The organism is Pseudomonas sp. TMW22089 (assembly GCF_022496645.1).
GTDB lineage: Bacteria > Pseudomonadota > Gammaproteobacteria > Pseudomonadales > Pseudomonadaceae > Aquipseudomonas > Aquipseudomonas paraversuta.
This window is the reverse complement of the sequence record NZ_SCFG01000001.1, coordinates 1-57671: the sequence shown is the minus strand read 5'-3', so window position 1 is coordinate 57671 and position 57671 is coordinate 1. Positions and strand designations below refer to the sequence as shown.

General features: G+C 58.0%; 50 protein-coding genes, 1 tRNA gene, 2 rRNA genes and 2 pseudogenes. 16 read left to right on the top strand and 39 right to left on the bottom strand.

Annotated features, from left to right (window positions below):
• Positions 1–132: 132 nt before the first annotated feature.
• Positions 133–612: a hypothetical protein gene (locus EQV90_RS00275; protein ID WP_029612773.1), complete on the top strand. Its 480-nt coding sequence runs from the start codon at positions 133–135 to the stop codon at positions 610–612.
• A gap of 52 nt (positions 613–664) precedes the next feature.
• Here the strand turns inward: EQV90_RS00275 and EQV90_RS00270 are convergent, their stop codons facing one another.
• The 5 genes from EQV90_RS00270 to trxA form a co-directional block, all read right to left on the bottom strand.
• Positions 665–1633: a CDP-6-deoxy-delta-3,4-glucoseen reductase gene (locus EQV90_RS00270; RefSeq protein ID WP_003438302.1), complete on the bottom strand. Its 969-nt coding sequence runs from the start codon at positions 1631–1633 to the stop codon at positions 665–667.
• Positions 1633–3099, bottom strand: a complete 1467-nt coding sequence (ubiD, locus tag EQV90_RS00265) for a 4-hydroxy-3-polyprenylbenzoate decarboxylase (protein ID WP_003438295.1) — start codon at positions 3097–3099, stop codon at positions 1633–1635. The genes EQV90_RS00270 and ubiD overlap by 1 nt, the downstream gene beginning before the upstream one ends.
• A 69-nt stretch (positions 3100–3168) precedes the next feature.
• Positions 3169–5178 (bottom strand): acyltransferase family protein, encoded by a 2010-nt coding sequence (locus tag EQV90_RS00260; RefSeq protein WP_003438293.1) that lies wholly within the window; start codon positions 5176–5178, stop codon positions 3169–3171.
• Positions 5179–5294: 116 nt separating this feature from the next.
• On the bottom strand, positions 5295–6554 hold the full coding sequence (gene rho, locus EQV90_RS00255; RefSeq protein WP_003438291.1) for a transcription termination factor Rho: 1260 nt from the start codon (positions 6552–6554) through the stop codon (positions 5295–5297).
• A 233-nt stretch (positions 6555–6787) separates the two neighbouring features.
• On the bottom strand, positions 6788–7117 hold the full coding sequence (gene trxA / locus EQV90_RS00250) for a thioredoxin TrxA (RefSeq protein ID WP_003438289.1): 330 nt from the start codon (positions 7115–7117) through the stop codon (positions 6788–6790).
• A 163-nt stretch (positions 7118–7280) separates the two neighbouring features.
• On the opposite strand from trxA, the pseudogene EQV90_RS00245 reads away from it, so the two are divergent.
• A pseudogene (locus tag EQV90_RS00245) lies at positions 7281–7361 on the top strand (amino acid ABC transporter ATP-binding protein); the annotation flags it as partial.
• Positions 7362–7588: 227 nt separating this feature from the next.
• Positions 7589–9091 carry an exopolyphosphatase gene (ppx, locus tag EQV90_RS00240; RefSeq protein ID WP_003438287.1) on the top strand — a complete coding sequence of 501 codons (1503 nt, stop codon included), beginning with the start codon at positions 7589–7591 and terminating at the stop codon, positions 9089–9091.
• Positions 9092–9205: 114 nt separating this feature from the next.
• Here the strand turns inward: ppx and ppk1 are convergent, their stop codons facing one another.
• Positions 9206–11440 carry a polyphosphate kinase 1 gene (gene ppk1, locus EQV90_RS00235; protein WP_003438285.1) on the bottom strand — a complete coding sequence of 745 codons (2235 nt, stop codon included), beginning with the start codon at positions 11438–11440 and terminating at the stop codon, positions 9206–9208.
• 435 nt (positions 11441–11875) lie between these two features.
• Between ppk1 and EQV90_RS00230 the strand changes: the two genes are divergently transcribed.
• Positions 11876–12496 (top strand): DedA family protein, encoded by a 621-nt coding sequence (locus EQV90_RS00230; protein ID WP_003438283.1) that lies wholly within the window; start codon positions 11876–11878, stop codon positions 12494–12496.
• Here EQV90_RS00230 and EQV90_RS00225 read toward each other — a convergent pair.
• Entirely contained in the window at positions 12474–13712 is a 1239-nt protein-coding gene (locus EQV90_RS00225) for a sterol desaturase family protein (RefSeq protein WP_003438282.1), read from the bottom strand. The two genes, EQV90_RS00230 and EQV90_RS00225, sit on opposite strands and share 23 nt — an antisense overlap.
• Before the next feature lie 109 nt (positions 13713–13821).
• On the opposite strand from EQV90_RS00225, the gene elbB reads away from it, so the two are divergent.
• On the top strand, positions 13822–14487 hold the full coding sequence (gene elbB / locus EQV90_RS00220) for an isoprenoid biosynthesis glyoxalase ElbB (protein WP_003438276.1): 666 nt from the start codon (positions 13822–13824) through the stop codon (positions 14485–14487).
• Here the strand turns inward: elbB and EQV90_RS00215 are convergent, their stop codons facing one another.
• From EQV90_RS00215 to EQV90_RS00195, 5 genes are all read right to left on the bottom strand, one after another.
• On the bottom strand, positions 14488–14940 hold the full coding sequence (locus tag EQV90_RS00215) for a YaiI/YqxD family protein (RefSeq protein WP_003438273.1): 453 nt from the start codon (positions 14938–14940) through the stop codon (positions 14488–14490).
• A 73-nt stretch (positions 14941–15013) separates the two neighbouring features.
• Positions 15014–16912, bottom strand: a complete 1899-nt coding sequence (locus EQV90_RS00210; RefSeq protein WP_240877610.1) for a cytochrome c/FTR1 family iron permease — start codon at positions 16910–16912, stop codon at positions 15014–15016.
• 66 nt (positions 16913–16978) lie between these two features.
• The gene (locus tag EQV90_RS00205) at positions 16979–17611 is read right to left on the bottom strand and encodes a LysE family transporter (RefSeq protein ID WP_003438269.1); all 633 of its coding nucleotides are present in this window, start codon (positions 17609–17611) and stop codon (positions 16979–16981) included.
• Positions 17612–17795: 184 nt separating this feature from the next.
• A complete protein-coding gene (locus EQV90_RS00200) occupies positions 17796–18353 on the bottom strand; it encodes a mechanosensitive ion channel family protein (protein ID WP_003438267.1) in 558 nt (185 codons plus the stop codon).
• Complete coding sequence (locus EQV90_RS00195) at positions 18353–20263, bottom strand: ATP-binding cassette domain-containing protein (RefSeq protein ID WP_003438265.1); 1911 nt, start codon at positions 20261–20263, stop codon at positions 18353–18355. Before EQV90_RS00195 ends, EQV90_RS00200 begins: the two co-directional genes overlap by 1 nt.
• Before the next feature lie 50 nt (positions 20264–20313).
• On the opposite strand from EQV90_RS00195, the gene EQV90_RS00190 reads away from it, so the two are divergent.
• A complete protein-coding gene (locus EQV90_RS00190) occupies positions 20314–20778 on the top strand; it encodes a TIGR02444 family protein (RefSeq protein ID WP_240877609.1) in 465 nt (154 codons plus the stop codon).
• On the opposite strand, the gene EQV90_RS00185 is transcribed toward EQV90_RS00190, so the two are convergent.
• Entirely contained in the window at positions 20775–21764 is a 990-nt protein-coding gene (locus tag EQV90_RS00185) for an AlgP family protein (RefSeq protein ID WP_160626409.1), read from the bottom strand. The genes EQV90_RS00190 and EQV90_RS00185 overlap by 4 nt on opposite strands.
• Positions 21765–22010: 246 nt before the next feature.
• Here EQV90_RS00185 and EQV90_RS00180 point away from each other — a divergent pair, with 246 nt between their 5' ends.
• Complete coding sequence (locus tag EQV90_RS00180; protein ID WP_240877608.1) at positions 22011–22676, top strand: FKBP-type peptidyl-prolyl cis-trans isomerase; 666 nt, start codon at positions 22011–22013, stop codon at positions 22674–22676.
• A 55-nt stretch (positions 22677–22731) separates the two neighbouring features.
• Here EQV90_RS00180 and EQV90_RS00175 read toward each other — a convergent pair whose 3' ends face one another.
• The 8 genes and pseudogenes from EQV90_RS00175 to EQV90_RS00140 form a co-directional block, all read right to left on the bottom strand.
• Positions 22732–23217: an Rsd/AlgQ family anti-sigma factor gene (locus tag EQV90_RS00175; RefSeq protein WP_003438254.1), complete on the bottom strand. Its 486-nt coding sequence runs from the start codon at positions 23215–23217 to the stop codon at positions 22732–22734.
• A gap of 177 nt (positions 23218–23394) precedes the next feature.
• The gene (locus EQV90_RS00170; protein WP_240877607.1) at positions 23395–23934 is read right to left on the bottom strand and encodes a disulfide bond formation protein B; all 540 of its coding nucleotides are present in this window, start codon (positions 23932–23934) and stop codon (positions 23395–23397) included.
• Between the two features lie 215 nt (positions 23935–24149).
• Positions 24150–25391, bottom strand: a complete 1242-nt coding sequence (locus EQV90_RS00165; protein ID WP_003438249.1) for a heme biosynthesis protein HemY — start codon at positions 25389–25391, stop codon at positions 24150–24152.
• Positions 25388–26521, bottom strand: coding sequence for a uroporphyrinogen-III C-methyltransferase (locus EQV90_RS00160; protein ID WP_240877606.1), 1134 nt, complete (start codon positions 26519–26521; stop codon positions 25388–25390). The genes EQV90_RS00165 and EQV90_RS00160 overlap by 4 nt, the downstream gene beginning before the upstream one ends.
• Positions 26522–26537: 16 nt before the next feature.
• On the bottom strand, positions 26538–27305 hold the full coding sequence (locus EQV90_RS00155; protein WP_003438244.1) for a uroporphyrinogen-III synthase: 768 nt from the start codon (positions 27303–27305) through the stop codon (positions 26538–26540).
• The gene (hemC, locus tag EQV90_RS00150) at positions 27302–28243 is read right to left on the bottom strand and encodes a hydroxymethylbilane synthase (protein ID WP_003438240.1); all 942 of its coding nucleotides are present in this window, start codon (positions 28241–28243) and stop codon (positions 27302–27304) included. The genes EQV90_RS00155 and hemC overlap by 4 nt, the downstream gene beginning before the upstream one ends.
• A gap of 122 nt (positions 28244–28365) precedes the next feature.
• On the bottom strand, positions 28366–29112 hold the full coding sequence (locus EQV90_RS00145; protein ID WP_003438237.1) for a LytTR family DNA-binding domain-containing protein: 747 nt from the start codon (positions 29110–29112) through the stop codon (positions 28366–28368).
• A pseudogene (locus EQV90_RS00140) lies at positions 29109–29231 on the bottom strand (sensor histidine kinase); the annotation flags it as partial. The pseudogene EQV90_RS00140 and the gene EQV90_RS00145, both read right to left, overlap by 4 nt.
• A 265-nt stretch (positions 29232–29496) precedes the next feature.
• Here EQV90_RS00140 and argH point away from each other — a divergent pair.
• Positions 29497–30891, top strand: coding sequence for an argininosuccinate lyase (gene argH / locus EQV90_RS00135; protein WP_003438234.1), 1395 nt, complete (start codon positions 29497–29499; stop codon positions 30889–30891).
• Between the two features lie 105 nt (positions 30892–30996).
• On the opposite strand, the gene EQV90_RS00130 is transcribed toward argH, so the two are convergent.
• A complete protein-coding gene (locus EQV90_RS00130; protein WP_003438231.1) occupies positions 30997–31656 on the bottom strand; it encodes a glutathione S-transferase in 660 nt (219 codons plus the stop codon).
• Positions 31657–31781: 125 nt separating this feature from the next.
• On the opposite strand from EQV90_RS00130, the gene EQV90_RS00125 reads away from it, so the two are divergent.
• Positions 31782–32066: a hypothetical protein gene (locus tag EQV90_RS00125; RefSeq protein WP_003438228.1), complete on the top strand. Its 285-nt coding sequence runs from the start codon at positions 31782–31784 to the stop codon at positions 32064–32066.
• An 8-nt stretch (positions 32067–32074) separates the two neighbouring features.
• Here EQV90_RS00125 and dibA read toward each other — a convergent pair whose 3' ends face one another.
• Positions 32075–33997: a phosphodiesterase DibA gene (gene dibA / locus EQV90_RS00120; protein WP_003438225.1), complete on the bottom strand. Its 1923-nt coding sequence runs from the start codon at positions 33995–33997 to the stop codon at positions 32075–32077.
• 149 nt (positions 33998–34146) lie between these two features.
• Here dibA and desA point away from each other — a divergent pair, with 149 nt between their 5' ends.
• The gene (desA, locus tag EQV90_RS00115) at positions 34147–35331 is read left to right on the top strand and encodes a delta-9 fatty acid desaturase DesA (protein WP_240877704.1); all 1185 of its coding nucleotides are present in this window, start codon (positions 34147–34149) and stop codon (positions 35329–35331) included.
• A 68-nt stretch (positions 35332–35399) separates the two neighbouring features.
• Here desA and EQV90_RS00110 read toward each other — a convergent pair whose 3' ends face one another.
• The 3 genes from EQV90_RS00110 to gabD all read right to left on the bottom strand — a co-directional run bounded on the left by EQV90_RS00110 (position 35400) and on the right by gabD (position 39664).
• Positions 35400–36626, bottom strand: coding sequence for an HDOD domain-containing protein (locus EQV90_RS00110; protein WP_127195656.1), 1227 nt, complete (start codon positions 36624–36626; stop codon positions 35400–35402).
• 136 nt (positions 36627–36762) lie between these two features.
• On the bottom strand, positions 36763–38046 hold the full coding sequence (gene gabT / locus EQV90_RS00105) for a 4-aminobutyrate--2-oxoglutarate transaminase (protein ID WP_003438216.1): 1284 nt from the start codon (positions 38044–38046) through the stop codon (positions 36763–36765).
• A 175-nt stretch (positions 38047–38221) separates the two neighbouring features.
• A complete protein-coding gene (gene gabD / locus EQV90_RS00100; protein ID WP_003438213.1) occupies positions 38222–39664 on the bottom strand; it encodes an NADP-dependent succinate-semialdehyde dehydrogenase in 1443 nt (480 codons plus the stop codon).
• Positions 39665–40012: 348 nt separating this feature from the next.
• Between gabD and EQV90_RS00095 the strand changes: the two genes are divergently transcribed.
• Positions 40013–40089 (top strand) — tRNA-Arg (locus tag EQV90_RS00095).
• 775 nt (positions 40090–40864) lie between these two features.
• Here the strand turns inward: EQV90_RS00095 and EQV90_RS00090 are convergent.
• Positions 40865–41734, bottom strand: coding sequence for a LysR family transcriptional regulator (locus EQV90_RS00090; protein ID WP_240877605.1), 870 nt, complete (start codon positions 41732–41734; stop codon positions 40865–40867).
• Between the two features lie 85 nt (positions 41735–41819).
• Between EQV90_RS00090 and EQV90_RS00085 the strand changes: the two genes are divergently transcribed.
• From EQV90_RS00085 to EQV90_RS00070, 4 genes are all read left to right on the top strand, one after another.
• Positions 41820–42122: a hypothetical protein gene (locus EQV90_RS00085; protein ID WP_240877604.1), complete on the top strand. Its 303-nt coding sequence runs from the start codon at positions 41820–41822 to the stop codon at positions 42120–42122.
• A gap of 333 nt (positions 42123–42455) precedes the next feature.
• Complete coding sequence (locus tag EQV90_RS00080; protein ID WP_010656892.1) at positions 42456–43223, top strand: TSUP family transporter; 768 nt, start codon at positions 42456–42458, stop codon at positions 43221–43223.
• A gap of 264 nt (positions 43224–43487) precedes the next feature.
• On the top strand, positions 43488–44087 hold the full coding sequence (gene nudK, locus EQV90_RS00075; protein ID WP_240877603.1) for a GDP-mannose pyrophosphatase NudK: 600 nt from the start codon (positions 43488–43490) through the stop codon (positions 44085–44087).
• 24 nt (positions 44088–44111) lie between these two features.
• Entirely contained in the window at positions 44112–44522 is a 411-nt protein-coding gene (locus EQV90_RS00070) for a VOC family protein (RefSeq protein ID WP_003438199.1), read from the top strand.
• 74 nt (positions 44523–44596) lie between these two features.
• Here the strand turns inward: EQV90_RS00070 and EQV90_RS00065 are convergent, their stop codons facing one another.
• The 9 genes from EQV90_RS00065 to EQV90_RS00025 form a co-directional block, all read right to left on the bottom strand.
• Positions 44597–46081 (bottom strand): YdgA family protein, encoded by a 1485-nt coding sequence (locus tag EQV90_RS00065; RefSeq protein WP_240877602.1) that lies wholly within the window; start codon positions 46079–46081, stop codon positions 44597–44599.
• A 138-nt stretch (positions 46082–46219) separates the two neighbouring features.
• Positions 46220–46855: a hypothetical protein gene (locus EQV90_RS00060; protein ID WP_003438193.1), complete on the bottom strand. Its 636-nt coding sequence runs from the start codon at positions 46853–46855 to the stop codon at positions 46220–46222.
• A gap of 107 nt (positions 46856–46962) precedes the next feature.
• Positions 46963–48408 (bottom strand): efflux transporter outer membrane subunit, encoded by a 1446-nt coding sequence (locus EQV90_RS00055; RefSeq protein WP_003438190.1) that lies wholly within the window; start codon positions 48406–48408, stop codon positions 46963–46965.
• Positions 48405–49307, bottom strand: a complete 903-nt coding sequence (locus tag EQV90_RS00050; RefSeq protein ID WP_202211195.1) for an HlyD family secretion protein — start codon at positions 49305–49307, stop codon at positions 48405–48407. Before EQV90_RS00050 ends, EQV90_RS00055 begins: the two co-directional genes overlap by 4 nt.
• Entirely contained in the window at positions 49304–49513 is a 210-nt protein-coding gene (locus EQV90_RS00045) for a DUF1656 domain-containing protein (protein ID WP_003438187.1), read from the bottom strand. Before EQV90_RS00045 ends, EQV90_RS00050 begins: the two co-directional genes overlap by 4 nt.
• Positions 49510–51600, bottom strand: a complete 2091-nt coding sequence (locus EQV90_RS00040; protein ID WP_003438184.1) for an FUSC family protein — start codon at positions 51598–51600, stop codon at positions 49510–49512. The genes EQV90_RS00045 and EQV90_RS00040 overlap by 4 nt, the downstream gene beginning before the upstream one ends.
• The gene (locus EQV90_RS00035) at positions 51597–52028 is read right to left on the bottom strand and encodes a MarR family transcriptional regulator (protein WP_003438183.1); all 432 of its coding nucleotides are present in this window, start codon (positions 52026–52028) and stop codon (positions 51597–51599) included. The genes EQV90_RS00040 and EQV90_RS00035 overlap by 4 nt, the downstream gene beginning before the upstream one ends.
• Positions 52029–52128: 100 nt before the next feature.
• A complete protein-coding gene (locus EQV90_RS00030) occupies positions 52129–52386 on the bottom strand; it encodes a DUF2789 domain-containing protein (protein WP_003438182.1) in 258 nt (85 codons plus the stop codon).
• Complete coding sequence (locus EQV90_RS00025) at positions 52367–53944, bottom strand: glycosyltransferase family 39 protein (protein WP_240877601.1); 1578 nt, start codon at positions 53942–53944, stop codon at positions 52367–52369. Before EQV90_RS00025 ends, EQV90_RS00030 begins: the two co-directional genes overlap by 20 nt.
• 272 nt (positions 53945–54216) lie before the next feature.
• Between EQV90_RS00025 and EQV90_RS00020 the strand changes: the two genes are divergently transcribed.
• Positions 54217–54915 (top strand): GntR family transcriptional regulator, encoded by a 699-nt coding sequence (locus EQV90_RS00020; protein WP_161719984.1) that lies wholly within the window; start codon positions 54217–54219, stop codon positions 54913–54915.
• A 74-nt stretch (positions 54916–54989) separates the two neighbouring features.
• Here the strand turns inward: EQV90_RS00020 and EQV90_RS00015 are convergent, their stop codons facing one another.
• From EQV90_RS00015 to rrf (EQV90_RS00005), 3 genes are all read right to left on the bottom strand, one after another.
• A complete protein-coding gene (locus EQV90_RS00015; RefSeq protein ID WP_003438177.1) occupies positions 54990–56870 on the bottom strand; it encodes a methyl-accepting chemotaxis protein in 1881 nt (626 codons plus the stop codon).
• A 304-nt stretch (positions 56871–57174) separates the two neighbouring features.
• A 5S ribosomal RNA gene (rrf, locus tag EQV90_RS00010) occupies positions 57175–57290 on the bottom strand.
• A gap of 105 nt (positions 57291–57395) precedes the next feature.
• Positions 57396–57511, bottom strand: a 5S ribosomal RNA gene (rrf, locus tag EQV90_RS00005).
• Positions 57512–57671: the final 160 nt, after the last annotated feature.

Genomic DNA, 57671 nt, shown 5'->3' with positions numbered 1-57671 from the left:
TGCAGGTCCGGACCTGTGGCAACCTAGAAAAACCGGCCTGGCTTATTACACTTGTGTAAGGCGCAGGTTCAGGTAACTGGCACCACAGATCTCTATAGTGTTGCGCCCCAATATAATGACAGAGGCCACCCTATGAGAAAGTCAGGAATCTGTTGCCTGTTTATGTTGGCTCATGCCAGCTTTGCGCTGGCCCAGGATGACACGCAGCAAAAAGACAAAGACTTCTGGTACGTGCAGACCAGTGTCTATACCAGACACTTTTCGCCAGACCCCGAGCACAATAACAATCAGGATCTGATCGGCCTGGAATATAACGACGCTTCAGGCTGGCTTGCGGGCGGAGCAACTTTTCGCAATTCATTTAGCCAGCGCTCTTATTACGCCTATGCCGGCAAACGCTTTGACAGTGAAAACTACCCGGTCTATTTGAAGCTGACCGGTGGCTTGCTGGAAGGCTATCACGGCGAGTATCAGGACAAGATCCCGCTCAATCGCTTCGGAGTTGCGCCGGTGATTATCCCCTCGGTCGGGGCCTATTACGGGCCCGTGGCGGCCGAGCTGGTGTTGCTCGGTTTCAATGCCGCCATGATCACCGCCGGACTGCGGATCTAAGGCTTGAAAACCTGCAGGAGCGAGCTGTTGGAAGCTCGCTCCTGCACAGATTTCAAGGGCGCGGGCAGTAGGCAAATACATCCGCGCGCATCTGGTGCGGGTCCATCCCGGCATTGACCAGTGCATCGAGGGTTCCATAGATCATCGCCGGGGAACCGCTGGCATAGACATGCACCGCCTTCAGATCGCTGATGTCTTCACACACGGCTTCATGCAACAGACCACAGCGGCCCTCCCAGCCACACAGATCACTGACGACCTTGTGCAGGAACAGGTTGGGAATCTTCTGCCAGGCGTCCCATTCCTCCAGGGTGTAGAAGTCTTCAGGGCGACGCACCCCCCAATACAAGTGCACCGGGTGCTGGAAGCCCTTCTCACGGCAATGCTCGATCAGGCTGTGCATTTGCGCCATGCCGGTACCGGCTGCGATCAGGACCAGCGGGCCGTCCGGCAACTCGGACAGGTGCGTGTCGCCAAACGGCAGCTCAAGGCGGACCATCCTGTTGCGCTGCAACTGCTCGATCAGGCTGCGGGCGCTGTCTTCGCGCACCAGTACGTGCAGCTCAAGATCACGCCCGGAGTGCGGGGCACTGGCCAGGGAAAAAGCCGACTTCTCGCCATTTTCCCGCTCCAGCATCACGTACTGTCCTGCGTGATAACGCGGCGGTTTGCCCGCCGGCGCACGCAAACGTACGCGCCAGACATCGCCGCCCATATCGACACATTCAATCAACTGACACGCCAGGCTACGCACCGGTAACTCTCCCAACGCAAGCACCCCGTCCCACAACACCACGCAGTCTTCAAGCGGCGCTGCCAGGCAGGTATAAAATTCGCCGTGATCGCGGACTTCTCCCGCCTGCTCCACCTGGCCTTCAACCAGCAAGGCCGCACAGACATGACAATTACCATTGCGGCAACTTTGCGGGCATTCATAGCCCAGGCGTTGCGCCGCATTCAGAATCCGCTCTCCAGGCAAAGTTTCCAGCACCGCGCCTGAAGGCTGCAAGGTTACACGCATCAATCTATTCCTAATTGATTCCAGATGTCATCGATCCGGCGTGTGACCGCCTCATCCTTGACGATGACCCGACCCCATTCACGGGTGGTCTCACCCGGCCATTTGTTGGTTGCATCCAGCCCCATTTTCGAACCCAGACCGGAAACCGGCGAAGCGAAATCGAGGTAATCGATTGGAGTGTTGTCGATCATCACCGTGTCACGCTTGGGATCCATGCGCGTGGTAATGGCCCAGATCACGTCATTCCAGTCCCGGGCATTGATATCGTCGTCTGTCACGATAACGAACTTGGTGTACATGAACTGGCGCAAGAACGACCACACACCCAGCATGACGCGCTTGGCGTGGCCCGGATATTGTTTCTTCATGGTCACAATGGCCATGCGGTACGAACAACCCTCTGGCGGCAGATAGAAATCGGTGATTTCCGGGAACTGCTTTTGCAGAATCGGCACGAACACTTCATTGAGCGCCACACCTAAAATCGCTGGCTCATCCGGTGGCCGGCCAGTGTAAGTGCTGTGGTAGATCGGTTTGATCCGATGGGTGATGCGTTCAACGGTGAACACCGGGAAGCTGTCGACTTCGTTGTAGTAGCCGGTGTGGTCGCCGTAAGGACCTTCGGGGGCCATCTCGCCAGGGTGGATCACGCCTTCAAGGATGATTTCGGCAGTGGCAGGCACTTGCAGATCATTGCCACGGCACTTCACCAGCTCGGTGCGATTGCCCCGCAGCAAGCCTGCAAAGGCGTACTCGGACAGGCTGTCAGGCACCGGTGTTACGGCACCGAGGATGGTCGCCGGGTCTGCACCCAGGGCCACCGCTACCGGGAACGGCTGACCCGGGTGTTTCTCGCACCAGTCACGATAGTCCAGCGCGCCGCCACGATGGCTCAGCCAGCGCATGATGACTTTGTTGCGGCCAATGACCTGCTGGCGATAAATACCCAGATTTTGACGGTCCTTGTTCGGACCCTTGGTCACGGTCAGGCCCCAGGTAATCAGCGGCGCCACGTCGCCCGGCCAGCAATGCTGAACCGGCAGCATGGCAAGGTCGACATCGTCACCTTCAATGACCACTTCCTGACACACCGCGTCCTTGACGACTTTCGGGGCCATGGCAATGATCTTGCGAAAGATAGGGAGCTTGGACCACGCGTCTTTCAGACCTTTAGGCGGCTCAGGCTCTTTGAGGAAGGCCAGCAGCTTGCCAATTTCACGCAACTCGCTGACCGACTCGGCCCCCATGCCCATGGCCACGCGCTCAGGCGTGCCAAACAGGTTGCCGAGTACCGGGATCGTATGTCCTGTCGGGTTTTCGAATAGCAGCGCCGGGCCCTTGGCCCGCAGCGTGCGGTCGCAGATTTCTGTCATCTCCAGCACAGGAGACACGGGAATCTGGATGCGTTTCAACTCTCCGCGCTGCTCTAACTGCTGCACGAAATCCCGAAGATCCTTGAATTTCATTGACGTTGGCACCCTCAAAATAGGCGTACATCCTACCTGCTATGGCGTGAGCTGGCAGCTTATCGCTGCTCAGCGGGCCGTATTCACCTCACTCACGCCGGTCAACTCTTGAGCTGCCGCCTCTTCGAACACCGGCGCCAACACTGGCAGCATTAACCGGGCACCCGCCTCTGACAGATGATTGTCGTCGGTGTACAACGAATGACCATCGCGCTGCGCACGACACAGACCCGAGGCGTCGCAAAGCGCCGGGGTCGGATCCAGCACCATGACACCGGCGTCAGCTGCTGCAATTTGCGCGAACAAGCGGTTAATGAATGCTTTTTGCTTGAGGTGGTCGGCCAATGGAAATCCAACGTCGGCTGTCGGTTTATGCAGCATGGCCAGGCGGCTTAGTCGGTACGGCGGATTGAACGGCTGCAGCGGTACATCTTTCATGAGCCAGACCCGATAGCCGGCCTTGCGCAACTGCTCCACCCTGGCCCGCACGCCGTCAGCAAGCCTCTGCTCGGCAACGGCTGGGTCATAACGGCCATCGGCACCCTTCAGTGCATGGCCGTGATCGCCCTTGGCGTCGCCATACAGGTACAGGCCCCAGCGGGCCACCAACAATACATCCGTGAACGGTTCCGTCTTCAGGGCCTGCTCCACGCGACGGTTGTAATTGGCACAGCGCTCGCCATGTTCCAGCCCCTCAAGGGGCAAACAGCCCGCCGAACTGGCCAGCATCACGTTAACCCCGTGCTGCCGGGCGTTGGCGTCCAGCGCCGGAATCAATGCCGTGGCATGACTGTCCCCCCAAACCAGCAACTGCGCGGGCTCGAACCCGGAAGCGCTATTGCCGTAGCGGCAAAAAGGCGTATCGGCAGGGCTCTTGTCGTCGGTGATACAGGCCATCAACTCAGGACGCCAGTGGCTGGCATTGGCGTACTGCAACGCATGCTCGGACAAGCGGGACGGCAAACCGTCAGTCCAGCGCAGCGTTTGCCCGGCCAGCCCCAGTACCAGGATACCCAGACCCGCAGCGAGCAAAATCTGACGCCGCCCTGCCAACAATCGACGCTCACGAAACGGGGTTTCGATGTAGCGCCAGGACAAATATCCAAGTACCAGTGTCAGTGCGATCAACGCACCGGTGAGGACAGGACCTGGCTCATCCACGTCGGCATAGCTGGCGAAAACAAACACCGGCCAATGCCACAGGTACCAGGAATACGAGATCAGGCCGAGCCCTACCAGCAGGCGGGAACTCAAAATACGCCCTACCCAGGTGCTGTGATGCTCATTGGCCCAAATCAGGGCAACCACACCCAGCACCGGCAACAGTGCTGCTGCTCCAGGGAACGGGGTGTTTTTGTCGTAAGCGAAAACCGCGATAAGGATCAGTCCGAGCCCGAGCAAGCTTATGCATTGCGCGGCGGCGGCTGTAAGGCGCGTCTTACTGACCGGTGCGACCGCCAGCATCGCGCCAGCCAACAGCTCCCAGGCCCGCATCGGTAACAGGAAAAAGGCCTTTTCAGGGTGTTGCGCAACAGCCCACACGCTTAATCCGAACGAGATCAGCAACACACCAAACAAGGCCAGACGCCAATGCCTGAAGCGACTGGCCAACAGGGTCAGCAGCAGCGGGAAAACAATATAAAACTGTTCTTCAACCGCCAGCGACCAGGTATGAAGCAGCGGTTTTAAATCGCTGGCCACATCGAAATAGCCATCCTGGCGCATGAACAACAGGTTGGAGGCGAACATCACCTGGTATCGAACTGACTGGCCCAGTTGCTCGTAGTCCTTGGGTGCCATCAAGAACCAGCCCACCGCGAGCACGACTGCAATCATGGCGAACAGTGCGGGCAGGATACGCCGCGCACGCCGGGTCCAGAACTCGACGAAACTGAAGCGCCCGGCCTCGCGCTGGCGCCAGATGATCGAGGTGATCAGATACCCCGAGATCACGAAGAATACGTCGACCCCGACGAACCCGCCGGTCAGCCCCGGCACCCCGAAGTGAAACAAGACGACAGCAATGACGGCAATGGCGCGCAAGCCATCGATGTCCCGGCGATATACAAGAGAGCTCATCAATGTCCAAATCCAGAAATATTGTTTTTATTGACCGGTACCAGCCCAAAAGCTTCCTTTTAAATGCAAAAAAATGGCGCCCCTAGGGACGCCATTTTTTAAGACCCGAAAACGTATTACTTACGCTTCATCGACAAGAAGAACTCATCGTTGGTCTTGGTCTGCTTCAACTTGTCGATCAGGAACTCGATGGCTGCAACTTCGTCCATCGGGTGCAACAGCTTGCGCAGGATCCACATGCGTTGCAACTCGTCATCGGCAGTCAGCAACTCTTCGCGGCGAGTGCCGGAACGGTTGATGTTGATCGCCGGGAAGACGCGCTTTTCAGCGATCTTGCGGTCCAGAGGCAGTTCCATGTTGCCGGTGCCTTTGAACTCTTCGTAGATCACTTCATCCATCTTCGAGCCGGTTTCAACCAGCGCGGTAGCGATGATGGTCAGCGAGCCGCCTTCTTCGATGTTTCGCGCAGCACCGAAGAAACGCTTTGGCTTCTCAAGGGCGTGAGCATCGACACCACCGGTCAGTACCTTGCCGGAGCTAGGGATAACGGTGTTGTAGGCACGAGCCAGACGGGTAATGGAGTCGAGCAGGATCACCACGTCTTTTTTGTGTTCGACCAGGCGCTTGGCCTTCTCGATCACCATTTCAGCAACCTGCACGTGGCGGGTTGGTGGCTCGTCGAACGTGGAAGCAACCACTTCGCCACGAACGGTACGCTGCATTTCGGTAACTTCTTCCGGACGCTCGTCGATCAACAGAACGATCAAGTGCACTTCAGGGTTGTTACGCGAGATGTTGGACGCGATGTTCTGCAGCATGATGGTCTTGCCCGCTTTTGGCGGAGCAACGATCAGACCACGCTGACCTTTACCGATCGGGGCGCACAGGTCGATCACACGACCGGTCAGATCTTCGGTGGAACCGTTACCGATTTCCATCTTCATGCGTACGGTCGGGAACAGCGGGGTCAAGTTCTCGAAGAGAATCTTGTTTTTCGCGTTCTCTGGACGATCGTAGTTGATCGTGTCGACTTTCAGCAGGGCGAAGTACCGCTCGCCTTCTTTTGGCGGACGGATTTTACCGACGATGGTGTCGCCGGTGCGCAAGTTGAAGCGTCGAATCTGGCTTGGCGAGACATAAATATCGTCTGGGCCGGCCAGGTAAGAAGCGTCAGCGGAACGGAGGAAGCCGAAGCCGTCCTGGAGAATCTCCAGCACGCCATCACCGGAGATTTCCTCGCCGCTTTTCGCGTGCTTTTTGAGCAGGGAGAAAATCACGTCCTGCTTGCGCGAACGGGCCATATTTTCTATGCCCATCTGTTCGGCCAATTCGAGCAGTTCGGTAATCGGCTTTTGCTTGAGTTCAGTCAGGTTCATATAGGAATGACGTAATCATTTATGGAGGGGGAAATTAAGCTTTTGGCTTAATGAGGCCGCGCCGCAGAGAAGGCGACAGGATCGCGTACTAATTCGATAAGGAGTGCGTCGGCGACGGCTTGCAGGGGGCAGTGGAGAAACCAGTGCGGGGCCGAATGTACCACTTGAGTTTCATAGCGTCTAGTCCCTGAGCCATGAAAAAGCCCCGCATTTTGCGGGGCTTTTATCGACGCTTAAATGTTGGCGTCGAGGAATGCTGCCAGCTGCGACTTCGACAATGCACCAACCTTGGTGGCTTCGACGTTGCCGTTCTTGAACAACATCAGCGTTGGAATACCACGTACGCCGTGCTTGGCCGGGGTTTCCTGGTTCTCATCGATGTTCAGTTTGGCAATAGTCAACTTGCCTTTGTAAGTCTCGGCGATCTCGTCCAGAACTGGCGCGATCATTTTGCAAGGGCCACACCATTCAGCCCAGTAGTCGACCAGTACAGCGCCTTCAGCCTTGAGAACATCGGCCTCAAAGCTAGCGTCGGTGACGTGTTTAATAAGATCGCTGCTCATGGAAGTCTCCGTGGTTGTAAGCAAAAACGTAGCACATCATAGCTGTCATCACCGCGTTCAGGAAGCTGACCCTTGATTGACTCTTACTATAGAGCTGCTTGAGCAAAGGTATCGCCCGTACCTTTGCCCCGGCGCCATCGACGGGACGGGCCCGATGGCGGCGACCCATGAAATGCGCTTCGCCCGGGAAGTCGGGGACAAACGGGGGTTTATGCATCAGGGTAAAGCCCACGGAGCTGGCGAATGTCATCGGCACCAACCCGCTGCAGGAACGAGCTTGCTCGCGAGCCGTGCAAAGGGATTAACAGCACGCTTCTACAAAAAGAAGAATCGCACAGCAAAATACGAACCCGCCGGGAGCAGCTAACGTCATTGCTTACGTGCGCCACATCAATGCATCTGATACTACGCGTTGGCGCGAGCGTTTGATCGTGGCACGATGGCGAAGTTATCGACCGAGACCCTTCAACCATGCCCCAATCCCAAAGCAAGAATCCATCCCTGATCGCCGCTATTGATCTGGGTTCTAACAGCTTTCACATGGTGGTGGCCAAGGCCCAGAACGGAGAAATCCGTATCCTGGAGCGACTTGGTGAGAAGGTTCAATTAGCTGCCGGCATCGACGAAGAACGCAAACTCAACGAAGAATCCATGCAGCGCGGGCTTGATTGCCTGAAGCGCTTTGCGCAACTGATCAACGGCATGCCGTTGGGCGCCGTGAGAATCGTGGGCACCAACGCCCTGCGAGAAGCCCGCAACCGCAACGAATTTATCGTGCGCGCAGAAGAGATCCTGGGGCACACCGTCGAGGTCATTTCTGGCCGAGAAGAAGCGCGCCTCATCTATTTGGGCGTATCGCACACCCTCGCCGATACTCCGGGCAAACGCCTGGTCGCTGACATCGGCGGCGGCAGTACCGAATTCATTATCGGCCAGCGCTTTGAACCGCTGCTGCGCGAAAGCCTGCAAATGGGCTGCGTGAGTTACACCCAGCGCTATTTCCGCGACGGCAAAATCACTCCGGCCCGTTACGCCCAGGCCTATACCGCTGCCCGCCTCGAAATCATGAGCATTGAGCACGCGCTGCACCGCCTGACCTGGGACGAGGCTATCGGCTCCTCCGGCACCATTCGCGCCATCGGCCTGGCCCTCAAGGCTGGCGGACACGGCAACGGTGAAGTCAACGCCGAAGGGCTGGCCTGGCTCAAGCGCAAACTGTTCAAACTGGGCGAAGCGGACAAAATCGACTTTGAAGGCATCAAGCCTGACCGTCGTACCATTTTCCCGGCGGGCCTGGCGATTCTTGAGGCCATCTTTGACTCACTCGAACTGCAGCGCATGGACCATTGCGACGGCGCGCTACGTGAGGGCGTGCTGTATGACCTGCTGGGCCGTCATCACCATGAAGACGTGCGTGAGCGCACCCTCAGCTCGCTGATGGACCGCTACCACGTAGATCGCGAACAAGCCGCAAGGGTCGAGCGCAAAGCGCTGCGTGCCTTCGATCAAGTGGCCAAGTCATGGGAGCTCAAGGACGGGATCTGGCGTGAACTGTTGAGTTGGGCGGCCAAGGTGCATGAAGTCGGGCTGGATATCGCCCACTACCACTACCACAAACACGGCGCCTATCTGATCGAGCACTCCGACCTCGCGGGGTTTTCCCGTGAAGACCAGCAAATGCTCGCGCTGCTGGTACGCGGCCATCGCCGTAATATTCCCAAGGACAAGTTCGCCGAGTTCGGCGCCGAAGGCATCAAGCTGATTCGCCTGTGCGTGTTGCTGCGCTTTGCGATTTTGTTCTACCACATCCGTGGCAATCAGGAAGCGTCGCAGGTGAAGTTGCGCGCCGAGGGCGACCATCTCGAGGTGATCTTCCCCGAAGGCTGGCTGGAGCAAAACCCCTTGACCCAGGCCGACTTTGAGCAAGAAGCCCAATGGCTGACCCGGGTCGGGATTGTTCTGACAGTGTCCTGATCAAGCAAACACTTCTGCAGAAACCAGCTTGCCTGGCGATTGTATCAACGCGGTGCTAAAGAATAACCGCGGCGTATTCATCGCCAGGCTGGCAGGCTGCTGCAGGGCCGGGGCTTACACCGACGGGCCGGTGCTCACCGTCAACACCGGCAGGCTCAGACGCTCCAGCAGGGTTGCCTGGGCACTGCGCGGGTTTTGATTCCCGGTGGGCGTGTTACGAATGTAACGACCGTCCGATTGCAGGCTCCAGCTGTGGGTGTTGTCCGTCAGATAGCATTCCAGCTCCTTCTTGACCCGCAGAATCAGCTTTTTGCCCTCCACCGGGAAGCAGGTTTCGACCCGCTTATCCAGGTTGCGCTCCATCCAGTCAGCGCTCGACAGGAACATCTGCTCTTCGCCGCCATTGAGGAAGTAGAACACCCGCGTGTGCTCCAGGAAGCGACCAATGATCGAGCGCACATGAATGTTGTGCGAGACCCCCGGAATACCCGGCCGCAGGCAACACATCCCGCGCACTACCAAATCGATCCGCACCCCGGCCTGGCTGGCCTTGTACAGCGCCCGAATGATTTTCGGGTCGGTCAGGGAGTTGAACTTGGCGATGATATGCGCAGGTTTGCCCTCCGACGCGAACTGGGTCTCACGGGCAATCATGTCGAGCATGCCCTTCTTCAGGGTGAAGGGTGCATGCAAGAGCTTTTTCATGCGCAGGGTCTTGCCCATGCCGATCAACTGGCTGAACAGCTTGCCGACGTCTTCGCAGAGCGCGTCATCCGATGTCAGCAAGCTGTAGTCGGTGTAGAGCTTGGCGTTGCCCGCGTGGTAGTTACCGGTACCCAGGTGCGCATAACGCACGATTTCCCCCGCCTCACGGCGCAGAATCAGCATCATTTTGGCGTGGGTCTTGAAACCGACCACGCCATAGATCACCACGGCACCGGCAGCTTGCAGGCGGCTGGCCAGCTGCAGGTTGGACTCTTCGTCAAATCGCGCACGCAGCTCCACAACGGCAGTCACTTCTTTGCCGTTGCGCGCGGCATCCACCAGCGCATCAACGATTTCAGAGTTGGCACCGCTGCGATACAGGGTCTGGCGCACAGCCAGTACATGCGGGTCTTTGGCGGCCTGACGCAACAAATCAACCACCGGGGTGAACGACTCAAACGGGTGCAGCAGCAAAATATCCTGCTTGCTGACGACGCTGAAAATGTTCTCGCTGTTCTGCAACAGCTTCGGAATCGCCGGAGTGAATGGCGTGTATTGCAGCTCGGGATGGCTGTCCAGACCGGTGATGCTGAACAGGCGCGTGAGGTTTACCGGGCCATTGACCGTATACAGCTCGGTCTCATGCAGGTTGAACTGCTTGAGCAGGTAATCGGACAGATGTTTGGGGCAAGTGTCGGCCACTTCCAGACGCACCGCATCGCCATAGCGACGCGAGAACAACTCGCCACGCAGGGCGCGGGCCAGGTCTTCTACATCTTCAGTGTCCACCGACAGGTCAGCGTTGCGGGTCAGGCGGAACTGGTAGCAGCCCTTGACCTTCATGCCCTGGAACAGGTCATCGGCGTGGGCATGAATCATCGAGGACAGGAACACGTAGTTGTCCCCTGTACCGCCGACGTCTTCAGGCAACTTGATCACCCGCGGCAACAGGCGCGGGGCCGGGATAATTGCCAGACCCGAATCACGGCCGAAGGCGTCGATGCCTTCCAGCTCGACGATAAAGTTCAGGCTCTTGTTGACCAGCAACGGGAACGGATGCGTCGGATCAAGGCCGATCGGGGTGATGATGGGCGCAATCTCGTCGCGGAAAAACTTGCGCACCCAGGCTTTGATCTTGGTGTTCCAGTGGCGGCGGCGAATGAAGCGCACCTGATGCTTTTCAAGCTCAGGCAACAGGATATCGTTGAGGATCGCGTACTGGCGGTCGACATGGCCATGTACCAGCTCACTGATCCGCGCCAGCGCCTGATGCGGCTGCAGGCCGTCAGCACCCGCCTGCTCACGGGCGAAGGTAATTTGCTTCTTCAAGCCCGCGACACGAATCTCGAAAAACTCATCCAGGTTGCTGGAGAAGATCAGCAGGAACTTCAATCGCTCCAACAACGGATAGGACTCATCCAGCGCCTGTTCCAGCACGCGAATGTTGAACTGCAACTGCGACAGCTCGCGGTGGATATACAGACTGCTGTCATCCAGACCCGGAATGGCAATCGTCGGGTGCGCCGCAGGCGCCTCAGGCACGACAGCGACGTGACCTTGCGGCACGGGCGGGGTCTGAGCGACCGGTTCAACAACCGGCTCGGCCTCTGTAGCAACGAGTTCTGTCTGTCCTTCGGTATTCATTGAGTGTTCCTGTAAGAGCGGGTTTGACTCTCGTAACAGTTAAGCGGCGCGTGCAATCGAGCTGCCAGAATGCCACCAACGCCAGTGGGTTTAAACCGCTCGAAGTCGCTTTATGCGGGCTGGAGCCGAGTTAGAGGGTGATTTGTCGAAATTGTTCTGAGCTATGGCCGCGATCTTCAGTGAGCCGGCCTGCCAGCGACCGTGACTGCCCGGCGTTGCAGAATCGTGGGCCTGCCAGCCGCCACAGGTTGAGCACTCAAAACAGCTACGCGCGATGGTTATATCCACCCGCCATGAACACTAGATGACAACACCAATGATGTAAGTCAAATACACACCATTTGTAGGAATTGTTAACGCCAAGACACATTTCGATACTTTCCTGAATGTCCCTTAAGGCGTAGGCTGCGCGTTCATTTCGCCAGCATCCAGACAATGCTCCAACAATTTCTTCAAGAGTTTGGCTACTTCGCCCTGTTCCTTGGGACGTTCTTTGAAGGTGAGACCATTCTGGTTCTCGCAGGCTTCCTGGCGTTCCGCGGATACATGGACCTCAAGCTGGTGATGATCGTGGCATTCCTCGGCAGTTATGCCGGCGACCAGCTGTGGTACTTCCTGGGGCGCAAGCACGGCCGCAAATTACTGGCGCGAAAACCGCGCTGGCAACTCATGGGCGACAAGGCACTGGAGCACATTCGCAAGCACCCGGATATCTGGGTCTTGAGTTTCCGCTTCGTCTACGGCCTGCGTACCGTCATGCCTGTAGCCATTGGTCTGTCGGGCTACCCGCCGGGCCGCTACTTGCTGCTCAACGGTATTGGTGCAGCCATTTGGGCCATTGCCCTGGCAACCGCCGCCTACCACTTCGGTGCCGTGCTTGAGGGCCTGCTGGGCAGCGTCAAGAAGTATGAGCTATGGGTGCTGGGCGCCTTGCTGGTACTGGGCCTGGGCTTGTGGGCGCGTCGGCGCTTCAAAAATGCCCGTCTGACCAAAAAGGCTGCTCTCGAAGAAAAAATCCGGGCCGCTGAAGAAGCTAACAACCCGCCAGCTGAGTAACCCGGTTTCTGCACATATAGAGACCGGCCACGCTTAACAGGCTGTAGCTGAACAGGCCGGCCCAGCCCAGTGCGCTGGCCGGCCATAGTCCCGCCCACGGGGCGAGCCACAGCAGTGGCAGGTTCAGCGCCAGGCGCAGCCATTCAAGCTTCAGTGCCCAGGGCCGGTTCTCCAGCCCGGCCCCCAGCACAAACAAACCCAGCCCCATATATCCCCACCCCAAAATCAACGCCGGCGGCGGCAAAGTCTCGCCCAGATTCAGCAGATAACTGCCGAGCGCCACATAGACCACAAATTGCAGCGCGATATACAGCTGCTGGCGAGGCGGCAATGCCACTTCGAATTTCTCGAACTGGCTCAGGTCCGACTTGTGCAGCGGGTACCTCGCGGCGACATCCGCAGGCCGCCAACCGGTGGGCATAAACCAGATACGCAACTTGTCCCGCCAGCGTTGGGTGCGCCGCGCATCCGCCAGCAACTGACCATAGAACTGCCAGTTGGCCCACAGCGGATTCCAGCTCTTGAGCGGTGTCGTGACCCCGAAAATCACTGGCTCGGCGTCGTCCTCTTCCTGAAAGGTACCAAACAGGCGATCCCAAAAAATGAACACCCCGCCGTAATTGCGATCCATGTAGAGAGCATTTTGCGCATGGTGAGCCCGGTGATTGGACGGCGATACAAAGAACCACTCGAACCAGCCCAACTTGGGGATATGCCGCGTGTGGACCCAGAATTGATAGAGCAGATTGAGGGTCGCCACCGTAACGAACACCAACAACGGCACCCCCAAAACGGCCATTGGCAGGTAGAAAATCCAGCCAAATATAAAGCCGGTACTGGTCTGGCGCAGGGCCGTGGACAGGTTGTAGTCCTCACTCTGGTGATGCACCGAGTGCGCGGCCCACAGCACGTTGCGCTCATGCCCCAGACGGTGATGCCAGTAGTAACAGAAGTCGTAGAATACAAAGGCAAACAGCCAGACCCACAGGCTGTCTTCAGGCAGTTCGGTAATTGCCAGATATTTCAGGGCGACGCCGTAAGTAACCAGTCCTACACCCTTGGTCAGCAACCCGGTGGTGGTCGACAGCACCCCGGTGCTCAGGCTGTTGATCGTGTCTGCAAGGCGATAGGTAGGCATTGCACGCCAGCGGTCGACCAGCAACTCCACCGCGATCAGCACAAAGAAGAACGGCACTGCATACAGAATCAGCTTCATTGCACACCTCACCCCAAGATCAACCAAGCGTAGGCGTTCCCGGGACAACCCCCTATGGCGTCAAACGCCAAATCAGGCGACATTAACGCCACGAACAAGGAGACCCAACATGACCCACAAAAAAGTTGCCGTGATTCTCTCTGGCTGCGGCGTCTACGACGGTGCCGAGATCCACGAAAGCGTCATCACCCTGCTGCGCCTGGACCAGCGCGGCGCCAAAGTGCAGTGTTTCGCACCCGACATCGCCCAGCATCATGTGATCAACCACCTGACCGGCAACGAGATGCCCGAGTCGCGCAACGTGCTGGTGGAGTCGGCGCGGATCGCGCGCGGTGAAATCAAGGATATTCGTGAAGCCAATGTCGATGACTTTGATGCGCTGATCGTTCCGGGCGGGTTTGGCGCGGCAAAAAATCTTTCTGACTTTGCCGCCAGGGGCGCCGAATGCACCGTGCAACCTGACGTGCTGGCCCTGGCCGAAGCCTTTGCCCAGGCCTGCAAGCCAGTGGGGCTGATGTGTATCTCTCCGGCCATAGCCGCCAAGATCTACGGCCCTGGCGTGACCTGCACCATCGGCAAGGACCCTGAAACAGCAGCAGCCGTGGGCAAAATGGGTGCAACCCACAAAGAGTGCGAAGTGACTGACATTGTTGAGGACAAAGCCCGCAAACTGGTCAGCACCCCGGCCTATATGCTCGCCCAATCGATCAGCGAAGCAGCTTCAGGCATCAATAAAATGGTCGACCGGGTACTGGAGCTGACCCACGAGGCCTGATCAGCCCCGCGCCAGCCGGGTCAGGATCCGGTCCAGTGAATTGGCGAACGCCTGTTTTTCGCGTTCGCCATAGGCGCCCTGCCCGCCGCCCATCTGGCCTTGCTCGCGCAGATCAGTAAACAGATTACGCACCGCCAGCCGCTCGCCCATGTTTTGCGGGTCAAACTCCTTGCCCCGCGGGTCTAGCGCGGCCACGCCCTTCTTCACCAGCCGGTCGGCCAAGGGCACATCGCTGCAAATCACCAACTCACCGGGCACCGCGTGCTCCACCAGATAATCATCCGCCGCATCCGGGCCGCTGGGCACCACAATCAGTTTGACCAGCGCGTACGTCGGCTTGACCTGGCTTTGCCCCGCCACCAGCACCACCTCAAACTGACGTTTGAGCGCGAATTTGATCACTTGATCCTTCGCGGCCTTGGGGCAAGCATCTGCGTCAATCCAGACACGCATGGGGAAACTCCTTTATCAAATGACTTGCAGGCGCGAGCTGTTGAAAGCTCGCGTCTACAAGATATGGGGGCAATTACGCGGTGTGCACGGGGCGCTTGCCACCCGGCTTGCTGCGGCCGTAGAGCACAATAATCGCCACGATTGCCACCGCCTGCGCGCCCAGCGAGTAAGCATCGGCATGAATGCCCAGCCAGTCAAACTCGAAGAATGCCACTGGCCGCGTGCCAAAAATCCCGGCTTCTTGCAGTGCTTTGACGCCGTGACCGGCGAACACCACCGACAGTGCGCACAGCAATGCGGCATTGATGCCGAAGAACAGGGCCAGCGGCAATTTGGCCGAGCCGCGCAGGATAATCCACGCCAACCCCATCAACAGCACCAACGCCGTGGCACCGCCCGCCAATACCGCGTTGTGGCCTGCCGGACCGGCTTGGAGCCACAGGGTCTCGTAGAACAGGATCACTTCGAACAACTCCCGGTAAACCGAGAAGAACGCCAGGATCGCAAAGCCGAAACGCCCACCACCACCGACCAGGCTGCTCTTGATGTAGTCCTGCCACGCTGCCGCATGGCGGCGGTCGTGCATCCACACCCCCAGCCACAGCACCATGACGCTGGCAAACAAGGCCGTGCAGCCTTCCAGCAGTTCGCGCTGGGCGCCACTGACATCAATCACATAGGCCGCCAACGCCCAGGTCGCAAGGCCTGCAACCAGAGCCAGGGCCCAGCCCGCATTGACGCTGCGCACCGCCGATTGCTGGCCGGTGTTACGCAGGAAGGCGAGGATCGCCGCCAGCACCAGAATCGCTTCCAGGCCTTCGCGCAGCAGAATCAGCAAGCCCGAGATAAAGCTCAGGGACCAGCTCAAGCCATCGCTGCCCAATAGCCCGGCGGACTGCTTAAGCAAGGCTTTGGCCGCGTCCAGACGCTGCTCCACCTGTTCGGTGGGCAAGCCGTCCTGCAACGATTGCCGATAAGCCATCAGGGCTTTTTCGGTACTTTTACGCACGTTGCTGTCGACGTTATCCAGCGAACTTTCGACCAGCTCAAAACCTTCCAGGTAAGCCGCTACCGACAAGTCGTAGGCTTGTTCGCGATCACCGGCACGATAGGCCGCCAGGCTTTTGTCGAGGGTTTGCGCGGTGTAATCGAGCAACTGCGCCGGGCCGCGCTTGACCTGTGGTGGCACGGCGCGCTGAGCACGGAAAGTGGCGGTCGCTTCAGGCCCCTCAGCAACCAGCACCTCGTTAGGTGTGAGACGGGCAAGGTCTGCCAGGTTGTACGTCTTGTCCGCTTTGGCAGCCGCCGGATTGACACTCAACCCCGCGATATAGGTCGCCAGGTCCCAACGCTGACGCTCATCCAGCTGATCGGCAAACGACGGCATATCGGTGCCTTCAATGCCCAGGCCCAGGGTGTTGAAAATCCCATAGAGGCTCAGACGATCAAGGCGTTGTGCATCGCGCAGGTTGGCCGGTGGTGGCGTCATGCCGACGCCTGCCGGGCCATCGCCAGCCCCGGTCGGGCCATGGCACACCGAACAATGCTGGGCAAACAATGGTGCACCGCGGGTCGGATCCGGGGTGATGACAGGGGCCTGGCTGACCTCGTAGGCCAGTGCCAGTCTGGCGCCCAACTGGCGCGCCTCGCGGGCCACGCTCGCACCATCGGTACGCTGCTCAATGGCTGACTGCAAGGCACTGACGCCCTGCACCAGTTCCGCACGCTCAGGGCGGTGCGGCAAGTCTGCGACCAGACCCTTGAGAACCGTCAAAAACTCCAGCTGTTCGCGGTACTCGGTGTCATCGATGACCTTGCCATCTTCAACTGTAGGCGGGTAGTCCGCACCGATGTAGTCGATCAGATGCAGCGCTTGTGAGGCGCCTTCCGGGGAGTTGGCAGACACAGCAAGGCTGCACAACGCGAACACTGGCACTATCAGCCAGGCTAAAAAACGCGAGCGGGCGGTCATTAATAAATCCGGATGGAAATGAGAAGTAACACATTGTTCACTTCCAATGACCGTGACTCAAGATCTTTAGCTGGTGGCGCGGTGCAGCGTCGCCAGAAAGCCTGCCGCACCGACGAACAAACCGGCAAAAGTGCGGTTCATGCGCCGCTGTTGCGTAGGCGTGCGCAGCAAGCGCAGGACTTTCGAAGCCAGACCGGTGTAGCCGGCCATGACGATAAGGTCGACACAAATCATGGTCACACCCAGGGTCAGGTACTGGCTCACCAGCGGTGCACTCGGGTCGACGAACTGCGGCAGGACCGCAAGCATGAATACCAGCGCCTTGGGGTTGCTGACGTTCACCAGAAATCCTCTGAAGATCAGCGCCAGCGGCTTGCCAATGGGGCGCACGGCAGCGTTATCGCTGAGGTCCGCCGGCAATGCACGCCATTGTTTGACCGCGAGGTAAACCAGGTAAGCCACGCCAAACCATTTGATCGCATAGAAAGCGGTGGACGAGGCGGCGAGCACTGCGCCAACACCGGCGGCAATAATCGCAATCTGCAATGCCAGACCCAGTTGCAGGCCCAGGGCGTTCCAGTAACCGCGCCAGAAACCGTATTGCAGGCCACACGACATCGAAGCAATAGCACCCGCACCGGGCGACAGGCTGATGACCCAGCAAGCAGCGAAAAAGGCCAACCACGTTTCCAACGACATCCCACACCTCGGACAAATGCTGTAACAAGTCCTTAAGCTAATGCGCTGGCTGAAAATTGACCACTGATTTTTGTAGTTGGCCGCTACCTGTGGGAGCCGGCTTGCCGGCGATGCTCACGACACGGTCTGACCGGGCTGCTGCAGGGTGCTATCGCTGGCAAGCCAGCTCACACATCGGGCAGGGTCAAAGATCGCCTTCGCGCCAGCGCCGTACAGAGCGCTGGAAGAACAGGCTGTTGGGCACTTGCACCATGCTGCTGCCACTGCCGGATTCTGCAGGCTCGATCAGGGTGGTGTAGAGCAGGTTTATGGCCACGACCCGGCCTTTGACCCCTGGCTTGTCCAGGGTGTCGAGCAGTTCCACCACGTCGCCAATCCGAAACGGGCCCACGGTGAAGATCAACACCGCACACAGCAGGTTGGACAGCACGCTCCACATGGCGAAGAAGGCAATCGCCGCAACCGCGACAAAACCCGAGAGGGCCGTCCACAGCACCGTGGCCGAAACGCCGAGGCGCTCGAGAACGAAGATCAAGGCACTGCCCATGATGAACCAGCGCAAGCCGCCCCGCAGCGGCATCAGCAGCTGCGGCGGGAACGGATAACGCTCGCTCAGTCGGGTCAGGAACCGGGCCACGATGCGCTGCGAGAAGTACCCCGCCAGCAGGATCAGCAAGATCTGCAGGGCAAGCCACAGCGGTGCTATCAGCTCGGCGGGGACTGGCAAATGCAGGGCTTCCATCAGGACAGTGCTTCCAGCTCGGCCTGCAGGGTTTCCAGCAGCTCCAGGGCTTCCATCCAGCGCTCTTCGAGCTGACCTTCCAGCTGTTTGAGCTTGGCCTGATCGGCCAGCAACTCGCGCAACTCGTCTTTGCGCGCGGCTTCGTAGACGCCGCTGTCGCCCAGACTGGCTTCAATTTTGGCCAGCTTTTCATTGACCTTGCCCAGTTCGCTTTCAAGCTTGTCAGCTTCGCGCTTGTGCGGTGCCAACTGCTGACGCAGCGCTGCAGCAGCCTGACGCTGAGCCTTTTTATCGGTCTTGTCAGGATTGACCGGCGTGTTGCTGGCCGGCGCGTTGCGCAAGCGATAATCAGCCAGCCAGCGGGCGTAGTCTTCGAGGTCGCCGTCGAATTCCTGCACCTTGCCGTCTGCCACCAGCAGGAACTCATCCGTGGTGCTTTTGAGCAAATGCCGATCGTGGGACACCACCAGTACCGCACCGCTGAACTCTTGCAGAGCCATGGTCAGCGCCAGACGCATTTCGAGGTCAAGGTGGTTGGTGGGTTCGTCGAGCAGCAGCAGGTTCGGACGGCCCCAGGCGATCAGCGCGAGGGCCAGACGGGCTTTTTCGCCACCCGAAAAATTCAGTACCGGCTCGTCGATGCGTGCACCACGGAAGTCAAAACCGCCCAGGAAGTCGCGCAGGGTTTGCTCGCGCTCGGCCGGCGCCAGACGCTGCATGTGCAACAACGGGCTGGCTTTTGAGTCCAGCGAGTCGAGCTGATGCTGGGCAAAATAGCCGACAACCAGGTTCTCGCCTCGGGCCAGACGGCCCGACAACGGCTCCAGCTCACCTGCGAGGTTTTTGATCAAGGTCGATTTACCGGCGCCGTTGGGGCCGAGCAAACCGATACGGGCGCCCGGGACCAACTGCAGCTTGACCTTCTCCAGGATGGTTTTGTCGCCATAGCCCAAACGGGCATCGGACAAATCCAGCAGCGGGCTGGACAGTTTGACCGCCTCGCGGAACACGAAATCGAACGGCGAGTCGACATGGGCCGCGCTCAGCTCTTCCATGCGTTCCAGGGCTTTGATCCGGCTCTGGGCCTGACGTGCCTTGGTGGCCTGGGCCTTGAAGCGGGCAATGTAGCTTTCCATGTGCGCACGTTGCGCCTGCTGCTTCTCGTAGGCCTGTTGCTGCTGGGCCAGACGCTCGGCACGGGCGCGTTCGAAGGCGCTGTAACCACCGCGGTAAAGGGTGATTTTGCGCTGGTCAACGTGGGCGATGTTGTCGACCACGGCATCGAGGAAGTCCCGATCGTGGGAGATCAGCAGCAAGGTGCCCGGATAATTCTTGAGGAAGTCTTCGAGCCACAGGATGGCGTCGAGGTCCAAGTGGTTGGTCGGCTCATCGAGCAGCAACAAGTCGGACGGGCACATCAAGGCCTGCGCCAGGTTCAGGCGCATCCGCCAGCCACCGGAGAAATCGGCTACCGGCCGATCCATCTGTTCGTTGGTGAAGCCCAGCCCGGCGAGCATTTTGCGGGCGCGGGCATCGGCGGTGTAGCCGTCCGCGCTGTCCAGCTCGGCATGCAGGCGCGCCTGTGCGGCGCCATCCTCGTCGGCTTCGGCCTTGGCCAGATCGGCCTGCACCTGGCGCAGGCGCAAGTCGCCATCGAGCACGTAATCGATCGCGATGCGGTCGAGGGTGTCGATTTCTTGCCGCATGTGGGCAATCCGCCAGTCGGCCGGCAGCAGACAATCCCCGGAATCAGGCGTCAACTCACCCAGCAACAAGGCGAACAAAGTGGATTTACCGGCGCCGTTGGCGCCGACCAGACCGGCTTTGTGGCCGGCGTGCAGGGTCAGCTCGGCGTCTTCTAGCAGACGTTGCGGGCCACGCTGTAAAGTCAGGTTCTGAAGTCGGATCATAATGGCGGCGGAGTCTACCAGCTTCCCTCTCAACTGGCGCGAATTGCACTATGCAGAATGACCTGTGGAATTACTGTTTGAACCTCTATGCCCGGCCCGGGGTAGAGCAAGCGTGTCTGAGCCTGCAAGCGCAGGGCCTGGATGTGTGCCTGTTGCTCTGTGCGGCCTGGTTGCAAGAGCGCGGGGTGAATTGCAGCGAAGCGCGCCTTGAACATTTAAAAGTCTGCGCCGGGCCATGGCAACGCGAAGTGGTGCAACCGTTACGCCAGCTGCGGATCCGGTGGCGCGATGCGGCCGCACAGGATGATTCGCTGAGCGCGCTACGCATGCAAGTCAAGGCTTTGGAGCTGGAGGCTGAGCGTACGTTATTGCAACGCCTGGAGGCGGCGACACAAGGCTGGTCGTCAACCCGGTCCGGGGACAATTGCGACTGGTTGAACAAGATGGCGAGCAGTGCCAGCCATCCTGATTGCGACGCGCTGCACAGGCTGCGCGCCGCAATCAAACGCGCTTAGGAAGCGCTGGAGGGGGTTGTAGCCGGGGTTGCTGCAGGTGCCGGAGTTGGCGCCGGCGCAGTGGCCACTGGTGCCGCAGCGGGGGTTGTAGCCGGTTTGGCAGCAGTGGCGGCCGGCTTGGCTGCCACAGGCTTTTTAACAGCCGGTTTGGCTGGTGCCTTGGCGGCTGGTTTAACCACAGGCTTGGCCGGCGCTTTGGCGGCTGCGGCAGGCTTGGCGGCAGCAGGTTTGGCGGCGGGCTTGGCCGCTACGGCAGGCTTGGCTGCTGGTTTGGCCGCAGGCTTGGCGGCAGCGGTTTTGACCGCAGGTTTGGCCGCGACTTTGGCAGGGGCTTTAGCCGGTGCTTTGGCCGCAACCGCTTTGGTCGCTGCCGGCTTGGCCGCAGGTTTTGCAGCAGCTGTTTTGGCGGCTGCTGGCTTGGCGGCAGGGGCTTTGGCTGCTACCGGCCTGGCCGCAGGTTTCGCTGCCGGCTTTTGTGCAGGCGCTTTGGCGGCAGGTTTGGCGGCTGCTTTGACCGGGGCCTTCGCGGAGGATTTAGCGGAGGCTTTTGCTGCCGATTTTTTGCTCGACGCTGCAGGCTTGGCATCGCGAGTCGACAGGGCTTTGCTTACTGCCTCTTTGACCCGGCCAATGCCCTGGGCCAGTTTCAGGCTTTCCTGGGCATCGCGTTTGAGCTGCAAAATGTAGGTACGGGTTTCGGTCTGACGATCCTTGAGTGTATCGAGCAGATGCTCGAGCTCTTTAACCCCAGCCTTGGCTTTGGACTGCGCCTTGGACTTGCCTGCGTTAGCAGCGTCCTGCAGTTTTTCACGCGCCTTGTGCAGTTTTTCCTGAGCTTTGCCGCGCTGTTTTTCAAGCTTGGCGAGCAGTTTCTCAGCATCAGCCAACGCTTGAGAACAAGCGTTTTCCAAATGCTCAAGCAGACTGCCTGAGAGCTGTTGGAGCAGGTGCAACGGCGTATTAACAGGCTTCTTGTTGGCCGACATGGTTTACCTCCTGGCTGAAGTGAGTGCGGCTCATACTAGACCTCTGTAGTAAGCGCCGCTAGGGCATGTTGACACTAACGATAGCTGTGGGTTGCATGGCACTGAGAAACTTGTGCCAGATCAATCTTTAAGCTGCGCCCCGAGTAATTTTGTCGGGTGGCCAAGCGTTTTTAAACCCCGAATAAAATCCGGAGTGCGCGCGTCAGCGCTGGCATAATCCCCCGCACTTCAGGCCGGAGAGTGCCCATGCCGCGTTACCTATTCTTGACGTTGTTGTGCCTTGCCCCTTTGACCCATGCGGCCACAACGCCAGGCTCCGATGCTGCCCATGACCTCGCTTACAGCATGGGCGCAAGCCTGGGTGAGCGTCTGCGTCAGGAAGTCCCCGAACTGCAACTGCAGGCGTTGATCGAAGGTCTGCGTACGGCTTACCAGGGCAAACCGCTGGCCTTGAGTGATGAGCGCATCGAGCAGATCCTCACCCTGCATCAGGCCCAGGCCGAAACCGCGTCAGCCCGCCCGCAGACTGAAATGGCACTCGGCGCCGAGCGTGACTTTTTGTTGAAGGAAAAACAGCAACCACAGGCACGGGAGCTGGCTGACGGCATCATCCTCACCGAGCTCAAGCACGGCACAGGAGCCAGACCCGGCGTACAGGATTCGGTGTTGGTGAACTATGTGGGGCGGCTACCGGACGGCACCATATTCGACCAGAGCACTCAGCCTCAGTGGTTTCGCCTGGACAGCGTTATCGCGGGCTGGCGCAGTGCGCTGGTGCAGATGCCGGTCGGCGCCAAGTGGCGGCTGGCAATACCTTCCAGCCAGGCTTACGGCACAGAGGGTGCGGGAGATCTGATCGCGCCCTACACGCCCCTGATATTTGAAGTCAAGTTGCTCGATATCAGAAAGTGAGCGGCCCATAACGAAAAATGGCGCGCCATGCGCACCATTTTCAACCCCGCCCCACCTAAGCCTCGATGGCTTGAACTTCTTCTTTTTGCTTGTGCGCGTTGTGCAGCACTTCAATCAGACAGTCTTCGAGTTCAAACCGCTCATGTAGCAGCTCTCCAAGCACCTGGAATTTCGCCGCCAGCTTTTCGCAGTCCGGACGGTGGTCCTTGCCATCGCATTGGTCGTTAAAATCCAGCGCGGCTTGTGTAATGGCTTCAAGTCTTGGGTAAATGGTACTGGCGACTTCAAGGCCTTTATCGTCTTCGAACGCTTTGGCTTCGTCGTTCAGCTGCTCATAAATTTCGAAATGGCCTGCCGAAACGTAATCTACCAATACCTGGCAAAACTCCTTTTGGGTTTTACGCTTGGGATTGGAAGACCTTTGCTCTACATCGACGGCATCGTAAGCCTTCACAAGTTCGCGGCGCTCATGCAACCAGTTATCAATTAGCTTGTGGACGCCATTAAAACGTTCCTGAGCACTCTGACATCTTTCTAGCATGACGGTCTCTCTTCCCTTGTGGGCCCACGCCGCCTGACTGTAGCCAGGCCTGTCTGAACCCAAATGTGCAAAGCGCACCGGTATTGGGCGGCATAATTCCAATAATGCGTGCGGGCCAGATTATGCCCGCACGGCAACTGCTTCAAGGTACCCACGAGAGAATGTTCATACAAGCGTTTAATACTTACTGCTACTCCGGGTCGCAGGCGCACGGGGTTTGCGATAGTAAATCGAGCTGACGACCTGAAAGCCGCCAGCGATACTCAAGCCGACAAAGGCCAGCAGGCTTAGCTCGGGAATGCTCAGATCAAGCACGGTCCAGCTGATGTGTGCGCATACATCGTTTCCCCGATAGATCATCGAGAATATTTCATTCAGGGACAGGTCGCGCCAGATACTGGCCAGATCGGGTTGGCAAAACATCAGCTGTTCGGGCACCAGACGTTGCATCAGCACCTGTCTCAGTGCGCTCGCAGCGCCACCCAGGGCCAGCAGCATGGACGCAATGGAATAGCCCCACATGCCCGCACGACGCGGGCCATGCACATAGCCCATCAGGTTGACCAGGCATATCCCCAGCAAAAAGCCGCGTTGTGCCTGGCATAACAGGCAGGGCTCGAGCCCCACCCCGTATTCCAGGAACAATGAAGCGCCCATGGTCAAAGCCGCGGCCAGAAACACTAAAAGAAAAATGAACCGTGAGCATGCCAGGGACATGGCTTTTCCGTAACAAAATAGACAGTCGATTACGGTAGATGAAAGCCATCAGCCCTTTCAAGGTCGCCCGCTAGGAACTGTCCGAAAGAACGTACGCAATTGCCAATAGATCAGGTAATCCTTACGAATGGGCTTCGTAAGACATGTCAGCCAGTGTCGCGCTATCTGACCTGCAACGTCCGGCTTGCGCCCATGCGCAAGCCGGACTGCGCCATTTACAGGCTGGTGGCCGTAGCCGGCAAAGGCAGCGCCAGCAAACGCTCATCCAGCAGATTCAAACCTTCCTGAAACAACTGGTTGCTGCGTGTCGTGTCGCCCAATTGCGCCAACAGTCGCGCCAGCTCGGCACAGGCTTCAGGGTTGCGCTCGATTTTCAGGCTGCTTTCAAGATAGTCCCGCGCCTTGCCCCACAGACTGTTTTGCAGACACAAACGACCCAGGGTGAGCAGTAAACTGGCGTCGCCGGGATGCGTCTTGAGCCAGCCTTCTGCAGTCTGCAACTGCTTCACTGGATCGCTGCCCCGCAGCAGGCCATAGAGGCGCACCAGATGGCTGTCGTAGTTGCGCTTGAGCGCTCCACGAAGGACTTCCTCGGCCTCGGCTTGCGCACCCAGACGGCGCAATTGCTCAGCGTATGCCAGCACCAGAGCGGGCTCCTGGCGCTGGGCTGAGGTGAGTTGTTGCCAGGCGCGCTGAAGCGATTGCAGCCCTGCTTCGCCTTCGGTTTCGCGCTGAGCCGCGAAGCTGAGATTCTTGCCCCAGGCACGACGCTCCAGTTCCGCCAGCTCACTGGCCGGCAGCACTTTGTCTTTGCGTAACTCGGGCAGTAACCGGATCAGTGCCGTCCAGTCACCACGCTGTTGATACAGGCGCTGCAACTGACGCAATACCTGAGCATTGTGCGGATGGCGCTCATGCATGGCCTGCAAGGTGGTCAACGCACCTTGGGTGTCAGCGCGATCCATCTGCAACTGGGCATGACTCAGCGCTATCGCCAGTTCGGCCTGGGGTTGACGCTCCAGAGCACGCTCAAGCAAGTTGTCGCTCTCTTCGTAGTGCCCCAGCTCGCTGGCTGCCCGTGCCGCCCCCAGGTAGTACAGCAAAGGCTGGCGCTCGGCTTCGGCGGCGCGTGTCAGGTGTTTCTGGGCACTGGCCCAGCGCCCTTCAGCGAGGTCAATTTGCCCATTCTCGATGGCAATCTGCGTGCGCCGGCTGCGGTTGCGCCGCGACCACGGATTGACCAGACCGGTCGACGCCGTGACCAGCTCGACCAGCAGCTTGATGCCCCAGACCAGCAACCACAGCACCACCAGCAGCGCCAAAGTGGCCCATAGGCTGGATTCGTAACGGAAGCTTTTGTAGGCGATTAATACGTAGCCCGAGTCTTCGGCGATTGCCAGGCCGATGCAGGCCGCAGCTGCAATCAACAAAAACACAATCACATAAAAGCGTCTCATGGGCTGGTCTCCTGCGCCGGGTTGGCAGCCGCCTTGCCCGGTTCATCAGCATTCACGTTGCGACGCTCAAGATAGGCCTGTACCGCACTCAAGGTGCCAGCAAGATCCGGGGTTTTCACCGTGACCGGTTGCTTGCTCAGCTCAATCACCTGTTCAAGGATTTTTTTGCTTTGCGTATTGTCCGGATTGAAGTTGCCCTTGAGCACTTCTTGCGCTTGCGCCAAAGCCTGGGCGTAGACCGCTGCCTGGCCGTTCAGGGCGGCCCACTGGGCCTGTTCCAGCGCCAGACTCAGGGCCAGGCGCACCTGCGTCAGGCTCTGACCTGCCAGCAGCGGCCGCACATTTTTATCGGCGTTGAAATCAATGCGGATGTAGTGCGAGATTTCATCCCACCATTGCGCCCAGCGGCTCGCACCATCGCCATCGGCCGTAAGGCCCAGCAGCGAGTCGCCAGCATCCTTGTATTGCGGAGCCAATGCATTGAGGTCTGCCACCTGATCGCGCAAGGCGCCCAGCTTCAGGAACAGCCCGGTACGGTCCGGCTGCTCAACGCTGCGCAATGCGGTCAAGCTTTTGGCCAGCTGTTCACGTGCGGCGAAAGAGCCGGGGTCATTCTGCTCGCGAAGAATGTCATCGGCGCCCTGCACCAGTGCCTGTGCGCTGCTGATGTCCTGCAATGCCGACAAGCGCAGGCTGGCCAGGCGCAGCAAGTGCTCGGCCTCGGCCAGACGCCAATCCTTGCGGCTGGCGCCCAGTACCGTCTCCAGGCGCTGATTGAGGCGCTGTTGATCGCCTTGCAACTGCACGACCAACTGGCGCTGGTTATCCAGCTCGCTGGCGGATGGCAGCTGGTTAAGGCGCGTCAGCAGGACTTGCTCGGTTTGCTTGATCGACAGTGTTTGTGCCGCCAGGGCCTGGACTTCGCCCAGTTGTTGTTCGGTGTTGGTTTGCAGGTGACGCACCTGCCACACCCCCCAACCGCCGACAGCCACACCGGCGGCACCCAGCAGCAGTGCAACCACGGCCAGGCCATTGCCCCGACGCTCCGGCGTCGTAACAGGCTTTTGAGCCAACGCTTCCGGCGCCGGCTGCACGTGTTCTTTTGGCACGACTGTATCGCTATCGCTCACGTATCCATCCTTTGCATTAGAAAGCGGGTACGGGATGCTCCCGTAGCGCCGCCAGCAAAGCCGTGGCACTTGCGCCACGACAATCCACAACGTTTTTCGCCCCTGCGCTGCGCGCTATCTCGGCAACCCGAGGGCTTGGAACAAACAACGGTAAACGTGCCAACCCGGGCCAGGCAAGGCCCGACAAGCGGTGTAAATGTTCAAAGCCCTGCCCACTGCTGACCACCAGACCGTTCAGGCGTTCCACTTTGACCCGCTCGGGCAGTACCTGCGCCGGGTATGACGGCAACTCTCGACGGTAAAGTTCAAGGTAGTCGACCCGGGCACCCAGACCTCGAAGGCGGTCAGCCAGCAGCTCTCTGCCGCCCTCGCCACGCAGGATAAGAACCCTGGGATCAGCACACCCGACTGCCTGGATAAACACCGGCAGCGCCAACAGGGCTTCGCTGTCGTCACCGCTTTGAGGGTAGCTAACATCAAGGCCGTGGTCGGTGAGAATCTGCGCCGTGGCGGCACCGACGCTGAACCACTTTTGAGCGGGCGCTTGCCGCCAGTACTGCTTGACCAGCGCAACGCCAAGGCGGGCCGCCGGCTTGCTGACCACAATCACCGCGCAATAGCGGTCAATATTGGCAATCAGCTCCAACTGCTCATCAGTCAGCGCCAGCGGATGGATTGCCAGCAAGGGCAAGCTGCTGCTGAAAACCCCGGCGGCGGCCAGCTCGCTCGCCAAAACCGCCGACTCGTCAGCGGGCCGGGTCAGTAACAAGCGCCAGCCTGTCACTCGTGCCCTGCCTCACCGTAGACCGCCTGCAGAATGGCACCCGCTCCTTGAGCCAGCAGATCTTCAGCCACCTGTACCCCAAGCTCCGTAGCGGCACTTTGCGGGCCACGCGCCTCGGCGCTCAGGAGCAGTCCTCCGCCAGGGTCGCCCACCAGACCCCGAAGCCAGACTTGCTCACCTTCGAGCACCGCATAGCACGCAATCGGGACCTGACAGCCACCGTTCAAATGCTTGTTCAGCGAGCGCTCGGCAGTGACCCGCACAGCCGTGTCGGCATGGTGCAGCGGCGCCAGCAAGGCGTGAATTTCAGGGTCGCTGCTGCGGCACTCAATACCGACCGCGCCCTGCCCACCTGCCGGCAGACTGTGCTCAATGCTGATTGGCGAAGTGATGCGATCTTCAAAGCCCAAACGAATCAGGCCCGCAGCAGCAAGGATGATGGCGTCATATTCACCCGCATCCAGCTTGGCCAGACGGGTATTGACGTTACCGCGCAGGAAGCGGATTTCGAGGTCGGGGCGACGGGTTAAAAGCTGGGCCTGGCGGCGCAGGCTCGAGGTGCCGACAACACTGCCCTGGGGCAAATCGTCGAGGCTGGCGAAGGTATTGGAGACAAAGGCATCGCGCGGGTCTTCGCGCTCACAAATGCAAAACAGGCCCAGACCTTCAGGGAAGTCCATGGGCACGTCTTTCATCGAGTGCACTGCGATGTCGGCTTCGTTTTCGAGCAAAGCCGTTTCAAGCTCCTTGACGAACAGACCCTTGCCGCCGATTTTCGACAGTGGCGAGTCCAGCAGCTTGTCGCCACGGCTGACCATGGGCACCAGCGTCACCACAAGAGCCGGGTGAGCCTGCTCCAAACGGGCTTTGACGTATTCGGCCTGCCACAGAGCCAGGGCGCTTTTACGGGTAGCGATGCGGATTTCGCGAGAGGACATGGATCAATCCGTACTGAAAAGATACGGCTGATAATAACAGCTCAGCCAAAACAGCTTTGACTTGTATCAGAAGTACCCGGCCTCCCTGGCCCAAAACCCGGCCCCGCTCCTGTTGGCGCGGGTTAGAGTTGCTGCATCATTTTGCGAACACCCGCGACATGCCGGCGGCTGACAATCAGCGCATCGCCATTCAAGCCCCTGAGAAACAGCTGGAAGTGACCCAGCGGCGTTCGCTGCAGACGCTCGATCCGGTCACGGGCGACCAACGCATTACGGTGGATCCGTACGAAGCGCTGACCAAACTCGTCCTCAAGGGCTTTGAGTGGTTCGTCGAGCAGGACTTCGCCGCCTTCGTGGCGCAAGGTCACGTATTTATGGTCAGCAATAAAGTAAATCACCTGGTCGATAGGAATCAGCTCAATCCCTTTACGGGTTCTGGCACTGATGTGACTGCGTGGGCCACTGCCGGTTTGCGCGGCAGGACGGGTGAGGGCCGCCAGTTGAACCCGGTTGGGCCGGTGCGCCTCTTTCAATGCAGCACCCAGGGCTTCGGCGGTTGCCGGCTTGAGCACGTAGCTGACACCGCTCTCTTGCAGGGCCTGCAGGGAAAATTCGTCAGGGGCCACGGAAAAGACAACCGAGGGCGGTAATTCGCGCTCACATAATTTGGCTGCAACCTGCAGCCCATCGAGCCCCGGCAGGCGGATATCAAGTAACACGACATCCGGCTTGAGGTTTTCGATCAGGCTCAATGCCTCTTCGCCATGAGAGGCGCCAGGCTCCAGCAACGTGTAACCCCCGAGCGTACGGAGCACATCGCTCAAGTGCTCGCGGGCCAGAGGTTCGTCATCAACGATCAGGACATTCATATAGCGCTGTATTCCTGCGTGAGTCTCGCACAAGGATAGCGTAGACAGGTGATGTGACGGCTGTCACGGCGATCCACGCTAAGACTAGCGAAAAGGCCAAAAAGTGCCGCAAACCTCGCAGCAAAAAATCACCTGCATCTGTTGCTCGATTTAATACCGGATGCGTCTGGCATTCTACAAAGACATGCAATGACTCATCCATACGAGCAACTGTAGACGGTTGCCAAGACGAAAGTACTCAATCAATACATTTCGTTCCGGTATTTGTTTATACCTTACTTCCCCTGAAACCTGCCGACCTGGGTCAACGCCACGATTGGCAACCCTGTTATGATCTGCAGTAACTTTCTGTGTAACTCCCCTCAGCCGATTACGAGCGAATCCATGAGCACCGACAAGACCAATCAGTCCTGGGGCGGCCGCTTCAGTGAACCCGTCGACGCCTTCGTTGCGCGCTTCACTGCCTCCGTCACTTTCGACCAGCGCCTTTATCGTCACGACATCATGGGCTCCGTGGCCCACGCCACTATGCTGGCCAAGGTCGGCGTGCTGACTGATGCCGAGCGTGACAGCATCATCGAAGGCCTGAAAACCATCCAGAGCGAAATCGAAGCCGGCACCTTTGACTGGCGCATCGATCTGGAAGACGTGCACATGAACATCGAAGCGCGTCTGACCGACCGCATCGGCGTAACCGGCAAGAAACTGCACACCGGACGTAGCCGCAACGACCAGGTCGCCACCGACATCCGCTTGTGGCTGCGCGACGAGATTGACCTGATCCTGTCTGAAATCACACGTCTGCAAAAAGGTCTGCTGGAGCAGGCCGAGCGCGAAGCCGAGACCATCATGCCCGGCTTCACTCACCTGCAAACCGCACAGCCGGTGACATTCGGTCACCACATGCTGGCATGGTTCGAGATGCTCAGCCGCGACTACGAACGTCTGGTCGACTGCCGCAAACGCACCAACCGCATGCCGCTGGGCAGCGCGGCACTGGCCGGTACCACCTACCCGATCGACCGCGAATTCACTGCTCAGTTGCTCGGCTTTGATTCCGTGGGCGGTAACTCGCTGGACAACGTGTCCGATCGCGATTTCGCCATCGAGTTCTGCGCTGCGGCCAGCATTGCAATGATGCACCTGTCACGCTTCTCCGAAGAGCTGGTGCTATGGACCAGCGCCCAGTTCCAGTTCATTGATCTGCCAGACCGCTTCTGCACCGGCAGTTCGATCATGCCGCAAAAGAAAAACCCGGACGTACCGGAACTGGTTCGTGGCAAAAGCGGCCGTGTCTTCGGCGCTCTGATGGGCCTGCTGACCCTGATGAAAGGCCAGCCACTGGCCTACAACAAGGACAACCAGGAAGACAAGGAACCGCTGTTCGACGCGGCTGACACCTTGCGCGACTCGTTGCGTGCGTTTGCAGACATGATCCCTGCGATCAAGCCCAAGCACGCGATCATGCGTGAAGCGGCATTGCGCGGCTTCTCGACCGCCACTGACCTGGCCGACTATCTGGTTCGCCGTGGCCTGCCGTTCCGCGACTGCCACGAAATCGTCGGCCACGCCGTGAAGTACGGCGTGGAGACCGGCAAGGATCTGGCTGAAATGAGCCTCGAAGAACTGCGCCAGTTCAGCGATCAGATCGAAGACGACGTCTTTGCCGTACTGACCCTGGAAGGCTCGGTCAATGCCCGCGACCACATCGGCGGCACTGCACCTGCACAGGTCAAGGCTGCGGTTGTTCGTGGCAAGGCACTGCTGGCCACTCGCTAACGCTATAACCGCTGCTGCAGGCAGCGGCTACACGGTTTTGCGGGTTATAAAAAACGGGCGCCATTTGAGCGCCCGTTTTTTATTGCCCTGCAAATCCCGGCAGGGTTATTTCTTGCTGCTGATCCAGGCCAGAAATTGCGGCATGGCCGCTTCCTTGTCGGCCACAATTCGCTGCACGTGGGGGTTGCGCTGCAGACGCTCCAGCAGTGCCCGGGCTGCCGGATGCTCTGCCAGCAGGTCCAGGCCGAACACCTTATGGCCAACAGCACAGGCCAGATCGACGCTGAACACAAAGTAAATGTCCGCCAGACTCAGCGTGTCACCTGCCACATAAGGCGCGAACTTGCCGTGTCGACCGAGAGCAGCGATGCCCTCCAGCAACTCGACCCGGGCTTTGTCCCTGATCGCCTCGGGCACTTGCATGCCAAAGAAGGCTTCTCCATAACAGGCGCGCGCCGGCAATTCGATGTACAACTCGATTTCCTTGGTCAGCGCCAACACCTGGGCACGCTCAAACGGATCGGACGGCAGCAGTTTTTCCCCCTGCTGGGTCTGTTCCAGGTATTCAAGAATTACACTGGTTTCGTTGATGAAGCCCTGATCGACGCCCAGCACCGGGACCTTGCCACGCGGACTGATCGCAAGTGCCTGCGGGGTCTGTCCGGCAAAAAACGGGACTTCTTCGAATGGGACGCCCTTCTCCAGCAACGCCAGCTTGACCATGTTGTAGTAGTTGCTGACTGCGAATCCATAAAGCTTGATCATTACAAAGCCTCCAGGCCGTATCGGGGTTGGCAGCCGTTGTTATAGAACTTCGCCGCTACACTGGCTAGCAGCATCAGCCACGTGAATACAGTTAGACTGCCCGCCTTTACTTGAGGAGCCTGCCCATGAGCGAGCCAGTTGATATCGATAACGACGAAGAAGAGTTCGCCGAATCCACACTGATCCAGGCGATTGAAAACCAGATCGAAAGCGACAACCCGCCTGCAGCCAAAGCCACGTTCAACAAGTTGACGCTGGTGGGCTACGAACGCGAAGAAATCCTGCAGATGATGGCCCACGTGCTGGCCGTAGAGATTGACGCGATCCTCGAAGAAGATCGCGCCTTCAACACCGAGTGGTACGAAGCAGCCCTGCGTGCACTGCCGACCCTGCCACCCGAGAAAAACTGAGTCGCGGCTCAGGGCCCAATGGCGGGGGCTCGCTGCCAGTCCAGTTCACTGGCAGGCATCGGGCGCCCAAACCAGTAGCCCTGGCCCAGATCACATTTCAAGTCGAGCAGGAACTTCGCCTGCGCGGCTTGCTCGATACCCTCGGCATGTACTTGCAGGCCCATGCTTTGCGACAACGCGATGACCGCCCGGACAATGGCCACATCGTCATTGTCATCCGGCAGCCCCGCGACAAACCCCTGATCGATCTTGAGTTTCTGCACAGGCAATTGCTTGAGCCGCAGCAGTGATGAAAAACCCGTTCCAAAATCATCGATGGCCAGTCTCAAACCCAGCTTGCGCAAACGGTGCATCTGCTCAAGGGCCCCCTGGGAGTCCTCCATCACGGCACTTTCAGTGACTTCCAGCTCCAATAGCGCCGGGTCCAGACCGGTATCGGCCAGCACCGTGGAGACCAGGTTGTACAGCTCGGGACGGGCAAACAACCGGCTGGAAATATTGACCGCGACAAACGACAACTCTACCCCGGCAGATTGCCACTGACACATCTGCCAACAGGCCTGTTCCAATACCCAGGCGTCGATTTCGGCAATCAGCCCGGTACGTTCGGCAATGGGAATAAATTCCCCCGGCGCCACCAGCCCGCGCAGTGGATGTTGCCAGCGCACCAGTGCTTCGACGCCGATCAGTCGACTGTTCTGCAGGTCGTGAACCGGCTGGTAGTACACACGCAGCTCTTGCTGCTCCAGAGCCCGGCGCAGATCGCTGGCCACCTCGATCCGGTACTGCGCATGGACGGTCAACTCTTCGGTGTACAGGGCGTAGCCTTCGCGGCCCGATTTTTTGGCCTTGAACAGGGCCGAGTCGGCGTTGCGCAGCAGTTGTTCAGCGTTCACTGCATCATTGGGAAACACACTGATGCCAACACTGGCACTGACAAACAACTGATGTTTATCGATCTCGAACGCGCCCTTCATCAGCTCCAGCACCTGCTGTGCCAGTGCGGCAGCCTGAGTCACCTGGGGACAACTTTCGACCAGCACGGCAAACTCGTCACCGCCCAGTCTGGCCACGGTGAAACCTTTGCCAAACACGCTCTGCAAACGCTCGGCAACAGCCTTGAGCAACAGGTCGCCGACGTTATGGCCGAGGCTGTCATTGATGATTTTGAAATGATCGAGATCGATCATCAGCAACGCACAGCCCGATGCGTGACGTTGTGCCGAGGCCAGCGCCTGTTCGGTACGATCGGTGAACAACAGTCGATTGGGCAGCTCTGTCAGTGGGTCGTGGTGCGCCAGCCGCGCCAGTTCGGTCTGGGATTTTTTAATCGCCGAGATATCGGTAAAGACCGCGACGTAATGGGTGACTTGCCCCTTGGAATCGGTGAGCGCACGCACGATTTGCCACTGCGGGTAGATCTCGCCACTTTTGCGCCGGTTCCAGATCTCGCCTTGCCAGTCACCGTTTTCCTGCAATGACTTGAACACCGCCTGATAGAACTCGGGGCCATGGCGCCCCGACTTGAACATGCTGGGCCGCTGGCCCAGAACTTCTTGTGCCGGGTAGCCGGTGATTTCCACCAGTGCGCGATTCACATGCACAATCACGCCATTGCGGTCGCTTACCAGCACTCCTTCGCGGGTACAGTCAAACACCACTGCTGCTTGGCGCAGACGCTCTTGATCCTGCCGTTGACGCTTCAAGCTGACGCCCTGCCCCAGAAAACCGGACAGGCGGCCAAGGGCGATAAAAATCAGGAAGGTGCTTATAAATGCCCAAACGTAACCATTTATGAGCTGCCAATGGGCCAACTGCGCTGAATCATCGAAATAACTGTTCAATAAATGATCAGTTATTTGCAGCCATAAAACCGATAACAGCCCGTATGACAAGGCCGCGCGCAAGGCATCGCGATAAGAAACCGACATAAGAAAGTCAAAGTACCTACAAAAAAAGGGGGATTATAAAGTAAGAAACATCAAGGCACTCTTATCTGAAAGGGCGACTGGTTTTATCTGGCTGCATGGGGATAATGCGTGTTGCAGTTTTTTTTATCTTCCCGAGGGCCAAACAGCCTATGTGGTACAACGGTTTTCTCGACTTGTCAGCCTGGCAGCTGGTTGCAGTCACCCTGTTGATGACCCACGTGACCATTATCGGCGTCACGGTTTATCTACACCGCTATTCAGCGCACCGCTCCCTGGAGCTTAACGGTGGCCTGAAACACTTCTTCCGTTTCTGGCTGTGGCTGACCACGGCACAAAATACCCGCGAGTGGACAGCCATCCACCGTAAACACCATGCCAAGTGCGAAACCGCTGATGACCCCCATAGCCCGGTCATCAAAGGGTTATCGACCGTTTTGCGAAAAGGTGCAGAGCTATATCGCAAAGAGGCGCAGAACCCCGAGACGTTGCGTATTTACGGCAAAAACTGCCCTGAAGACTGGATTGAGCGCAATCTTTACTCGCGCTACAAAATGCTGGGTGTCAGTTTGATGCTGGTCATCGACCTGCTGCTGTTCGGTGCCATCGGCCTGACAATCTGGGCCATCCAGATGATGTGGATCCCGGTATGGGCAGCGGGCGTGGTCAACGGCCTGGGCCATGCAGTGGGCTATCGCAACTTTGAATGCCGCGATGCCGCGACCAATCTGGTGCCATGGGGCATCATCATTGGCGGCGAAGAACTGCACAACAACCACCATACCTACCCCAACTCGGCCAAGATGTCGGTCAAGAAGTGGGAATTTGACCTGGGCTGGGCCTGGATCAAAGTCTTCAGCTTTTTGCGTCTGGCCAAGGTTCAGCGTGTTGCTCCGATCGCCCACCGGGTTGAAGGCAAGGGCAGTCTGGACATGGACACCGCGATGGCGATCCTCAACAACCGTTTCCAGATCATGGCCCAGTACCGCAAGCTGGTGATCGCGCCGCTGGTGCAACAAGAACTGGCCAAGGTTGATCATTCGGTTCGCCACCAGTTCCGCCGCGCCAAGCGCCTGCTGTCGCGCGAAACCAGCCTGCTGGAAGAACGCCATCACCAGCGTATCGAAACCATGCTCGAGCACAGCCACTCGCTTAAAGTGATCTACGAGAAGCGTCTGGCCCTGCAACAGATCTGGCTCAAAACCAGCACCAATGGTCACGACATGCTGGCGGCGATCAAGGAATGGGTACATGAGGCAGAAGCCAGCGGAATTCAGTCGCTGCGCGAGTTTGCCCATCAGCTGAAAACCTACTCGCTGCGCCCTGCAGCGGTGTAAAGGCTACACAGCTCCCGCATGTCCCTGTGTGGGAGCTGGGTTGCAGCTCCCACAAGGGGTTCGATGACTCAGACGCAGCCCTCTGGCGCCTGGATCAGCCGCAACAACTCTGGCGTGCCGATTCTCAGCAAACGTGCCGTTTTGCAGTTGGCCAGTTCACTGATCTCCTCTTCAGTCGTCAGTTTCACCATCTGGCCCACAAGGTTCATTACCAGCGCCTCACGGGAATAGACCCCTCCGCCCAAGTGATAAATCGCCGCAATCAACTCTCGCAGTTCCAGCGGCAAGCGCCAGCGTGTGCGCAAGGCCGAGCCATAGGCTGCTCCGAATTCGGCCAGTGACTCGTCAATGACCCTGGTGTCGAGCGCACCACCGGCCAGCTGCCACTCCTGCAAGCAGCGCAACACCGCCAGGTCACCCAGGCGGTGCAGCAGCCCCGCGCAATAGCAGCGTTGATGATCAAGATTGAGCATCCGCGCCAGCGCGTAAGCATATCCGGCCGCACGCCGCGACACGGCCCACTGCTGTTCGGCGTAGTCCGAAAGACAAGGATCACTCAGTTGCCCACGCTGCTTGAGGGTCAGCCCCAGCACCAGATTCATGCTTCGACCCGGCCCCAGGCTCTGCAGCGCTTGTGACAGCGTCTGCGCCGGGCTCACAGGGTGCCGGGCCGCACTGTTGGCCGCGGCAATCAAGACGGCACTGATTTGCGGATCGGTCCGCACTTGTTGCTCAAGCAACGCGAGATCCGGTCCGACGGGGCCGATACTGTGTCTGACTGCCGCCTCTGCATCAATCATTAGCGGCGCACCATCGGATGTTGCACGGTGCTGCGCCAAAAAGCGTATCAGGGTCATGCCGGGCGCCAACCCCGGCACCCCACACAAGACTTCTTGCCCGGCACTCAGCAACAGACCTTGCAAGCGCCGGGTCAGCCCACTGATATCCAGCGGTTTCGTCAGGTAGGCCGTGGGGGCCAATGGCAAGACCTCGCGCACACTGGCAATGTCGCTGCGGTCGCTGAGCAAAATAAACGCCCGCACTGGACTGCTCCGGCGCTGGCGTACTGTGCGCAGCAAGTCCAGACCGCCCATTGCGGGCAGGTCTGCGTCGGCGATCACCAGGTCATAGGTTTTCTGGCTCAACAGGGTGAACGCCTGCCGACCTTCTTCACACACATCCAGCTGCACATCACAGCGCACACTCAGTACTACGTGTTTGAGCAAATCCCGGGTCCACGGATCAGACTCGGCAATCAGTACGCTCGGTACTGCCATTGAATCTACAACTGTCATGCATTTAGCTCCCGGCGTAAGGCCTGCACCTTAGTCAAAGGCAGCCGGTGGATACACCCGAATGAATCGCTCAAAGCAAAAAAAACCGCCGAAGCGGTTTTTTTTGTCTATCGAGTCACAACTTGCGAGTCAGGACTCAAGCCAGTTCAGCGAAGCACTCTTCGATGATGGCCAGGCCTTTGTCCAGCTGCTCGTCCGGCGAGGTCAGCGGCACCAGCACCCGCAGCACGTTGCCGTAAGGGCCGCACGACAGCAGGATCAGACCCTTGTCACGTGCCTTGGCAACGATTTGAGCCACGGCGGCTGCGTTTGGCTTATGCGAATCACCGCCTTCGAACAACTCGACGGCGATCATTGCGCCCAGCGCACGGACATCACCGATGACCGGGTGCTTCGCCTGAATGGCCTTCAGGCCGGTGACCAGACGCTCGCCAACTGCCTTGCAACGGTCCAGCAGGTGCTCTTCTTCAAACACTTCGAGCACTGCCAGCGCAGCCGCGCAAGCAATCGGGCTACCGGCGTAGGTGCCGCCCAGGCCGCCTGGAGCGATGGCGTCCATGTACTCGGTCTTGCCGCATACACCGGCCAGCGGGAAGCCGCCAGCGATGGATTTGGCGAATGTGGTCAGGTCGGCAGTAACGCCCATTTGTTCCATGGCGAAGAAAGTGCCGGTGCGGCCAGCACCGGTTTGCACTTCGTCCGCGATCAGCAGGATGCCGTGCTTGTCGCACAGTTCGCGCAGGCGGGCCATGAACGCTTTCGGAGCCACGTAGAAACCACCTTCGCCCTGTACCGGCTCGATGATGATTGCAGCGATATCTTTAGGCTCAGCGTCATTTTTGAAGATGCGTTCGATGCTGGCGATGGAATCGTCAACGCTGATGCCGTGCAGTTCACACGGGTAAAGGGCACGGAAGATACCGCCTGGCATCAGGCCCATGCCGGCCGAGTAAGGCACGACTTTACCGGTCAGGCCCAGGGTCATCATGGTGCGGCCGTGGTAAGCACCGGTAAAGGCGATCACACCGGCACGGCCAGTGGCAGCACGGGCAATTTTCACGGCGTTCTCGACCGCTTCGGAACCGGTGGTGACCAGCAGGGTTTTCTTGTCGAAATTGCCCGGCACCTTGGCGTTGATTTTTTCGCACAGCTCAACGTACGGCTCGTAAGCCAGTACCTGGAAGCAGGTGTGGGTCAGCTTGGTCAGTTGCTCTTGCACGGCGGCAATGATTTTCGGGTGCAGGTGACCGGTGTTGAGTACTGCGATACCGCCGGCGAAGTCGATGAACTCACGGCCTTCTACGTCAGTAACCGTGGCGTTCTTTGCCGACTCGGCGAAGATCGGGTGAATCTGGCCAACACCGCGCGGGACAGCGGCTTCACGGCGTTTCATCAGGGATGCGTTGGTCTTGTTGCTCATAGTGTCCTCATTCGCCGCGAATCAAACGGCGTGGTTCAAGGCTGACGCGCCAGGGAGACAGCAATGCCAGCATGCGATGATCGACTGGCATGGGGCTCCCGGCCACAGAAATTAACGATTTGAAACACAGAGGGGGCAGCGCTCTCGTGCCCCTCCTGCTGAACCACCCGCCGGGTTAGATGCCCAGGCAGAGATATTTGATTTCCAGATAGTCTTCGATGCCGTACTTGGAACCTTCACGGCCCAGGCCCGAGGCCTTGATGCCGCCGAACGGTGCGACTTCGTTGGAAATCAGCCCCGTGTTGACGCCAACCATGCCGTATTCCAGGGCTTCAGCCACACGGAACACACGGCTCAGGTCACGGGCATAGAAGTACGACGCCAGACCGAATTCGGTGTCGTTGGCCATCGCGATCACTTCGGCTTCGTCTTTGAAGCGGAACAGTGGCGCCAGCGGACCGAAGGTTTCTTCCTTGGCCACGGCTGCGTTTTTCGGCACGTTGATCAGAATGGTCGGCTCGAAGAAGCTGCCTTCCAGGCTGTTACCACCGCTCAACAGAGTGGCGCCTTTGCTCAGGGCATCGGCAATGTGCTCTTTGACCTTGGCTACGGCCTTGTCGTCGATCAGGGGGCCTGTGGTGGTGCCTTCGTCCAGACCGTTACCGATCTTCAGCTTGGCCACCGCCACTTTCAGTTTTTCGGCGAACGCGTCGTACACCGAGTCCTGAATGTACAGACGGTTGGCACAGACGCAGGTCTGGCCGTTGTTGCGGTACTTGGAAATGATCGCGCCTTCGACGGCCTTATCCAGATCCGCGTCGTCGAACACGATAAACGGCGCGTTGCCGCCCAGTTCCAGCGAAACTTTTTTGATGTCCTTGGCGCATTCAGCCATCAGTTGACGACCGATTTCGGTCGAACCGGTGAAGGACAACTTGCGCACGATCGGGTTGCTGGTCAGCTCGCCGCCGATGTCGCCAGCGCTGCCGGTAACTACGCTCAGCACGCCTTTGGGGATGCCGGCACGATGCGCCAGCTCAACCAGGGCCAGGGCCGAGAACGGGGTTTGCGAAGCAGGCTTGATGACCATGGTGCAGCCAGCGGCCAAAGCCGGGCCTGCTTTACGGGTGATCATCGCGGCCGGGAAGTTCCAGGGCGTGATTGCAGCCGTCACACCGATAGGCTGCTTGATCACGATCAGGCGCTTGTCCGGCTGGTGACCCGGGATCACGTCGCCATAAATGCGCTTGGCTTCTTCAGCGAACCACTCGATGAACGAGGCAGCGTAGACAATTTCGCCCTTGGCTTCGGCCAGTGGCTTGCCTTGCTCCAGAGTCATCAGGCGACCGAGGTCATCCTGATTTTCAATCAACAGTTCAAACCAGCGACGCAATTTGGTTGCACGCTCTTTGGCGGTCAGTGCGCGCCAGGCCGGCAAGGCCTTGTCGGCAGCTTCAATCGCGCGACGGGTTTCGGCTGCGCCCATTTTTGGCACGGTACCGATGATTTCACCGGTAGCCGGGTTGTTGACCTTGATCGTCTGACCACCGTCCGCATCCACCCAAGCACCATCGATGTAGGCTTGTTGGCGGAACAACTGTGCGTCTTTGAGCTGCATGTTGGCTTTCCTTAACAGCACCGCGCAGGCGCGGAGCGAATTATTGATAGTAGAAAGGCGCCATGGAAGGCTGCCGTCAGGAAGTCATTCACTGCCAAAGTATCTAAATAACGCACTAAATTTTAGCCGTGCGGTTCAGCACTCAGACAAGAGCGTTTGAAATCTCAAACGAATCCTAGGATCAATGGGGGTAAAGGACAATAGGATGTTCGAAAAAAAGAACAAGCGGCTGTCTATTACCCATTTTTCCCCCGGCATCCATTAATAGCCCAAAACGCGTCCGGAAACACCTGACGAATCAGCAGCATGGACGGACGCCACACAGATGAGTATTATGGCGCCCGCATTGCACCAGTAGCTCAGCTGGATAGAGTACTGCCCTCCGAAGGCAGTGGTCGTGGGTTCGAATCCCGCCTGGTGCACCATCTTCTTTCCCTTGTATTACAGGGGATAGCGCTACTGACAGAAACCTGTCCTGGTCCTGAAAGTCGTTTTTGCCAAAAATTTTCCACACTTGAACGTGCCGGGAATGGTGGAAATGGCAACCATCAGGAATCGCGGCGAGTATCAGTGGTAAGCGCAGATCCGTCGCAAGGGCTATCCAGCCCAACGCAAAACCTTCGAAACCAAATCCGACGACGCTCAAGCCTGAGCACGCATGATCGAAAGCCACCTTTCTGATTCAACTCCCGAATGTGCGCGTGCGAAAAACCGAGAACGAATAGAGCGGCAACATCGTCACGATGTCAGCGCTCGATTTGCCAAGCGCATCGTGTCGTTGGCCTGCTTCAGTTGAACTGATATCTACTTGCCATGTATCCCCAGACACTATGTCGGTCATAGGCCTGCTCCGGATAGGTGAGTAATGGCTCCATCAGCCCATTGGGTGTCGAACACTGCATGAAGCCGCGCCTGCGTGCTGATCACCTCCGTCGGTCTCAGCGCTTGGCTGAACGCGTGGATAGCCAGATCATTGGTTAACAGTTCCAATTGATGATAGGTGGGAGCAAGAAAAAACCACCACAACCAGCAAAAGCGCGCCGACCGGCAAACACCCCGCTGCCCATGCCACTCGAAATAGCCCCCATACCAGTCTTATGCCGCCTCCTGAATCAGTGAGTCGAGGCAAAATAACTGAAAATCAGATATAGCTTGATCAGCCGCACCTTGCCCGGATACGGCTATGAACAAGGCTACTTATCACAGGTGTTTAAATTCTTCTTTCAGCAACTCGGAAAACTTATCTTTTGCACGATGAAATTCGACGTTTTTGTTCGATATGAAATAATTTTGCACAGGCAATAAATCTTCAAACATATATTCACTTATACTTCCGAACCGCCCGAACTGCTCAAACAAACCTTTCGGAACTAACGACACGCCTGCGCCGGAACTTACGCACCCCAGGATTGTGCCATAACTGGCTATGCTTGTTATGGGGATTGATACTTCATGCCTCTCCAGCCAACTTACCAACGCCTTCCTGTAAGGGCATCCTTCAGGCCACATGAATATATCAGTGCCACTCAAGTCCTGCGGCTCATTTATCCGCCCCGCAGCCGGAGAGGCGATCAAGACCAACTCCTCCTTGTAAATCTCAATGATTTCAAGATCCGGGTGCTCAGGCCTGACAGCGATGATTGCTCCATCCAGTTCATGGCTGACCACATCGTTTGATAATTGCGACCAATCCCCCGTACTAAACTGCATTTGTACAGAAGGATAGAGCTGATGGAACTTTGATAAAAGCTTGGGTAACCTGCCTGTGGCGGATGACTCTATAGCGCCAATTTTCAAGTTTCCCGACGGCGCTGCGGCGGGATCGAGGGCTCTTTTTGATTCCTCACTCAAAGACAGGATCTTGTTAACGTAGCCAAGAAACAACCGCCCGGAAGGGCTGATTACAAGCCCCCGGCCTTTCCTTATAAATAACGAGACCCCGAGTTCTCTTTCTAAATGCTTGATTCTGTTTGTGATGTTTGACGGAACACAGTGCAACAGTTCAGAGGCGCGGATAATGCTTCCTTGATCGGCCACTGTTTTGAACATCGCTAACTGAGACAACTCCATGTCATTGCTCACTTAAAGTGAATGATGGAATAACTATAAGTCACTTGTTGCAAGCATTCAACTCGTTTAATTTGTAGATGACGGTATGTACGGCTACATGACCGCAGCGTTTGGCGCCACGGCCTGGGTTGAAGACAAATATAAAATACGCGAATGTAACGAATTTTCAGAGTTTCTGTACAACACCGGCGTAGCAAAACATAAGGCAGCTTTGAGTTCAGACGAGCATAAATACTCAATCATGGAGGCGATGATGGTTTCTATCGCTTCAGAGATTTGGAATGGTCGAGAGTACAACTTCATTGCCCAATACATAGAGGACAAGTTACTCACCCTCAATCCTTCTCTGAAAACGAACACTCAGAGTTTGCGTAACGCTAAAGGATAGGTCATGGGACATTCTGGTGAAGTGGAAAACAAGCATGGCTTGCATGCTTTAGCTGCAGCACAAGCATATGCTCGAACGGCCGATATAACTTTCAAGTTGGGTCGACTGAAAGGAACTATGCTCAGTTACAATGAAAGAGCAGGAAACGCTTTTGCGGCTATGCACCAAGCCCTGACCTCATAGAGCCAGTTTCTATAGCCAGAGGGATATACCGATTATCTTTGTTCAAATGAGCCATAGGCTAATCGGTATATCTCGAAAAATGCAGAGCTCAAACCAAGAGAAATGTCATGGTTTATTGTTGGAAATTTAAGTTGCACAAGGATCCATTATATGGATCTTGAACAAACTTTGATCGCGCTAGGTTTTTTTGCCTTTTGCGGCGGCTTGATAGATGCTGCAGTCGGTGGTGGCGGTCTTGTACAACTGCCGGCACTTTTACATGCCCTCCCTCAGCAAAGTCTAGCTACTGTTTTCGGAACCAATAAACTGGCTGTTTTGGCGGGCAATTTATCTTCCATATTCAGCTATGTAAAGCGAATAAAAATCATGTGGAAGTTAATGCTTCCCACCATGCTTTCCGCATTTTTATTTGCCTTTCTTGGTGCCTTCTCAGTATCTATCGTGCCAAAAAAACTGATGGAGCTTGTTGTTTTTTTCATCCTGATAGCCATGGCCATTTATACTTTCACGGAAAAAAAATTAGGCTTGGTGGCTTCTAATAAACATTGCGGATCAAAGGAGATTATCTCAGGGGTTTTGTTTGGTGGCCTCATTGGTTTCTATGATGGTGTCTTTGGCCCTGGCAGCGGTAGTCTTCTGCTTTTTATATTTGTAAAATTTTTTGGCTTCGATTTTTTAAACGCATCGGCCTCTGCAAAACTGGTTAATCTGGGTACGTTTAGCGCAGCGCTTATGTTTTTTGTTCCGTCTGGCAACGTCTTATGGACTATCGGCGGTGTAGTTGCTCTGTGCAATATGGCAGGTTCTCTCACCGGTGTTTTCTTGGCACTCCGTTACGGAAGCGGCTTTATCAGGATATTTTTCCTGATTCTGCTTATATTTTTGATAGGCAGAATGGGCTTGTCTCTATTTTCGTAGGGGATAAGCTCAAGCTTTAATCCCTGCGGCCAGCCACTCGCTTCGACTGATCACCAGTTGGGGGTATGACTCGGATCGATCCTCCGGACACATGCAACCCGACAAAGCCCGCCCTGTGCGGGCTTTGTCGTTTCTGCCTGCCGTCTCCTCTCATGCTGTGGCTGCCCCGGACATTGCCGGCAGGACGGTTCAGTCCTATCGTTCCCCGGTCCTGCTGAAGCTGCACGCCAGCAGCCTCAATCGCACAAAACAAGGAGCGAAACCATGAAGCAAGCCCTGGCCACCAAGGATCGTGTGCGAATCCAGCAAGTTGAAGTGCTGTCGAACAACTGGTACGTGCTGCGCAAGACCACCTTCGACTTCCAGGGACGGGACGGGATTTGGCGAAAGATGTCCCGGGAGACCTATGACCGCGGTAACGGTGCGACGATCCTGCTGTACAGCCCGCTAAAAAAAACCGTGGTGCTGACCCGCCAGTTCCGCTTCCCCGCCTTCGTCAACGAACATGACGGCATGCTGATCGAAACCTGCGCCGGACTGCTGGATCAGGATGATCCACACACCTGTATCCGTAAGGAAACCCAGGAGGAAACCGGTTATCGCATTGAAAATGTACGCAAGGTGTTTGAAGCGTTCATGAGCCCCGGTTCGGTTACCGAGCGCCTGCATTTTTTTGTCGGGGAATACTCTGACCAGGACAAGGTCAGCGAGGGTGGAGGCCTTGAAGCCGAGGGCGAGGAGATCGAAGTTCTGGAGTTGCCTCTGGACGACGCACTGGCAATGATCGACACGGGAGAAATCAAGGACGGCAAGACCATCATGCTCTTGCAATACGCGAAGCTGCACGGACTTGTGGATTGCTGAGTTTTTCACTTCGGGAGATTGCTTATGTATAGCCATATCCAGATCGGCGCGCGGGATGTACCGGCGCTGGCAGTCTTTTACGACGGGGTGCTGGCCACTCTGGGCCTGGTGCGCATTGTTCATGATGATGAAGACCGCGGGCCTGCGGGTGCGGGCTGGCAGCGCCCCGGACTTTACTGGCCGCAGTTTTACATTCAGTCGCCGATCAATGGTTTGCCCGCGACCTGGGGCAATGGTGTGCAGGTGAGTTTTGCCGCGCACTCGATCGAGCAGGTGCAAGCGGCCTGGGATACGGCCTTGCGCCTCGGCGGCACGGATGAGGGTGCTCCGGGCAACCGGCCACAATATGGCGACGATTATTACGGCGCCTATTGCCGTGACCCCGAAGGCAACAAGCTGTGCTTTGTGTTTGCCAGGTCGATGGCCATTGCGTAGGAGCGAGCTTGCTCGCGATCTTTCAGCCAATGGAAAAGATCGCGGGCAAGCCTGCTCCTGCAGATCAGCGGGGTTTACAGGTGGTCGGGGCCACTGCCAAAGCGGGTCATCATCACGTTGATGAAGTCTTCAAGGCTCATTTTTTGACCATTGAAATCCACTTCCCCAGCGGCATAGTTGAGGGACGCCAGGATGTTGTTGCCATCCACTTTTGCCAGGCCCGTTTGCACGGCCATGACACCCGCCATTTCGCTGTTGGCGCTGGCCATTTTCGCGATGGTTTGCGGGTCGGTCTGGCCGGCCAGTTGTGCCTGAACGGCGGACAGGTCGGCAATCATGGGTTTGGATAATTGCAGCTTGGCGTCCAGGGAGGTCAGCGTTTGCTTGGTGACTTCGATAGGCGGCTGCTCGAACGAAGTCGGCTGAGCCAGGCTCACGGCAAGGTTGAACTGACTTTCGCCATTGGTGGTTTTAAGGGTGAGTTTTTCCAGCGCCAGCTGTGGTTTGGCCGCCAGCAGTTTTTCGACCTCGGCTTGCATCTGCACTTGCTCTGCCGGGGTCAACTGCGCCATAGGCATTGTGCCGTCGGCTTGAGGCTCGAATTTGGTTTGGTAGATCCGCAACAGCGATTGCATGGCCGGAATGTCCAGGCTGCTGGCCGTCATGACCATTTGCGCGCTGCCCACCGGCTTGTCGTCCAGGGTGATGTCGCCCACGTTGTACGACAGACGCCCTGACATCAGGCTGCCGTTGGCAGAAGCCGAGCCGGCATATTCGAAGTTTTTGATCTTGGCCACCGACTGGCGCTCGCCAAAGGTCAACTGGCCCTCACTCAGCTCCAGCACGTTCTGCCCCAGGTAGAAGCCATAGCTGCTTTTGGTCAGGTCGCTGGCCAGGGTCAGACCATTGAGCTCGACGCGAACTGGCGGTTGCCCGGGCGTGGCGGCCTGAAGCACCAGATGGTCCATGTAGCCTTTGGCCTTGAGGTTTATGCCCTCGGCATCTGTCTGGCCATCCATGGTCAACCCGGAGAAGCTGATGCTGGAGTTCTCGTCAACTTGGGCTTCAAACGGCAGCAGCTCCATGCTCCCGTCAACCGAGCGGTTGTAGCCCAGGGTAACCTGGCCTTTGAGCGGAGACTGGTCCTTGGCGGCGGCGAACCATTTTTCGGTGTACGGAGTTTTTTCCAGCGAATAGTTGCTGGTCGCCATCACTGGCATCCACTTGAACGTCTTGATCCGCGACCATGGCAACGGACCATGTTCGATATTGTCCACAAACAGCAGTTCTACCGGCTGGGCGTCCGGGCCTGCGGCGTCGTCCTGCAGATTCACACGGTAGTGCGCAGTGCTGCTGTACAGGTGGCGGTCAAGGGAAACCAGTTCGATAGTGCCGTGGGTGGTGGTGCCTTGCAGCTGGGACGCCAGTTCCTTGTTGGCTTCCTGGATCGAGGTCTTGAGTACATCCTCAAGCTTGGTGCCGGTGTACCACGCGCCTGCGGTGTTCAGGGCACCTGCAATAACAACAATCCCTACCAGTACGCCTAATGGTTTATTCATCAATTGACCCGTTCAATGTCCGTTGTGTTGAAAGATATGCGGTCTTCAGCAAGCCCGTCATAGGCCGAAAAGTGCAAGCAGGTTAACACTGGCAACGGGCTGGACGCTGTTTTTCGGCACCGTCCGATATGGCGCAGATCACGCGTAGCGCAGCTCCATTTCGTCGAGTTGATGATCGAAGCTCTTGAGGCTGGCGCTCCAGGTATACACCAGCACTTCCAGCTCGTGGTCGACCGAGGTTTCGCCGACAGCGTTGAGTGATATGCCTGAGTAATCCAGTTGATAGCGCTCGCGGGCCATGGCTGAGGCTACATCTGAAAGCGCATGGGCGTGGTCGAGCCATTCACGATCCTCAGGCGCCAGGGCCCTGTCGAGTTTCAGACATTGGGATTTCAGGGCCTCGAGGCTTTTTTCCAGCGGGGTGCCGGTGAGTTCACCCATGAACTCCTGGAAGGTGCGGCCCGGCTGCCAGTAGCTGCCCCAGAAATAGCGGTCGAATACGGTTTCAACCCGGCGCAGCGCGACTTTGGTGTCCCAGATCATGACCCGCGTCTGGCCCTTGTCTATTTGCCGCTGCTGGATTTGCCTGGTTTGCACCGACGCCCAGGCCACAACGACGATGGCCAGCACGGCGATCAGGGCACTGGCACTGTCGAGGAAGACCATCGCCTTGTCGATCTGGTGCGCCAGCATGATGCCGTAGAAGTAAGTCGCAGAGAGCAGCACCAGGGCTGCGACTGCGCACCAGAAACCGGGAGCATATGGATTTTTCATTATTAGTATCCCCATCAAGCACTGCTTGCGCGATGGGGAGGACTTGAGACCCGCGTATGCCCTGAACCATCGTTCCGATACCGACCTTTCAAAGCATAGCAACCCTGTCAGGGTTTAGCGTGCTCCGGGGCTTTCGCCTGTGCATTTTCCCAGCCGCCACCGAGGGCCAGAAACAAGTCGATCTGGCTCATGGCAACCTGGGTGTTGGCGGTGGCCAGTTGCGCTTTCACGTCGGTGTAAGTGCGGGTGGCTTGCAGGTCTGCAAGAAACGATTCACGCCCGGCGAGGAAGAACTGGTGCGTTTGCTCGGCAGCCGTTTTAGCCGAATCGCCTGCCAGGGCCAGGGCATCCCGACGCTGGAGCAAGGCGGTGTATTGCACGAGACTGGTCTGGGTCTCACGAATGGCGTTAAGCACCACACCGTCAAACCTGGCCAGCGCGCCCTGGGTCACCGCCTCGGCTTCACGAATACGGGCCCGCGAACCGTTGGTCGGGATGGTCCAGCTCAGCAACGGGCCAAAGCCCCAGCGGTTGGTCGGTGCCGTGCCGAGGTTTTCCAGCAGGCCCACGGTACCCACGGTCGCGCCGATACTGATGTCCGGATACAGCGAACCGGTGGCTACACCGATCTCGGCCGTGGCGCTAGCCAGATGACGTTCGGCCTGACGTACGTCTGGCCGACGCTTGAGCAGCGCTGCGCCGTCGCCCACGGGCAGCAGTTGGGCGATGTGTGGCAGCTCTGCGCAATCGGCAACGCCGGCGGGCAGTTGGTCGAGGGGTTTGGCAATGAGCATCGACAGGCGAAACAACCCTGCCTGACGCAGCGCCTGGTAGCGCGGGAGTTCGGCGCGTAATGATCTGAATTGAGTTTCGGAACGCGTTACCTGGGTTTCGTCGCCCCGGCCCGCATCGCGCAGACGCTGCGTCAGCTGGGTACTCTGCGATTGCAACTGCAGCGACTCTTCGGCGATATGCCGTTCTTCATTGGCCGCGCAAACTTGCGTATAGGCGCGCACCACGTCGGCTACCACTGTGATACGTGCGGTATCGGCTGCCGCCTGGGTTGCGTCGGCATTGGCCTGCGCCGCTTCGATACCGCGTTGCAACGTGCCCCACAGGTCGAACTGATACGAGGTGCTGAGGCCAAGGTCACCGACGTTGGCTACCGGGACCTTGTCCGTCAGCAGGAAGGCTTCACCGGACTCCTGAAGACGCTGGGCGCCAGCCTTCGCCGAACCGCTCCAGCCACCCGCAGACTGCGCCTGTTCAACTTGAGCCCGCGCCCGCGACAGGTTGGCCGCCGCCACTCGCAGATCCGTATTGGAAGCCATGGCCTGGCGCACCAGCTCGTCAAGTCTCGGGTCCTGATACAGTTTCCACCAGTCGGCCGGTACAGGCGCCGACACCACATTCGCGCCCTCACCCGCCAGCTCGCCCTGCAAATCAGGACGCTGCATGGCCGAGTCCTTGGGCAGGTGGTAATCCGGCCCCAGCATCTGGCAGCCGGACAGCAGCAAGCCCAGCCCCAGGGCTGCCAGGTGGACCGCTTTCATTGCGCAGTCTCCTGCGCCGGTTTGTCTTTGACCCTGTCCGCGACGATCGAAACGGTCGCGGTACGCCCGGCGATCATGCGGAAATCGGCTGGCACATCATCAAACACGATGCGTACCGGAATCCGCTGCGCCAGCCGCACCCAGCTGAATGCCGGGTTGACGTTGGGCAGCAGGTTCTGGCCGCTGGTGCGGTCGCGGTCTTCAATACCGGCCACGATGCTTTCGACATGGCCACGCAAGCGTGCATTGTCGCCGATCACGCGGATCTCGACGCTCTGACCGACATGGATGCCGTCCAGTTTGGTTTCTTCAAAATAGCCGTCGATATGGAACGAGCTGCTGTCGACAATCGACAGCACGGGCTTGCCGGCCGTGACGAACTCATTGACCCGGGGAGCGCGGTCGTTGACGTAGCCATCAACCGGGCTGCGCACGACGGTGCGATCCAGATTGAGCTGCGCGCTGTCCACGGCGACTTCGGCTTCAGTCAGGGCTGACTGCGCACGCAGTTCCCGGGACTGGCTTTCTTCAAGCAGCTCGCGGGCTACCAGATTGCCCAGCCCGCGGTTGCGTTTGCTTTCGCGCTGGGCCTGGGCCAGCGTCTCCTTGCGATCGGCAACCACTGCCTGGGCCTGGCGCAAGGCCAGACGGAAACGCTCCTGATCGATGATGAACAGCACCTGATCACGGGTGACGGGCTGGTTGTCACGCACATCCACCTGCTTGATCAGGCCCGACACATCGGGGGCAATCTGCACCACGTCGGCGCGAATGTGGCCATCGCGCGTCCAGGGGGCAAACATGTAATACATGGTCATGCGCCAGACCACGACGCAGGCGAACGCCACCACCAACAAGGTGAGAACGACACGGCCCAAGGTCAATAGAGGTTTTTTCATGTCATTAGATATCGACTAAACGAATCCACAACGCCGAGTAGCAAAGCGTAGAGACCGACGTTGAATAAAGCCCGGTGCCAGACCAGGCGGTAAAAGTGCATACGCGTCAGGAGCGCGTGAACCAGCAAAAACAATATGTAAGTGATGCCCATCAGCACCAGGAGCGTGGGCAGAAACACCCCGCTGATATCTACGTCACCGATCATAGCGGCGCTCCGTCAATGCCATGGGCATGGGACTGTGGCAGGTCGTGCTCATCAACGATGAACTCCACACCCGGTAATAGGGCCAGGCGCAAACCGCTCAAGGCGTGGAGCAAGTGCACCCGGGCCTCGCCCTCGTCCTGCATTTCGCGGGCGTTAAGCGCACGGCGGGTGCGGTCCAGGGTCATTTGCAGACCATTGGGCATTGGCAGGCGTTCGCCGGCCTTGAGGCAAGCGCTGAAGTACTCCCCCACCTCGCTGACTACCTGGCCCAGCAGGCGTTGCCGCTCGCCGGTGACCCGGGGTGAGTAGGCCAGCAAATCCAGGAGGTTGAGCGCCACTCGCAAGTCACGCAGGGCGCTGCCTGTGTCCTGGCCGGTCATCGCCAGACGCGGCAGGTGCTGCATCAGCCGATCAAGCATTTGCGCGCCCATGTGCCGGTGCTCGGCCAGGGTTGCGGGCCGGGTCAGCGTGACGATATCGCGCCAGCTGAAACGCGTCAGGCGTTTAGCCGCCAGTTCGGCGCCAAAGGGGCGGGCGATAAGGGTCCAGACGAAAGCAAAGAGCAGGCCGATGGGACCGGCCAGGTTGGCGTTGATGAACACCATGAAGTCTGCGTCGTAGGCCCCCTGAATGCTGATGAATGAGGCCGTGTTGACGATGGTCAGCAAGGTCCCCAGGTAAAAGCGCGGTTGTACCGTCAGCGTGCCGACACAGATAAAGGGCACGGCGAACGCCAGGACCAGCATCGGGAAGTCGTGCAGGTTGGGCAGGATCACAAACAGGTACAGGCTGGCGAACAGTACCGACAGCGAGGTCCAGAAAAAGAACCGGTAAATCTGCGGCGCCGGGTCGTCCATCGCGGCAAAAAAACTGCAGGCCACGGCCGCCAGAATCACCGCGCTGGCGCCGTCCGTCCAGCCGAGCAAGATCCACAACACCGAAGCGACAACAATTGCCGTCACCGTGGAAAATGCGGAGTAAAGCATCAGGCCCCGATCCAGAAACGGTGTCAGCCGGCCCAGGCGCCAATGCCGGTAAACCGCGCGCCAGATATCCTGACTGCCCGTTGCAATCGCCTGTTGCAGGCTGCGGCAGTCTTGCCACAAATCAATCCACTCGCCCAGCCGGTAGAGCGCATTGGAGAAGACCAGCTGGCGTCGCTCATCCAGCGCTTCGGCACTGGGCTGCAAGAGTTCCAGTTCATGGCGCAGAGCCTTCCAGGCCTCGACAGGGGCGCCTTCGCGAGTGCTTTCGAGCCAGTCCCGGCTTTTCGCCAGCAAGGGCGCTATTTTGTCCACCAGCTCGGGGGTACGCCGCTCCAGGGCATACAGCGCGTCATCCAGCGCGTCGACCACCGGCAGCAGGTTGATCATGCGCCCGCGCAGTTCTTTGGTGTTGCGCACGGTCTGCGGCAACGCACCTTCGTGGGGCAATTGACCGATCATCAACTCCAGGCTGTTGAAGGTTGCCACCATAGATGAGCGCAGGCCGCTGGCTTTACTCGGCTCTACGTCGCGGGCCAGAAAATGCTTGCTGTAGCTGGCGGCGTCGCCAAACCACTTGGCGGCGGAATCAACAAACACCGGGGCCAGCCGCCGGGGCCAGAACATGCTGCCCACCACGGCCGCACAGACAATCCCGAGGAGGATTTCTTCGGTGCGCGAGACAGCGATGTCGAATACGTTGAGCGGGTTGTCCACGATCGGCAAGGCGATCATGGGCATGGTGTAGCCCGCGAGCATGAAGATGTAACTGTTGGCCGTGCGCAGGTGCAGCGACAGGAACAACAGGATGCCGGTCCAGAGCGCGACCACCAGCACCAGCAAAAACGGGGTTTGTACAAACATGGGTACAAAAAATACCGCCGCCGAAGCACCCAGTAGCGTGCCCAGGGCGCGGTACACGGCTTTGGAACTGGTGGGGCCGACGAAGGGGCTGGAGACGATGTAGACCGTGGCCATTGCCCAATAGGGTCGGGGCATTTCCATCCACAGGGCGATGTACAGCGCGATCATCGAGGCGGCAAAGGTGCGCACGCCATAGAACCAGTCGCGGGCGGGCGGCATGCTGCTGAAAAAACCGTTCAAGAAGCGGCTCCATCAGGCAATTGGCCGGCAGCTTCGAAGGCCTTGATGACGCGTAATGCGGCTTCCTGATCTGCCACTGAGACCCCCGCCAGCGCTGTACGCCTGAGTTGTACAAGCTGCGCTTCAATCGACTGCACCAGGGAGCGCCCGGTGTCAGTCAGGCTGAGGGTTTTGGCCCGGCGATCGCTGGCGTCTTCATGACGCAGCACGTAACCGGCCTTGCACATCTGATCGAGCAAGCGCACCAGCGACGGGCTTTCCATACCGGCGGCCTGGGCCACGGTGACCTGGCGTGCGCCTTCTCCCAGACGGCCGATAATCAGCAACGGCATGGCGCAGGCTTCGGAAATTCCGTAATTGACCAGCGTGTTCTGGCAGACGCGACGCCAGTGGCGAGTCGCAACCACCATACCGGTGCTGATGCTCATCTGGAGTTGATCAAGAGTGTCAGGCAAGGGGTATCACATAAAGTTAGTTTGCTAACTATTAATATTGCGCGGGCAAATGATCTCAGTCAAGTGTTACCAGTTAATTCTGCTTACCGGTGACCGGTTTTGTGCGCAGCATCAGATTCAATTGATCAACAACCTCTGCCCAGTCGGCGTCTTCATTTATTTCATCGCGCAGGAAAGCCGCCTGAGCCGGCGTCCAGAAAAACGCCTCGTGCAACTTCAGATCCGGCTTGAGTGGCGAGTGCGAAGAGACAAATTTCTCAATGTCTGCTGGCTCGTTGGGCAGACCCAGCTGCTTGAACAATGAAGGAAGACTATGGGTGGGTGCTTGCATCAGAAAGACTCCGGTAAGGCGGGACGCATTCGGCGCCCGCGCAGGTCAAATATAGTCGAGCCTGCGTGTCATCGACGGTTAAGTCCTGAGCTTTGTGCCAACCCGGTGGAATCGGTGCAAAGTCGTCCGGTTGCACCTTGCTGCTGATTAACCAGATACGCCCTGTACCCGCAGGCAAGTCCACCAGGCGATCAACGTAGATTTTCGCGCCATTGGCGTTCACCAGCGTACCAAAACCGTAATTGTTCGGACGCCCCGATGAGCCATCCTCCAGCGGCGGTGTGTAGAGCATGGGCACAGACCCGGTCTTGTTGTAATAGACGTAGCTGAAGTACCAGAACAGGTCACTGACCACGATTCGGTCACCCGGTAAAAACTGCTGATTCACATGCTCAACCAGACGATCGAAATGATCGGCATCGCTGGTGAAGTTGCTGCGCAAACCCACCATCTCGGTACCGGCAAACAGCGTCAGCAATACGATGGCCAGCGCGCGCCGGTGGTTGAGCAGGCGATCCACCGCTATCGCAACAATCAGCGGCAGGCCCAGGGCAGCAAACATCACGTAGCGCTCGATGAACAGCGGTGAGGCAAAAGAGATGGCGTAAATGGCCAGGATCGGCAGCAGGGTGTAGATCACGATCAGCCTGGTGAATCTATGGGGTGTTGCATCCCTCACCGCCATCCATACCGCCCCGACAAGCAGGACAAGCGGTGCCAGCCAGAACAATGGCCAGGCAAGGCTGTCGCCTTCGTCCTGAATCAACAACTGCCAGGTCATGGCCGGTAGCGAGCGGGCATCAACCCCGGGCTCCCAGCCCACATCGCCCCCGGTCTTGAGTTCACCCATGTGTTGCAACAGGTCTACCAGCCCCGGAAGCCAGGGCATGAACAACAACATGATGCAGGCGTTGGCGACCCACCAGGCAGGGCGTTTGATCAGCCCGCCGGTACTGCTACCACTCAGCAGCAGGTACAACCAGTGGGCAATCACACAGAAGGCGGTGAAGTAATGGGTGTAAAACCCGGCAGCCATCAGCACGCTGTAGATAACCAGATAGCGGTTGTTGTCGGGCGCTTTAACCCAGTAAACCAGGGCAATCGTTGCCGCGATCAGCCATAACCCCATCAGTGAGTACATCCGCACTTCCTGGCTATAGCGCACGGCGGTCGGCAACAACGCCAGAAGCAGGCCGGCCAGCAACGCAGCCCTGCGGGTCGCAATCAGCCGGACCAGCCACATCCCCAGCAGTACTGTGGCTACCCCGGGCAAAACACTGAGGGCGCGAATCGAAACCAGACTGTCGCCGAACAGCGCCATCCAGCCGTGCAACAGCATGAAGTACAACGGTGGATGAACATCGTGTGCGGCGTGGAACCAGATGCCCGCGAGCGAGTAGTCGCTCAGCATCAGACTTGAGCCTTCATCACACCAAATGGCAGAGGCGGTAGCCCCATAGAAACGCATCGCGCAGGCCAGTAACAAAATGGCCCATACCCATGGCTGACGAAGCAATCCGGCCAGTAGGTTGTGAGGCGATTCAAGGACGCGAAGCATTTTTTCGTCCACACCATTACTACTGAGTACGCCCATCCTTCACCTGCAGCTGCGCATTGACGCTGCACTCGGGCAGCTTGATCTCCGGCGATTGTAGGGCAAGGGGCAGCTGTGTGGTGGGGCCGGATACAAGAAAAGAAGGTGGCAAGATGAAATCACTCGCGCGCAGTCGCGCTAAACTAACTGTTACAAGGTTTGACAAGGATCAGGTCAGTACCTAGCTTTTAATTGGATCCAAATTAACGTACTGAACTGCCGTAGGTAGTGCCAACGTGGCTGTCAAAAATAATCCTTTAAGCAGTATCGAAGTCGCCGGCCCCATACCTGCCCATTTGGCCCGGTCGGTGATTGAAGCGTCCTTGCGCAACGCCATTCTTGATGGCCGGTTGCCCTGTGGCACCGCTATTCGGCAACAGGCCCTGGCGACTTTGTTTGGTGTCAGTCGCATGCCGGTTCGCGAAGCGCTGCGTCAGCTTGAAGCCCAGGGTTTACTGCAAACCGTGCAGCACAAAGGGGCAGTGGTCGCGCCGTTGATCGAGGACGACGCGCTGGAAACCTATGAACTCCGCTTGCTGCTCGAGACACAAGCCCTGCGCCTGTCACTGCCGTTGTTGAGTGAGGAAGATTTTGAAGTGGCTGCCGGTTATATCGAGGCTCTCGAAGTGGAAACCGACTGGAGCAGGATGGGCACTCTCAATCGGCAATTTCATCAGGCGCTTTACTGCAAGGCACCGAACAAAAAACTGCTGGCGCTGATTGATGAAGGGCTGATTGAAGAAGAGCGCTTTCTGCGCTTTAACCTTGAGCAGATGAATTTGGGCAAGCTGTCTCAGGACGATCACCGCGCCTTGCTGCGTCATGCCCGCGCCCGGGATGTCGAGGCGTGTATCAAAGAGCTGGAGCTTCATCTACACCGCGGGGTAAAAGCCATTACCCACTATCTCGACAAGCAAAAACCAAAACAGCCCTGACGTTCAAAACGCCAGGGCTGTGGATATGTCTTTGATCAGCGCGCAGAAACCAGGGCTCCCCGCGCGCCTGCACCTCAGATTTTAAAGCTGTCGACCAGCTGTTTGAGCCGGCTGGCCTGCTGCGAAAGCGCATCGCAGTCTTTAAGGGTTTCGTTGAGGTTGACCACACCCTGCTGGTTCAGCAGATTGATCTGGTTGATGTCCACGTTAAGGGATTCGACCACGGCGGTCTGTTCTTCAGTTGCCGCGGCAACTGACTGGTTCATGCCGTCAATTTCTTCGATACGCTGGGTCACGCTGATCAAACGCGCGCCGGCCTGGTTGGCCACCTCAACACTGTCCTCGCTGGATACCTGGCTGGCATTCATGGTGCTGACCGCTTCGCGGGAACCCACTTGCAGCGAGGTGATCATTTTATGAATCTCCTCTGCCGACTCCTGAGTGCGGTGAGCAAGGTTGCGTACTTCATCCGCCACCACGGCAAACCCGCGGCCCGCTTCGCCCGCACGCGCGGCCTCAATGGCTGCGTTAAGGGCCAGCAAGTTGGTTTGCTGGGAGATCCCTTTGATCACATCCAGAATGTGCCCAATGTTGTCGGTGCTGGCATTCAGGGTTTCGATCTGGGCACACGACAGGCTGATCTTCCGGGAAAGTTCAGTCATGGCCTGAATCGTCTGCTCAACGACTTTGCGCCCATCATCTGCCTGTTCACTGGCGCCGCTGGCATGCTGCGAAGCATCTGCGGCGTTGCGCGCGATTTCCTGGGTGGCTGCGCCCAGTTCGTTGATGGCTGCTGCAACGCTGTTGGTGCGCGCGCTTTGTTCATCGGAGCCAATGATTGACGCGTTTGACGATGCCATTACGCGCTGGGACAAATCATGGACCTGACGGGTCGCGGAGGACACTTCGGAGATCGACGCGTGAATACGCTCCACGAACTGGTTGAATGAACTGGCCAACTCGCCAAATTCATCCTTGTTTTCAATCACCAGACGCCGTGTCAGATCGCCTTCACCCTGGGCGATATCCTGCATGGCACGCCCCATGGTGGTCAGCGGCCGCATCAGGACCCGGATCAACAGGCTCAGAAGCAGAGCAATCACTGCCACCGCAATAAACATTGCGATCAACGCAGAGGTGCGGAACTTAGACAGAGGGGCGTAAGCTTTTTGTTTGTCCAACGACTGGCCGATGTACCAGTCTGCAGAGGGCAAGCCTGTGACCGGGGTAAAGGAGATGATTCGCTCCTGGCCATTGAGTTGCACCTCTTGAACGCCCTTCTCGATCTTCAGGTTGCTGGACGGGTATATATCCTTCAGGTTTTTCATAACCTGGTCTTTGTCCGGGCTGACGATGACCTGGCCATCACCGCTCACCAGAAATGCGTAGCCCAAACCGCCGGAATCCACCGAGTTAATAATTTTAACCAGACTGTCCAGGCTCAGATCGCCTCCCACTACACCCAGCAGTTGACCGTCTTTCTTGACGGGCATGGCAATGGTCACGATCAAACCGCCAACAGCTGCCATATAAGGCGGTGTGAGCATGGTCTTGCCGGCGCTTACAGCCTGTTTGTACCAAGGGCGCTCACGGGGGTCATAGCCCTCTGGCATTTTGGCGTCAGGTCGCTGTGTGAACACGCCATTAGCTTGACCAACGTACGTGAACTGGAAGTTCGAGGTGAACGCAGGCTGGTCGACCAACCCTGGCAAATCAGCCTGGCTGCCCTGGTGAGCAACGCTTTGTGCAAGGCTCTCCAACACCAGGATACGACCGCTCAACCAATTCTGGACGCTACTGGCTGTCAGGTTGCCTGCCTGCTCCACCGACGACTCGATATTTTGGTTGATCGTATTTCGCTGCAGATAGTCGTTGTACAAAGTGAACAACGCAAACGCCAGAACCACGACGCCTGAAGCGGCCAGAAGAATTTTATGGCTGAACTTGAGATTCATTGCATGGACTTCTTATGCCGAAAGGTGGGATGCGTGCGGGTACAAAATTCCGTGTAGCACTTGAGACAGCCAGCGGGGATAGCTGTACTGAATGCACGCATTGCTCATAAGGCTGTCGGCACCGACTGCGGAAAACTTAGCTGTATTTTTAAAACCCGACGGGAGTACGACCTGGCTTGTCGTTACCTGGATTTTGAGGGAGGACGCAGGGGTGGTCCGAAGACAGGAGGCGGCGCCAGAAATTTTCCCGGCGCAAAAACAAAACCCCTGTCTGCGTTGAGCAGACAGGGGTTTCGGAATTCAATCTTGACGATGACCTACTCTCACATGGGGAAACCCCACACTACCATCGGCGATGCATCGTTTCACTTCTGAGTTCGGGATGGGATCAGGTGGTTCCAATGCTCTATGGTCGTCAAGAAATTCGGTAGCAGATCCGTTATCAAAACGTGCCTGCGAAAACTTGGGACTTCTATAAAAACAAAATCCCCGTCTGCGCGAGCAGACAGGGATTTTGGAATTTAATCTTGACGATGACCTACTCTCACATGGGGAAACCCCACACTACCATCGGCGATGCATCGTTTCACTTCTGAGTTCGGGATGGGATCAGGTGGTTCCAATGCTCTATGGTCGTCAAGAAATTCGGTAGCCAGCGCGTTTACCTTGCGGTCAACGTTCCAGCGAATGGGTATGTAATAGATTTGTGTGTTGTGCAAACTTTCGGTTTGTATCGTCTTCACACACCGCAACTTGTCTGTTCTTGTCACCAAGAACGCAAATTGCTTGGGTGTTATATGG

Coding starts and splice junctions, on each gene's coding strand:
- EQV90_RS00275 (WP_029612773.1), top strand. CDS start 133: ATGAGAAAGTCAGGAATCTGTTGCCTGTTTATGTTGGCTCATGCCAGC.
- EQV90_RS00270 (WP_003438302.1), bottom strand. CDS start 1,633: ATGCGTGTAACCTTGCAGCCTTCAGGCGCGGTGCTGGAAACTTTGCCT.
- ubiD (WP_003438295.1), bottom strand. CDS start 3,099: ATGAAATTCAAGGATCTTCGGGATTTCGTGCAGCAGTTAGAGCAGCGC.
- EQV90_RS00260 (WP_003438293.1), bottom strand. CDS start 5,178: ATGAGCTCTCTTGTATATCGCCGGGACATCGATGGCTTGCGCGCCATT.
- rho (WP_003438291.1), bottom strand. CDS start 6,554: ATGAACCTGACTGAACTCAAGCAAAAGCCGATTACCGAACTGCTCGAA.
- trxA (WP_003438289.1), bottom strand. CDS start 7,117: ATGAGCAGCGATCTTATTAAACACGTCACCGACGCTAGCTTTGAGGCC.
- ppx (WP_003438287.1), top strand. CDS start 7,589: ATGCCCCAATCCCAAAGCAAGAATCCATCCCTGATCGCCGCTATTGAT.
- ppk1 (WP_003438285.1), bottom strand. CDS start 11,440: ATGAATACCGAAGGACAGACAGAACTCGTTGCTACAGAGGCCGAGCCG.
- EQV90_RS00230 (WP_003438283.1), top strand. CDS start 11,876: ATGCTCCAACAATTTCTTCAAGAGTTTGGCTACTTCGCCCTGTTCCTT.
- EQV90_RS00225 (WP_003438282.1), bottom strand. CDS start 13,712: ATGAAGCTGATTCTGTATGCAGTGCCGTTCTTCTTTGTGCTGATCGCG.
- elbB (WP_003438276.1), top strand. CDS start 13,822: ATGACCCACAAAAAAGTTGCCGTGATTCTCTCTGGCTGCGGCGTCTAC.
- EQV90_RS00215 (WP_003438273.1), bottom strand. CDS start 14,940: ATGCGTGTCTGGATTGACGCAGATGCTTGCCCCAAGGCCGCGAAGGAT.
- EQV90_RS00210 (WP_240877610.1), bottom strand. CDS start 16,912: ATGACCGCCCGCTCGCGTTTTTTAGCCTGGCTGATAGTGCCAGTGTTC.
- EQV90_RS00205 (WP_003438269.1), bottom strand. CDS start 17,611: ATGTCGTTGGAAACGTGGTTGGCCTTTTTCGCTGCTTGCTGGGTCATC.
- EQV90_RS00200 (WP_003438267.1), bottom strand. CDS start 18,353: ATGGAAGCCCTGCATTTGCCAGTCCCCGCCGAGCTGATAGCACCGCTG.
- EQV90_RS00195 (WP_003438265.1), bottom strand. CDS start 20,263: ATGATCCGACTTCAGAACCTGACTTTACAGCGTGGCCCGCAACGTCTG.
- EQV90_RS00190 (WP_240877609.1), top strand. CDS start 20,314: ATGCAGAATGACCTGTGGAATTACTGTTTGAACCTCTATGCCCGGCCC.
- EQV90_RS00185 (WP_160626409.1), bottom strand. CDS start 21,764: ATGTCGGCCAACAAGAAGCCTGTTAATACGCCGTTGCACCTGCTCCAA.
- EQV90_RS00180 (WP_240877608.1), top strand. CDS start 22,011: ATGCCGCGTTACCTATTCTTGACGTTGTTGTGCCTTGCCCCTTTGACC.
- EQV90_RS00175 (WP_003438254.1), bottom strand. CDS start 23,217: ATGCTAGAAAGATGTCAGAGTGCTCAGGAACGTTTTAATGGCGTCCAC.
- EQV90_RS00170 (WP_240877607.1), bottom strand. CDS start 23,934: ATGTCCCTGGCATGCTCACGGTTCATTTTTCTTTTAGTGTTTCTGGCC.
- EQV90_RS00165 (WP_003438249.1), bottom strand. CDS start 25,391: ATGAGACGCTTTTATGTGATTGTGTTTTTGTTGATTGCAGCTGCGGCC.
- hemC (WP_003438240.1), bottom strand. CDS start 28,243: ATGTCCTCTCGCGAAATCCGCATCGCTACCCGTAAAAGCGCCCTGGCT.
- EQV90_RS00145 (WP_003438237.1), bottom strand. CDS start 29,112: ATGAATGTCCTGATCGTTGATGACGAACCTCTGGCCCGCGAGCACTTG.
- argH (WP_003438234.1), top strand. CDS start 29,497: ATGAGCACCGACAAGACCAATCAGTCCTGGGGCGGCCGCTTCAGTGAA.
- EQV90_RS00130 (WP_003438231.1), bottom strand. CDS start 31,656: ATGATCAAGCTTTATGGATTCGCAGTCAGCAACTACTACAACATGGTC.
- EQV90_RS00125 (WP_003438228.1), top strand. CDS start 31,782: ATGAGCGAGCCAGTTGATATCGATAACGACGAAGAAGAGTTCGCCGAA.
- dibA (WP_003438225.1), bottom strand. CDS start 33,997: ATGTCGGTTTCTTATCGCGATGCCTTGCGCGCGGCCTTGTCATACGGG.
- desA (WP_240877704.1), top strand. CDS start 34,147: ATGTGGTACAACGGTTTTCTCGACTTGTCAGCCTGGCAGCTGGTTGCA.
- EQV90_RS00110 (WP_127195656.1), bottom strand. CDS start 36,626: ATGACAGTTGTAGATTCAATGGCAGTACCGAGCGTACTGATTGCCGAG.
- gabT (WP_003438216.1), bottom strand. CDS start 38,046: ATGAGCAACAAGACCAACGCATCCCTGATGAAACGCCGTGAAGCCGCT.
- gabD (WP_003438213.1), bottom strand. CDS start 39,664: ATGCAGCTCAAAGACGCACAGTTGTTCCGCCAACAAGCCTACATCGAT.
- EQV90_RS00090 (WP_240877605.1), bottom strand. CDS start 41,734: ATGGAGTTGTCTCAGTTAGCGATGTTCAAAACAGTGGCCGATCAAGGA.
- EQV90_RS00085 (WP_240877604.1), top strand. CDS start 41,820: ATGTACGGCTACATGACCGCAGCGTTTGGCGCCACGGCCTGGGTTGAA.
- EQV90_RS00080 (WP_010656892.1), top strand. CDS start 42,456: ATGGATCTTGAACAAACTTTGATCGCGCTAGGTTTTTTTGCCTTTTGC.
- nudK (WP_240877603.1), top strand. CDS start 43,488: ATGAAGCAAGCCCTGGCCACCAAGGATCGTGTGCGAATCCAGCAAGTT.
- EQV90_RS00070 (WP_003438199.1), top strand. CDS start 44,112: ATGTATAGCCATATCCAGATCGGCGCGCGGGATGTACCGGCGCTGGCA.
- EQV90_RS00065 (WP_240877602.1), bottom strand. CDS start 46,081: ATGAATAAACCATTAGGCGTACTGGTAGGGATTGTTGTTATTGCAGGT.
- EQV90_RS00060 (WP_003438193.1), bottom strand. CDS start 46,855: ATGAAAAATCCATATGCTCCCGGTTTCTGGTGCGCAGTCGCAGCCCTG.
- EQV90_RS00055 (WP_003438190.1), bottom strand. CDS start 48,408: ATGAAAGCGGTCCACCTGGCAGCCCTGGGGCTGGGCTTGCTGCTGTCC.
- EQV90_RS00050 (WP_202211195.1), bottom strand. CDS start 49,307: ATGAAAAAACCTCTATTGACCTTGGGCCGTGTCGTTCTCACCTTGTTG.
- EQV90_RS00045 (WP_003438187.1), bottom strand. CDS start 49,513: ATGATCGGTGACGTAGATATCAGCGGGGTGTTTCTGCCCACGCTCCTG.
- EQV90_RS00035 (WP_003438183.1), bottom strand. CDS start 52,028: ATGAGCATCAGCACCGGTATGGTGGTTGCGACTCGCCACTGGCGTCGC.
- EQV90_RS00030 (WP_003438182.1), bottom strand. CDS start 52,386: ATGCAAGCACCCACCCATAGTCTTCCTTCATTGTTCAAGCAGCTGGGT.
- EQV90_RS00025 (WP_240877601.1), bottom strand. CDS start 53,944: ATGCTTCGCGTCCTTGAATCGCCTCACAACCTACTGGCCGGATTGCTT.
- EQV90_RS00015 (WP_003438177.1), bottom strand. CDS start 56,870: ATGAATCTCAAGTTCAGCCATAAAATTCTTCTGGCCGCTTCAGGCGTC.